This window comes from Paenibacillus sp. 23TSA30-6 (assembly GCF_014858585.1).
Taxonomy (GTDB): Bacteria; Bacillota; Bacilli; order Paenibacillales; family Paenibacillaceae; genus Paenibacillus.
The window spans coordinates 228811-286306 of the sequence record NZ_SLTL01000001.1; the positions used below are offsets into that span (position 1 = coordinate 228811).

General features: G+C 45.5%; 60 protein-coding genes, 2 pseudogenes and 1 riboswitch (1 of these 63 cut by a window edge). Of the genes and pseudogenes, 47 read left to right on the top strand and 15 right to left on the bottom strand.

Going from position 1 to position 57496, the window contains the following annotated elements; genetic code table 11:
- The 13 genes from E0698_RS01180 to E0698_RS01235 all read left to right on the top strand — a co-directional run.
- Nucleotides 1-131, top strand: partial view of a hypothetical protein gene (locus E0698_RS01180; RefSeq protein ID WP_192510334.1) — the final stretch only. Its footprint begins 511 nt before the window's first position; only the last 131 of its 642 coding nucleotides appear in the window; its start codon lies off the left edge, out of view; the stop codon is at nt 129-131.
- Between the two features lie 5 nt (nt 132-136).
- Nucleotides 137-754 carry a hypothetical protein gene (locus E0698_RS01185; protein WP_192510335.1) on the top strand — a complete coding sequence of 206 codons (618 nt, stop codon included), beginning with the start codon at nt 137-139 and terminating at the stop codon, nt 752-754.
- A 4-nt stretch (nt 755-758) separates the two neighbouring features.
- On the top strand, nt 759-1124 hold the full coding sequence (locus E0698_RS01190; RefSeq protein WP_192510336.1) for a hypothetical protein: 366 nt from the start codon (nt 759-761) through the stop codon (nt 1122-1124).
- A complete protein-coding gene (locus tag E0698_RS26470) occupies nt 1121-2017 on the top strand; it encodes a GPW/gp25 family protein (protein ID WP_202894708.1) in 897 nt (298 codons plus the stop codon). The genes E0698_RS01190 and E0698_RS26470 overlap by 4 nt, the downstream gene beginning before the upstream one ends.
- A gap of 15 nt (nt 2018-2032) precedes the next feature.
- The gene (locus E0698_RS01200) at nt 2033-3187 is read left to right on the top strand and encodes a baseplate J/gp47 family protein (protein ID WP_192510337.1); all 1155 of its coding nucleotides are present in this window, start codon (nt 2033-2035) and stop codon (nt 3185-3187) included.
- Nucleotides 3184-4248 carry a hypothetical protein gene (locus tag E0698_RS01205; RefSeq protein WP_192510338.1) on the top strand — a complete coding sequence of 355 codons (1065 nt, stop codon included), beginning with the start codon at nt 3184-3186 and terminating at the stop codon, nt 4246-4248. Before E0698_RS01200 ends, E0698_RS01205 begins: the two co-directional genes overlap by 4 nt.
- A gap of 14 nt (nt 4249-4262) precedes the next feature.
- A complete protein-coding gene (locus tag E0698_RS01210) occupies nt 4263-4652 on the top strand; it encodes a phage tail-collar fiber domain-containing protein (RefSeq protein WP_192510339.1) in 390 nt (129 codons plus the stop codon).
- 17 nt (nt 4653-4669) lie between these two features.
- Nucleotides 4670-5605 carry a phage tail protein gene (locus E0698_RS01215; RefSeq protein ID WP_192510340.1) on the top strand — a complete coding sequence of 312 codons (936 nt, stop codon included), beginning with the start codon at nt 4670-4672 and terminating at the stop codon, nt 5603-5605.
- 17 nt (nt 5606-5622) lie between these two features.
- Nucleotides 5623-6003, top strand: a complete 381-nt coding sequence (locus tag E0698_RS01220) for a hypothetical protein (protein WP_192510341.1) — start codon at nt 5623-5625, stop codon at nt 6001-6003.
- A 17-nt stretch (nt 6004-6020) separates the two neighbouring features.
- The gene (locus E0698_RS27280) at nt 6021-6149 is read left to right on the top strand and encodes a hypothetical protein (protein ID WP_273041278.1); all 129 of its coding nucleotides are present in this window, start codon (nt 6021-6023) and stop codon (nt 6147-6149) included.
- 86 nt (nt 6150-6235) lie between these two features.
- Nucleotides 6236-6712 carry a phage holin family protein gene (locus E0698_RS01225; protein WP_337915865.1) on the top strand — a complete coding sequence of 159 codons (477 nt, stop codon included), beginning with the start codon at nt 6236-6238 and terminating at the stop codon, nt 6710-6712.
- Nucleotides 6690-7649, top strand: a complete 960-nt coding sequence (locus E0698_RS01230) for a GH25 family lysozyme (RefSeq protein ID WP_192510342.1) — start codon at nt 6690-6692, stop codon at nt 7647-7649. The genes E0698_RS01225 and E0698_RS01230 overlap by 23 nt, the downstream gene beginning before the upstream one ends.
- 2 nt (nt 7650-7651) lie before the next feature.
- Nucleotides 7652-8188 (top strand): phage holin, LLH family, encoded by a 537-nt coding sequence (locus E0698_RS01235; protein WP_192510343.1) that lies wholly within the window; start codon nt 7652-7654, stop codon nt 8186-8188.
- A 54-nt stretch (nt 8189-8242) separates the two neighbouring features.
- On the opposite strand, the gene E0698_RS01240 is transcribed toward E0698_RS01235, so the two are convergent.
- Nucleotides 8243-8410, bottom strand: a complete 168-nt coding sequence (locus E0698_RS01240; RefSeq protein ID WP_192510344.1) for a hypothetical protein — start codon at nt 8408-8410, stop codon at nt 8243-8245.
- Between the two features lie 225 nt (nt 8411-8635).
- Between E0698_RS01240 and E0698_RS01245 the strand changes: the two genes are divergently transcribed.
- The 5 genes from E0698_RS01245 to E0698_RS01265 all read left to right on the top strand — a co-directional run bounded on the left by E0698_RS01245 (nt 8636) and on the right by E0698_RS01265 (nt 10791).
- Nucleotides 8636-9268 carry a hypothetical protein gene (locus tag E0698_RS01245; RefSeq protein ID WP_192510345.1) on the top strand — a complete coding sequence of 211 codons (633 nt, stop codon included), beginning with the start codon at nt 8636-8638 and terminating at the stop codon, nt 9266-9268.
- Nucleotides 9261-9776 carry an accessory gene regulator ArgB-like protein gene (locus E0698_RS01250; protein WP_192510346.1) on the top strand — a complete coding sequence of 172 codons (516 nt, stop codon included), beginning with the start codon at nt 9261-9263 and terminating at the stop codon, nt 9774-9776. Before E0698_RS01245 ends, E0698_RS01250 begins: the two co-directional genes overlap by 8 nt.
- Nucleotides 9777-9782: 6 nt before the next feature.
- Nucleotides 9783-9905, top strand: a complete 123-nt coding sequence (locus E0698_RS01255) for a cyclic lactone autoinducer peptide (protein ID WP_192510347.1) — start codon at nt 9783-9785, stop codon at nt 9903-9905.
- Between the two features lie 23 nt (nt 9906-9928).
- Complete coding sequence (locus E0698_RS27580) at nt 9929-10291, top strand: LytTR family transcriptional regulator DNA-binding domain-containing protein (protein ID WP_425339326.1); 363 nt, start codon at nt 9929-9931, stop codon at nt 10289-10291.
- A gap of 344 nt (nt 10292-10635) precedes the next feature.
- A complete protein-coding gene (locus tag E0698_RS01265; RefSeq protein WP_192510348.1) occupies nt 10636-10791 on the top strand; it encodes a hypothetical protein in 156 nt (51 codons plus the stop codon).
- Nucleotides 10792-10995: 204 nt separating this feature from the next.
- Here E0698_RS01265 and E0698_RS01270 read toward each other — a convergent pair whose 3' ends face one another.
- The gene (locus E0698_RS01270; RefSeq protein ID WP_337915869.1) at nt 10996-11487 is read right to left on the bottom strand and encodes a tyrosine-type recombinase/integrase; all 492 of its coding nucleotides are present in this window, start codon (nt 11485-11487) and stop codon (nt 10996-10998) included.
- On the opposite strand from E0698_RS01270, the gene E0698_RS01275 reads away from it, so the two are divergent.
- The 3 genes and pseudogenes from E0698_RS01275 to E0698_RS26530 all read left to right on the top strand — a co-directional run.
- On the top strand, nt 11416-11730 hold the full coding sequence (locus tag E0698_RS01275) for a helix-turn-helix domain-containing protein (protein WP_223264208.1): 315 nt from the start codon (nt 11416-11418) through the stop codon (nt 11728-11730). The two genes, E0698_RS01270 and E0698_RS01275, sit on opposite strands and share 72 nt — an antisense overlap.
- Nucleotides 11685-12569, top strand: coding sequence for an IS3 family transposase (locus tag E0698_RS01280; protein ID WP_192510349.1), 885 nt, complete (start codon nt 11685-11687; stop codon nt 12567-12569). The genes E0698_RS01275 and E0698_RS01280 overlap by 46 nt, the downstream gene beginning before the upstream one ends.
- A 41-nt stretch (nt 12570-12610) precedes the next feature.
- Nucleotides 12611-12791, top strand: a pseudogene (locus E0698_RS26530) (hypothetical protein); the annotation flags it as partial.
- 21 nt (nt 12792-12812) lie between these two features.
- On the opposite strand, the gene E0698_RS01285 reads toward E0698_RS26530, so the two are convergent.
- The gene (locus E0698_RS01285) at nt 12813-13034 is read right to left on the bottom strand and encodes a hypothetical protein (protein WP_192510350.1); all 222 of its coding nucleotides are present in this window, start codon (nt 13032-13034) and stop codon (nt 12813-12815) included.
- Between the two features lie 128 nt (nt 13035-13162).
- Between E0698_RS01285 and E0698_RS01290 the strand changes: the two genes are divergently transcribed.
- A complete protein-coding gene (locus tag E0698_RS01290) occupies nt 13163-13639 on the top strand; it encodes a hypothetical protein (protein ID WP_192510351.1) in 477 nt (158 codons plus the stop codon).
- Between the two features lie 169 nt (nt 13640-13808).
- Here E0698_RS01290 and E0698_RS01295 read toward each other — a convergent pair.
- Nucleotides 13809-14370: pseudogene (locus E0698_RS01295) on the bottom strand (transposase); the annotation flags it as partial.
- A gap of 403 nt (nt 14371-14773) precedes the next feature.
- On the opposite strand from E0698_RS01295, the gene E0698_RS01300 reads away from it, so the two are divergent.
- The 15 genes from E0698_RS01300 (at nt 14774) to E0698_RS01370 (ending at nt 31139) form a co-directional block, all read left to right on the top strand.
- A complete protein-coding gene (locus tag E0698_RS01300) occupies nt 14774-16123 on the top strand; it encodes an MATE family efflux transporter (protein WP_192510353.1) in 1350 nt (449 codons plus the stop codon).
- 60 nt (nt 16124-16183) lie between these two features.
- Nucleotides 16184-16978, top strand: coding sequence for a DeoR/GlpR family DNA-binding transcription regulator (locus tag E0698_RS01305; protein WP_044647872.1), 795 nt, complete (start codon nt 16184-16186; stop codon nt 16976-16978).
- Between the two features lie 267 nt (nt 16979-17245).
- The gene (locus E0698_RS01310) at nt 17246-18226 is read left to right on the top strand and encodes a CehA/McbA family metallohydrolase (RefSeq protein WP_192510354.1); all 981 of its coding nucleotides are present in this window, start codon (nt 17246-17248) and stop codon (nt 18224-18226) included.
- Nucleotides 18223-19182 (top strand): CehA/McbA family metallohydrolase, encoded by a 960-nt coding sequence (locus E0698_RS01315; RefSeq protein ID WP_192510355.1) that lies wholly within the window; start codon nt 18223-18225, stop codon nt 19180-19182. Before E0698_RS01310 ends, E0698_RS01315 begins: the two co-directional genes overlap by 4 nt.
- A gap of 11 nt (nt 19183-19193) precedes the next feature.
- Nucleotides 19194-20303 (top strand): 2-aminoethylphosphonate--pyruvate transaminase, encoded by a 1110-nt coding sequence (gene phnW, locus E0698_RS01320; RefSeq protein ID WP_192510356.1) that lies wholly within the window; start codon nt 19194-19196, stop codon nt 20301-20303.
- Entirely contained in the window at nt 20293-21114 is an 822-nt protein-coding gene (gene phnX, locus E0698_RS01325) for a phosphonoacetaldehyde hydrolase (protein ID WP_192510357.1), read from the top strand. Before phnW ends, phnX begins: the two co-directional genes overlap by 11 nt.
- Nucleotides 21095-22453, top strand: a complete 1359-nt coding sequence (locus E0698_RS01330; protein ID WP_192510358.1) for an aspartate aminotransferase family protein — start codon at nt 21095-21097, stop codon at nt 22451-22453. Before phnX ends, E0698_RS01330 begins: the two co-directional genes overlap by 20 nt.
- A 150-nt stretch (nt 22454-22603) precedes the next feature.
- Nucleotides 22604-23971, top strand: a complete 1368-nt coding sequence (locus tag E0698_RS01335) for an extracellular solute-binding protein (RefSeq protein WP_192510359.1) — start codon at nt 22604-22606, stop codon at nt 23969-23971.
- Between the two features lie 82 nt (nt 23972-24053).
- Entirely contained in the window at nt 24054-24992 is a 939-nt protein-coding gene (locus E0698_RS01340) for a carbohydrate ABC transporter permease (RefSeq protein ID WP_192510360.1), read from the top strand.
- A gap of 10 nt (nt 24993-25002) precedes the next feature.
- Nucleotides 25003-25833 carry a carbohydrate ABC transporter permease gene (locus E0698_RS01345; protein WP_052646828.1) on the top strand — a complete coding sequence of 277 codons (831 nt, stop codon included), beginning with the start codon at nt 25003-25005 and terminating at the stop codon, nt 25831-25833.
- Complete coding sequence (locus E0698_RS01350; RefSeq protein ID WP_192510361.1) at nt 25830-26945, top strand: ABC transporter ATP-binding protein; 1116 nt, start codon at nt 25830-25832, stop codon at nt 26943-26945. The genes E0698_RS01345 and E0698_RS01350 overlap by 4 nt, the downstream gene beginning before the upstream one ends.
- An 18-nt stretch (nt 26946-26963) precedes the next feature.
- Nucleotides 26964-27767: a histidinol-phosphatase HisJ family protein gene (locus E0698_RS01355; protein ID WP_192510362.1), complete on the top strand. Its 804-nt coding sequence runs from the start codon at nt 26964-26966 to the stop codon at nt 27765-27767.
- Between the two features lie 444 nt (nt 27768-28211).
- Nucleotides 28212-29096 (top strand): AraC family transcriptional regulator, encoded by an 885-nt coding sequence (locus E0698_RS01360; protein ID WP_238353814.1) that lies wholly within the window; start codon nt 28212-28214, stop codon nt 29094-29096.
- Between the two features lie 97 nt (nt 29097-29193).
- Nucleotides 29194-30519 carry a prolyl oligopeptidase family serine peptidase gene (locus E0698_RS01365; protein ID WP_192510363.1) on the top strand — a complete coding sequence of 442 codons (1326 nt, stop codon included), beginning with the start codon at nt 29194-29196 and terminating at the stop codon, nt 30517-30519.
- A 167-nt stretch (nt 30520-30686) separates the two neighbouring features.
- Nucleotides 30687-31139 (top strand): SRPBCC family protein, encoded by a 453-nt coding sequence (locus tag E0698_RS01370; RefSeq protein WP_192510432.1) that lies wholly within the window; start codon nt 30687-30689, stop codon nt 31137-31139.
- An 84-nt stretch (nt 31140-31223) separates the two neighbouring features.
- On the opposite strand, the gene E0698_RS01375 is transcribed toward E0698_RS01370, so the two are convergent.
- The 3 genes from E0698_RS01375 to E0698_RS01385 form a co-directional block, all read right to left on the bottom strand.
- Nucleotides 31224-32684 carry an oligosaccharide flippase family protein gene (locus tag E0698_RS01375; RefSeq protein ID WP_192510364.1) on the bottom strand — a complete coding sequence of 487 codons (1461 nt, stop codon included), beginning with the start codon at nt 32682-32684 and terminating at the stop codon, nt 31224-31226.
- Nucleotides 32685-32801: 117 nt separating this feature from the next.
- Nucleotides 32802-33926 carry an amidase domain-containing protein gene (locus E0698_RS01380; protein WP_192510365.1) on the bottom strand — a complete coding sequence of 375 codons (1125 nt, stop codon included), beginning with the start codon at nt 33924-33926 and terminating at the stop codon, nt 32802-32804.
- Nucleotides 33927-34011: 85 nt separating this feature from the next.
- Nucleotides 34012-34803 (bottom strand): polysaccharide deacetylase family protein, encoded by a 792-nt coding sequence (locus E0698_RS01385; RefSeq protein ID WP_192510366.1) that lies wholly within the window; start codon nt 34801-34803, stop codon nt 34012-34014.
- A 373-nt stretch (nt 34804-35176) separates the two neighbouring features.
- Between E0698_RS01385 and E0698_RS01390 the strand changes: the two genes are divergently transcribed.
- From E0698_RS01390 to E0698_RS01425, 8 genes are all read left to right on the top strand, one after another.
- A complete protein-coding gene (locus E0698_RS01390) occupies nt 35177-35572 on the top strand; it encodes a hypothetical protein (protein WP_192510367.1) in 396 nt (131 codons plus the stop codon).
- A gap of 105 nt (nt 35573-35677) precedes the next feature.
- Entirely contained in the window at nt 35678-35953 is a 276-nt protein-coding gene (locus E0698_RS01395) for a hypothetical protein (RefSeq protein ID WP_192510368.1), read from the top strand.
- Between the two features lie 87 nt (nt 35954-36040).
- Entirely contained in the window at nt 36041-37006 is a 966-nt protein-coding gene (locus tag E0698_RS01400) for a carbohydrate ABC transporter permease (protein WP_134910747.1), read from the top strand.
- Nucleotides 37003-37824, top strand: coding sequence for a carbohydrate ABC transporter permease (locus E0698_RS01405; RefSeq protein WP_192510369.1), 822 nt, complete (start codon nt 37003-37005; stop codon nt 37822-37824). The genes E0698_RS01400 and E0698_RS01405 overlap by 4 nt, the downstream gene beginning before the upstream one ends.
- A gap of 122 nt (nt 37825-37946) precedes the next feature.
- The gene (locus E0698_RS01410) at nt 37947-39314 is read left to right on the top strand and encodes an ABC transporter substrate-binding protein (RefSeq protein WP_192510370.1); all 1368 of its coding nucleotides are present in this window, start codon (nt 37947-37949) and stop codon (nt 39312-39314) included.
- 268 nt (nt 39315-39582) lie between these two features.
- Nucleotides 39583-40167, top strand: a complete 585-nt coding sequence (locus E0698_RS01415; protein WP_134910745.1) for a TetR/AcrR family transcriptional regulator — start codon at nt 39583-39585, stop codon at nt 40165-40167.
- A gap of 23 nt (nt 40168-40190) precedes the next feature.
- Nucleotides 40191-41555 carry an HlyD family secretion protein gene (locus E0698_RS01420; protein WP_192510371.1) on the top strand — a complete coding sequence of 455 codons (1365 nt, stop codon included), beginning with the start codon at nt 40191-40193 and terminating at the stop codon, nt 41553-41555.
- A 1-nt stretch (nt 41556) separates the two neighbouring features.
- Complete coding sequence (locus tag E0698_RS01425) at nt 41557-42780, top strand: ABC transporter permease (RefSeq protein ID WP_192510372.1); 1224 nt, start codon at nt 41557-41559, stop codon at nt 42778-42780.
- 97 nt (nt 42781-42877) lie between these two features.
- On the opposite strand, the gene E0698_RS01430 is transcribed toward E0698_RS01425, so the two are convergent.
- Nucleotides 42878-45475: a glycine betaine ABC transporter substrate-binding protein gene (locus E0698_RS01430; RefSeq protein WP_238353816.1), complete on the bottom strand. Its 2598-nt coding sequence runs from the start codon at nt 45473-45475 to the stop codon at nt 42878-42880.
- A complete protein-coding gene (locus tag E0698_RS01435; protein WP_192510374.1) occupies nt 45450-46673 on the bottom strand; it encodes a quaternary amine ABC transporter ATP-binding protein in 1224 nt (407 codons plus the stop codon). The genes E0698_RS01430 and E0698_RS01435 overlap by 26 nt, the downstream gene beginning before the upstream one ends.
- Nucleotides 46674-47190: 517 nt before the next feature.
- Here E0698_RS01435 and E0698_RS01440 point away from each other — a divergent pair.
- Together E0698_RS01440 and E0698_RS01445 are read left to right on the top strand one after the other, a co-directional pair.
- Nucleotides 47191-47754 carry a GbsR/MarR family transcriptional regulator gene (locus E0698_RS01440; RefSeq protein ID WP_134910742.1) on the top strand — a complete coding sequence of 188 codons (564 nt, stop codon included), beginning with the start codon at nt 47191-47193 and terminating at the stop codon, nt 47752-47754.
- 210 nt (nt 47755-47964) lie between these two features.
- Nucleotides 47965-49446 (top strand): carboxylesterase/lipase family protein, encoded by a 1482-nt coding sequence (locus E0698_RS01445; RefSeq protein WP_192510375.1) that lies wholly within the window; start codon nt 47965-47967, stop codon nt 49444-49446.
- A gap of 112 nt (nt 49447-49558) precedes the next feature.
- Here E0698_RS01445 and E0698_RS01450 read toward each other — a convergent pair whose 3' ends face one another.
- From E0698_RS01450 to E0698_RS01475, 6 genes are all read right to left on the bottom strand, one after another.
- Nucleotides 49559-51598 (bottom strand): methyl-accepting chemotaxis protein, encoded by a 2040-nt coding sequence (locus E0698_RS01450; RefSeq protein WP_192510376.1) that lies wholly within the window; start codon nt 51596-51598, stop codon nt 49559-49561.
- Between the two features lie 238 nt (nt 51599-51836).
- A complete protein-coding gene (locus E0698_RS01455; RefSeq protein ID WP_192510377.1) occupies nt 51837-52784 on the bottom strand; it encodes a DMT family transporter in 948 nt (315 codons plus the stop codon).
- Between the two features lie 172 nt (nt 52785-52956).
- Nucleotides 52957-53101, bottom strand: a riboswitch (FMN riboswitch).
- A gap of 122 nt (nt 53102-53223) precedes the next feature.
- Nucleotides 53224-53919 carry an ABC transporter permease gene (locus E0698_RS01460; RefSeq protein ID WP_192510378.1) on the bottom strand — a complete coding sequence of 232 codons (696 nt, stop codon included), beginning with the start codon at nt 53917-53919 and terminating at the stop codon, nt 53224-53226.
- A complete protein-coding gene (locus E0698_RS01465) occupies nt 53912-54835 on the bottom strand; it encodes an ABC transporter ATP-binding protein (RefSeq protein ID WP_192510379.1) in 924 nt (307 codons plus the stop codon). The genes E0698_RS01460 and E0698_RS01465 overlap by 8 nt, the downstream gene beginning before the upstream one ends.
- A 94-nt stretch (nt 54836-54929) precedes the next feature.
- Nucleotides 54930-55874, bottom strand: coding sequence for a sensor histidine kinase (locus E0698_RS01470; RefSeq protein ID WP_192510380.1), 945 nt, complete (start codon nt 55872-55874; stop codon nt 54930-54932).
- A gap of 1 nt (nt 55875) precedes the next feature.
- Nucleotides 55876-56583 carry a response regulator transcription factor gene (locus E0698_RS01475; RefSeq protein WP_025681944.1) on the bottom strand — a complete coding sequence of 236 codons (708 nt, stop codon included), beginning with the start codon at nt 56581-56583 and terminating at the stop codon, nt 55876-55878.
- Nucleotides 56584-57496: the final 913 nt, after the last annotated feature.

The window sequence follows — 57496 nt, forward strand, 5'->3', positions numbered from 1 at the left end:
TATCTTGTCCAGTTCCAGACGAAGCGCCAGCCTATATCCATTTATCTGCCGGAGGATTTGAGTTCTTCCACCCAACGGGCAAGGCGATATTCAAACTACCGAAAGGGGATATAGCAGTAGAGAAAGGATGATTGTAATGGCACTGGTCAAGGATTCAACCCACGATCAGAAAAAGTTTTATCGAATGACTTTCGAACTGCGCAAGACGCTGCCAAGCGGTGATACTGGTTCCATCACTTTGCATACTCTCCTGGTTAACCCCTCCGATTTTACGCAGGATGAACCAGGGCGAGGCAACATCGTGCAGACGCTTGGCGGGGCATATGTGCCTGACTTTGGTTTGGGGCTTCCTACGGTAACTTTGTCCGGCACAACCGGATACAGTAAGCGGACATCTGCGGAAAACAAAGAATTGGACGGATACGAGGAATTTATAAGCTTTAGGGCCGATATACACCGAAAATTCTTGCAGGCCAACGATCCGCAGCATTCGTTGTTCTGGTACAACTGGGAGGACAACGAGTATTACGAGATCCACCCGCAAAACTTTAGGCTCCAGCGGAGCAAGTCGGAGCCGTTGTTGTACCGCTATGAGTTTCGCTTTACTTGCTTGTGGAGGCTGACTAAGACACGAAGAGAAGCTTCCGCAGATTATCTAAAGCGCAATCCTTCCACAGCGGCTATGGCCGGGCGCTTGTCCTCCAGCGTGTCCAATATCGGTGAGCTGCTTCATAAGCTCACGAAAGGGGGATGATTTAATGCTGGAGCCGATTTATTTGCCTGAGGAAGAAATTAGTTTTGTAAATTACCCGGTGCTCAGAGAGGAACAGCAAAACGTGGAAGATATTTCTGCTTACGCTTTACGGGTGTACGGGGCTCTGACAGATTACAACGAGGCCGCCTATGATCGAGTGGATGTGAATACCGCCGAACTGGAACAGTACATTACCAAGTCCCGTGATACTTGTAGTCGTCTGGCCGCCGCTGCAAATGTACCGTTTGATCTGCTGTTGGAGTTGCGCACCATCCTTTCGATGTTTTACAACATGCGGACATTGGCGGCTTCCAGCGATAATGTTGTAGGTACGCCAACAGCTACGGATACGGAGGATGATGGGCTATGATCGTTGAACATGTGCTGAATGACGCTGATACGATACAAGGTCTGTCCGTGCTGTACAATGTCCCTTGGCAGGATATTGCGGATTATAACAATTTGGAATACCCGTATACCATGACGAGCCGTGAGGCGTATTACACGCTGTATGCAAGCGGGTATTTGCTGATAAGGCGGCAGGCGGTGTCATTGCCACTTACGCTGTATGCTGGCTCGTTGTTTAAAACGGACGTGGACTCTCAGGGCGTGCAGAAAGTTTATGAGCTGGTGGAAGATACGACCCTTGCTGCGGGTGCGGCAGAGGGTTATTTTTATGTCCGCAGTCGGTTGCCGGGGAGTTTTGGGAACACCATTGCAAACAGTATTGTTTTGCCCAACTCTGAACCCGGTTCTTTGTCCGTTACGAACCCGGAACCTTTCACCAACGGAAAAGACGCGAAGGTATGTCTTACCGGGCAGATTGTTTATATAAACAACGGTACCGAACTAGCGACCACGCCCAGCGCGGAACCGTTTGGGGGAACCGATCTGAAAATGACTCCAGATGGAGACTTATCCGATGACGGAGCAGGAGACTGGGAGGTTGTAACGGGGATAGACAATATAAAGCAGGCCGTAAGCCATAGGCTGGTTACCCGGCGTGGAAGTCTCACGCAGCACCCGACCTACGGGAGCCGCTTGCATGAGTTTATTGGGTTGGCTCAAGCTCCATACATTCGCCAACTTGTCGAGCTGGATATCCACGAGACGCTTGCTTACGAGGACCGTATAGACGGAGTGACAGTGGATAATGTCGTGATACAGCAAACTTCATACTACGTCTACCTCACCATAACTGTAGCAGGCAGACAGGAAAGCGTAGAGCTGACGGTTACTCAGGCGGGGGTTATCGCTGCATAGGAAGGAGGAACGAAGGTGGCTTTCGAACGCAAGACTATGGAGAGTATGGTACAGGGCATGGTGGACTGGTCGCGTGCTGTTTCTACCAAAATTACTGATTTTAGTATCGGTTCAAGATCAAGGACGTTACTGGAAGCCGTGGCAAAGGAGTTGGAGGAATACTACGACAAAACTTGGCGGGCCATGCGTAAAGCAATAGGAGAAGGGATCTATTCCGCTTTTGGATTTCCGAAGCTTCCGGCTCTGTACGCAACTGGAACGGTCACGTTTACCCGTGTAACACCAGCAGATACCAATTACCTGATTCCAGTGGGTACCCTAATCAAGACGCAGGCCACAGCTTCCAAAGCTCCGATCAGCTACCGCACCACCTCAGATGCAGTAATAGCAATCGGGGCCATGAGTGTGGATGTGCCTGTAATCTGCTTGACTCCCGGCTTGGACGGCAATACAGAGGCCCAAACCATTACCGATTTTGTATCCAAGCCAACCGGGATTGACACAGTGTTTAACAGTTCCGCCCTGACCAATGGGAAGGAAGAAGAAACAGGGGACGAGCAAAAGAATCGCTTCAAAAAATTTATCGCTTCCTTGTCACGGGGAACGCTGCAATCTATCGAATATGGAGCGACTACCGTCCAACTCACGGATGCAACGGGGCTGGCGACTGAACGTGTGGTAGATTGCCAAGCTCATGAGGATTTGCCCGCTCGCAAAGGGGAAGTAGACTGCTATATTTGGAATGGGGTTGGCACGGCCTCTCATGAACTGTTCGCAGCTATTCAGAAAACTTTGACCGGATATTACGAAGACGGCAAGCCCGTGTATGGCTACAAGTCTGCGGGTATCCAAGTGAATTTATTTTCTGTAACCACTAAGCAGATCGGCATTCGCCTGACGATAACATTCGGTGCAGGATCATCCCTTGATATGATTCAAGGTGACATTGAGCGAGAAATACGTGACTTCTTTTCATCCATCAAGCAAGGTCAGGAACTGGTTCAGACTGAGCTGGAAACCCGCATAAAGCTGCTGAGTGGCATATATGATGTGAAATTGGATTTATCCGTGGATGGTGGCACAACATGGTCCGATGCTAATCCGGCAGCAGGCAAAACCGAGAAGCTTGTTCCGCAGTTCCCGATAATCTACCGGGAGGCGGGCGTATGAGGATTTTAAAAAAGCTGTTGGACAACCTGGGTGATAAATGGCTCAAGCTTCCGAAGGAGGTCCCGTTTTTAACGCTTGGGCGTGGAACTGGCCTGCATAGTATGGTGACGGTGGACGAGGGAGTCCTTTATTTTCACAGTGCGCCATACCGCGCCGAGCTGCCGGACAAGCAATCCGTTAATCTCCAAGGGCTGGGTACGATGGGATTAATCGACGCTATACACGACTTGGGATATAACGCAGTTTTAGCGTCTGAAACACTCAGGCTGAATGCTGTACCGCTGGCGCTCCTTGAGGTTGAGAACTTACCAGTTGCTTCCACGCTTAATGCTTTTACGAGCGGAGTTTGGCGGCGTATGTATCCGGTATACCGTGCATTACGTAAGGCAGAGGTGGACACGGATCTGGCACTGTTGCAATTGGACCGCAATATGGCAACTGGACGCTGGCTCGATTACTGGGGCAGCTTCTTCGGCTTGCAGCGTCGTCCCGGCGAGCTGGCTGAATCCTTCCGCCGACGATTTACCATGTGGGTTTTAAATCCCAAGACTAACAATGTGGCTCTACAAGAATTGTTGGCCTACCAGTTGGGCGAATCTGGCGGCGTAGAGGTGTACGACAAGGCTCCTGCTGTCTTGGGTGTTCGGTTGGATGCTAAATATACGGAAAGCACGGAAACCCTCTCTTCAATGCGAAGTATTTTGCTGGAGAACAAAGGGGGAGGTATTGCCTTTACTACTTCTGTCCATGTATATACCCCTATTCAGAACGGACATTCCTACCGGAGTAGGTTGCGTTTGCGATCCGCAGTACAATTTTTTGGTGGCCGTCCTTGGTATCTGGATGGTCTGGAAGTGCTGAACGGGTCCGCTTCACTATCTGGATGGACCGGAGGACGGATGCGGTATGTTAATATGCTGGAGCTGAAGACAAAGCACCGTATTGAGAACAGACAAGAAGGTAGAGTAAAGGCGCGAAAAAATTATTGGTTGCTCGATGGTGCCGTTATGCTCGATGGAAGTCGGACATTAAGCTCAACGGAAACTATCACAGAAGTTTAGAAAGGATGGTATTCATGGCAGAACAAATATTGACGGTAACCACAGCCTATGCCAGAGTGCAGATGGCCCGAGCGCGGGCTGAGGGTGGCACGTTGACTAAAGTGGTAAAAATGGCATTTGGTAGTGGAGGCGTGGATGCAGAAGGCAAGCCGCTTCCGTTGGATGGTACAGAGCAGTCCTTAAAGTCGGAGCTGCTGCAAAAGGATATCTCCAGCTTTGAGTTTATTGCCCCGGCAACGATCCGGTATATTTGCTCGCTTGCAGAGACCGAACTGGCCGGGAAAACGATCAATGAGTTGGCCTTGGTAGATTCAGCGGGGAAGCTGACGGCCATACGCACTATGGCCAATAAGATCAAGGACGCGGACATGGAATTCATTTTTGAGATCGACGACATCTATTGATAAGGAGGAAATGACTGATGGCAATTAAAGAGCCAAGAAAGTTTGTCACTACAGACCAGGGACATGCAGATGTGCTCAACATCCCGATCACAACGCTGTACGAGAATGACCAGGCGTTGGCCGCGCAGTTAGAGAGCATCAAAACCGATCCGGCTGGGAACGACATTGCATCCAAGGCAGCGCTGGACAATCATGCTGCAAATACAGACCTTCACGTCACAGCCGCCAAGCAAGCGGTATGGAATGCAGCAGAAGGAAGTGCCAAGAAGTATACAGAACAGTACGCGGCTCCCAAGGCACATACACACCTTGCATCGGATCTGCCTTCCGCATCAACACAGGCGCGGGGCATTGTACAGCTTAATACTTCTACTGGCAGCACAGCTACAGATCAAGCAGCCACGCCGAGCGCGGTAAAGGTGGCTAATGATCGAGCCAATGAAGCATACAACCGGGCAGACCAAGCTTTTACGCAAGCCGTTGATCTTAAAAATAAAATCGTAGGCGCGATCAACGGCAAGTTCGGAGGCGCCAGTCCTGACATGAGCAGCGATCAGATAGCGGCAGTAATCACAAATGCACCTGTAAAACGGTTTGCTTCCGGCACGTTCAACGGCCAGAGCGCACAGGCTACGAGTAGCGCGAATAGAGTGGACATGACTGTATCCGTTAGTTTGCCATTTACCGTTAAACGCGTGTTTATACGGGTCGTATTGGCGGATACACAGGGCACGTCCACGTCGAGACAAGTGGACGCCTTCGTCATGACTTCCAACGTATTCGGCGATAATCAGGGCGCAATGGGCTGGAGAAACAACGCTGTAAGCATCGGATATCTCGAACCTCCGATACAAGGGTTTAGCGTAAAATTGTCTGGTAGCAAGATAGACGCGTACGCAGGTGGTACTTATATCGCTAAGTTGTCTGCGTGGGAATGGTGGGCGTTCGAATAATAGAGAGGAAGGTTAACATGAAAATAGGACCAAAAGTATACTGGCGGCGGGCAAGCGGAGAGGTAATTTTCGTTACGCCGCAAATAGAGTCGAATTCTGTACGCGAAACTGACAAGGCGGACGACATGGGATTTTACCCGCAACTACAAGGGTTTGACCAGGAACAGGTGGACGTATTGAAACTGGAGTTTGATAAGTACACTCAGGACTTTCAGCGGGCTACAGGCTATTGGGTTAACCCAACAACCGGATTGATAGAGTTTGCTTATCCAGTTGAGGGCGGCGATGCAGATCCGGAATACCAAGCCCCACTTACAGATCAGGTAAGCGAACTAAAGGCACGCCAGGACAGTACAGAGGCCGCATTGCTTGCTCTCATGGATACCACTACAACCTAACAAGGAGGTGAGACGTTATGTATGGGTTTTTGTTGAACATGTGGGTTATGAAAAAGGTTGATGAACAGCGGTTGATTTCATACACGCCAAAATTTTTATCGGAAGAAGAACGAAAAGCGATCTTAGCAACAGCGCAAAATGCTTAACCAGCGTATCCAATCGGATGCGCTTTTTTTGTGCCCTCGAATTGGTCGAGGGCTTTAGTTTTGCCAAAAGAACAGGGGGAGCGAGAGTGAGCCAAATTAAAATGTTTGGCAGCACCGTATGGACCGCAATGGTCGGGGCATCGGAAAAGGAGGCGGCGGCAGGGGGAATTACGGCGCTGACTGGTCTGATTGTTACATTTTTGGGTGGGTGGGATAAACCGCTGAAGGTGCTGTTTTATATGATGGTGGCAGATTATATTTTTGGAGTTATCGCAGCTTTTAAAAATAAGAAAGCGGACAGTAATGTGATGTTTTGGGGAGGTATCCGAAAGGCTACGGTTCTAATGGTGGTGGGTTTATCTGCACAAATTGATGACTGGTTACAACCGGATGCGCCTATTTTTAGGATAGCAGCGATTTATTTTTACGCTGGTCGGGAAGGATTGTCACTGGCTGAGAACCTTGGGGCATTGGGAATCCCATTGCCGTTCAAGCTTAAAAATTTCTTGCAGCAGTTGAATGATAAGGGGGATGGAAAGGATGCAACAACGAAACAACCATAATGCCCAAGGGATCGACGTATCTCGTTATCAGGGGGAAATTGATTGGAAGGCGGTTAAGGCGGACGGTATCTCGTTTGCCTTCATCAAAGCAAGTCAGGGACAACGTTATGTCGATCCAACATTTATCACCAACGCAAAAGGAGCCAAGGCAGCAGGCGTGTTGCTGGGAGCTTATCATTTTGTAGATGCAACGAGCGTTGACGCGGCCAAGGCAGAGGCGAGACATTTTGCCGAGGTGCTGGAACGTATTGGAGGCGCGAAAGCGCTGGACCTTCCAACGGTAATGGATTATGAAAACAATCCCGGCAACTTGTCCAAAACGCTTATCAATGCGGTGGCGTTGGCCTTTCTCTTGGAACTTGAACGCCTCACTGGACGCAAGCCTATTATCTATACGGGTAATGCCTTCGCCGCCAATTTCAACGCTTCCTTGGGCGGCTACCCACTATGGATAGCCCGGTACAGTGATACTCGCGTCCCGAGCGACACAGTGACGTGGAGACGCTGGGATATCTGGCAGTACAGCGACAGCGGCAAGGTGGATGGCATTAAGGGAAATGTGGATATGAACGAGTATTCCGGAACGGCGGACGAGCTGCGTACACGTTTCACGGGCCTGCTTACAAAGCCTGTGAAGCAGGAGACAGTAGAGTCAGGTGCGTTTGTTGCAGATGGTAAACAGGCAGGAAAGGCACTACTATTTGGCGGCAGGACGCATGTATCGTTGCGGTCGCTTGCTAATGCTTTGGGTCTGTCGTGTCATTGGGACAACAGCCTCAAGGCCGCTTACCTAAACGGAGCCAAGCTGCAATCTGTCCAACTGGTCGATGGTGTGGCATATGTGCAGCTCAAACCTATTGCGGAGGCATACGGTGCAGTAGTGTCCTGGGATCCAAATTCAAAAATTGCTTCGCTAAAAACGAAAGGGGATAAATAACCATGCAAACATTAATTGAAGGTGTACAACCATACGTGACCACTATTGCTACAGCAGCCGTAGGCGTACTCACAACCGTTATTCTTGCTGGACTGAATACAGTTAAGGTAAAAGTAAATACATGGCTAGAGGCGCGTACAACGGCAGCGCAACGTGAAGTGATCCATAAAATTGCTGGAGAGGGCTTTGCTTTTGCTCAAACAGCATTTAAAGAAGCTGGGGGAGAGCGCAAGCTTCAGGAAGCATTGCAGTATACTACATTGCGTTTGGCAGAACAGGGCATTACTGTATCGGTAGTAGAGCTAAGGTCCGCGATTGAGAAGGCATACTTGGAGTATAGCTCCAAAACGAAGGCAATCGTTACAGAATCACAACCGAACGAAGAAGCTACTCAAGCGGCTGCTAAGGAGGCTGTCTCTTCTTTAGCTGCACAAGTCACGGCAATCCTTTCACAAGCTACTGGGACAGATACCGTGGTAAGCGGGAAACCGGAAACGGTGCAAGATACGGCTCCCGTAGCACAGACTGTAACTGATTAAAGTAAACACCCTACTGGCGTATGCTGGTAGGGTGTTTTTAGGTTGAATGATATTTCAATTTTTTTGTGCTTTTTTTGTCTTTATGTAGTTTTCTGATAATGCGTATAATATCGCTAATAAACCCACAGTTATTCCCCAGTTAATATTGAATTCTTGAGCATCACTGATTTTATTGTAAATTATTCCACTAATGAGTATTGCCCACCCAATATATAACATCATTATAAGCCCTCCTTAATTTAATGAGTCCTTTTTGTTAATACATAGTCTATCAGGACTAGGAATATTTATCTAGATATGATTTGTATATATCAGGAATAACAATGAAATTTTTACCTTGCATAATACATAAAATATCCCAAATACACGGGGAATTGTATTGCCACATATAGGTGGTGAATATAGAATTAAAGGATATTTGTTACCAATTGTAAAGGGGTATATATCATGTGGGAAGCTGTAAGGTTTCTATTCTTTTCAAGCGTGGAGTCATACGCGGCGTTTTCATTAATGCTTTCTATTTTTAGGCTTAAACCGTTGGAATTTGTTTGGCCTGCTTTGTTTAGCTTTTTAATTATGAACCTGATTAGTTTTTTTCTAAGAGAACAGTTATCTTTATCTTTTATGGTTCCGGCTATAAGTACGATCATATTTATATTGCTTATTACTATTGTAGTCAGAGTCCCTATTTTATGGGCTGCGATCATAGCTATGACGGGCATGTTTCTTTACACTACGTTTCAGGCTATTGTTATACTATCGCTTTTTGGTAGTTTCTCAAAGGACATGCAGTATTCCTCTGCTGGTACAGTTGTTCAAATAGTGACGAGTTCATGGATTTTCTTTTTTGTCTGGATACTACTGAAATTCAAGATAGGATTCACAGCCGAATTTGAACGTTTACGCTTCAAATGGGAACATATAGTGGTTGTTCTCATAATAATAATCGGCCTCGTCGCCTCGTCAACTGTAATGTATTATAATAACTTGCTATTTATAATATTGGTTCTCGCGCTATTGGCGGGCTTGTTATTATATTATGCAGTAATAAAAGAAAGAGAGGAATTTGCCGATGATTGAAATGATGGCTTTACGAATAGCCACGCACATTAAACATGCTGTGCCGGATCATCCAGCCTCAACCCAAGTGCTAAAATTTGTACTGGCGGCAATACTAAACACGGTTTTCATTATCACTCTGACTCTCACTGTATCCCTGTTTACAGGAAAATTGATAGAGGTTGTTATAATAATGGTAGCATTCGCTTTTTTAAGACAAATGACAGGAGGGCTACACCTTAAAAGTGGTATGGGATGCGTTGTTGTGTCCACGTTACTGTTTACCGGGCTGTCTTTTGTCCACTTGGATTATAAGTGGACAATGGGGGCGACTATTGCCAGCACGCTGTTAATCCTTGTGTTCGCGCCTGCCGGGATCGAGAACCAAACCCGTATACCTCCAAAGTATTTTCCGTTGTTGAAAGTAGCTGCTTTAATCTTGGTTGGATTTAACCTTTGGTTTGCCAATCCGATTACGGCTGTAAGTTTTTTAACGCAGACTTTGTTATTAATTAACATAAGGAGGTGATATCGTATGAAAAAAAGTACCTATTATGCTATCGCTACATGTCTTGCTTCAATAGGAGTTATGATAGTAAGTGTTGCAAGTATAGCCTTTATCTATAACCCGGAGCCACCAGCAGAATTGTTTGAGTAGGGGGGATTTTCGTGGTAAGTGTGATGGTCGATCCTAAAGGGTTAGAAGGGTACATTGATTTACGAGTCAATTCAATATGGTATATAAGTTATAAGCGAATACTTAATAGGCTCGTAGTACACACTGAAACGGATCAATATTATATGACAGGTCCATTGAAATACTGTATGACGGCCCTAAATGAGAGTGGTCACAAATTCGTTTATGTGGATAGAAGTAATATTATCAACGCTGATAACGTTGTTATGATAAATTCCTTATTCAAAGTGGCGTATTTTACGGATGTTGTAACTAGGAAAACGAAGCGATGTGAAATTGCTCATAACCGTTATGATGAAGCTATCAACAAAATAGGAATATTAAATCCCAACGTCATATTCTCTTAGACCACTTATAAAGTGGTCTTTTTTGTCGAAATAAAAACTAAATATTGTCGAATAGAGTCGTTAAATGGCAGGAGTTCAGCATGCCGAATTTATGTTGCCAAAGACCCTGATTTTGGGATTTAATATAGGTATAAGGCTCGATTTTGAAAATAAAGGCAGGTGGTTAAAACTATATAATTACATAGATTGGGGTGCGACAAAAAAACGCCTCTCATAAGAGAGACGCATAAATGTGGGTTGGCATCCCTGCCAGGATAGCCAAGTAAGTCCCACCTTAAAATATTCACCGTGAGTATACAGGATATTTATTTACCAGTAAAGACAAACAAATAAGGAGTACATCAATGCAGACACACCGAATAGAGATTAAATGGGACGTGAAGAAAGAGAATGCTGAAATTTATATCCAATCCGTAATTCAGGTATTAGAAATCAAGCCCCCTATTGTGATTCATGTAGAGGCTCCATCATGGAAGCACACATTCACTTGTCAGGAGTAAGTGCTCTTTTTGTTGGGTAACGAAAGGGTAACGGCAGGTTAATTTAGCCCTATTTTTTCCTACTCAAGTACGACAGTGCTCATTAAAAAAAACCCTTATAGATAAAGCGATTTTATCAAGTACGACAGTTTCAAACGATATGGGCGGCATGATGTAAGAATGCCAAAAACCCTTGTTGTAGCAAGGGTTTAGGTGATCGGTATGTTAATTTGTTAACAAATTTTTACCTCTGATCAGATTTTTTGAGGCTCTCATTAGTTCGCTGAACTTTTGAGCAGCCTCTTTTCTTTTTAGCTTAGTTATATGAAGGTATATTCTGCGCGTTATCTCGTCGTTCGCATGTCCTAGCCGCTGCATGATTTGTTCGAGAGTGGCTTCGGCTTCAGCTAATAGTGACGTATGGGTATGGCGAAGTGAGTGCGGGGTGAGATCAGGATTAAGTCCGGCTAGTTTTAAAAGTCTCTTCATCCTGAGTTCAACCATTTTTATAACTTGAGGATACCCAGCAAATTTGCCGACTCTCGCGAATATAAAACCCTGATCGTGATATGAAGTGCACCCCTTAGAATAGACATTGGAATAAACCCCTGGTTTATCCGATGAATTTCTAGGGGGTGCATTTTTATGCCAGCGAAAAAAGGACAGAAGTTTAAAGAGTATACGTTTGAAACCAAAGTAGAGGCCATACGGCTTCATATCGAAGAAGGTTGGACATATCGTAAACTCATGGAGAAGTTCGGGATTGCAGATCGACATCGGTTGAAAGAATGGATGCAGAAGTACAAGAAACTCGGTGAATTCGGACTTATGGACCAGCGAGGACGACGGAAGGAATATATGGACCAGGACAGGTACGTCCAAAAGTTAAAACGGGAAAACGAAATGCTAAAAAAGTGTTTGGAAATCTGGATGCAGGAGATGAGGCGCACAAGTATGTAACGATTGAGAAGGCCGCTAAAGAGTATCCAGTTAGCGAACTCTGTAAGCTATTTAAGGTCTCTAGAAGTGGATATTACGCCTTCTTAAAACGGAGAGATGCAGATCGAGATCGGGACGCGAAAGCACTTGTGAAGAAAGTGTATGAGCAGTATAACGGGGTCTACGGCTACCGTCAAATCCAACTATTTTTGCAGCACGATCATGGCGTCTGGATGAACCATAAAAAGGTACTCCGGCTCATGCAGGTCTTGGGAATCCGCTCACAAATTCGCCTAAAGCATCGCTGCAACTATGCTTCTTCTACGGAAGGTCGTGTGGCGAAAAATCTGCTAAAACAGGATTTCAAGGCGGACAAACCTAATCAAAAATGGGTCACAGATATCACGCAATATCGTGTAGGTGATTGCTGGCTATATCTATCTGCGATTAAAGACTTGTTCAATAACGAAATTATCGCGTACCAGATGAGCCATAGAAATGATAACGAACGGGTTTTACAGACGTTTCGACAAGCCTGGAAACAGCAAAAAGACGTGACTGGCCTCATCGTTCACAGCGACCAGGGATTCCAGTACACGTCCCATGCGTACCATGACATGCTGCCAAAGGTTGGCGCCCGAATCAGCATGTCTCGCCGAGGCAATTGTTATGATAATGCCTCGATGGAGAGCTTCTTCTCGTATCTCAAAACGGAAGGGCTCTACCCATATGATATCCGAAATATGGATGAGGCACAAAGGAGAATAGAAGAATATATTCGATTTTACAACCAATGTCGACCACAACGAAAGTTAAATAAGCTGCCTCCGAAAGAGTATCGGAAGCAGCTTATAGCCTAGGGGCTTTTTTCAGTGTCTATAAAATGGGGTCTTGACCAGGGTTAAGCCAGGTAAGAGTATATGTTGTCCAGCCATTGGGTGATGATATGGTGGAAGTTGTAGACTATGGAGGCCCCGTAGAAAAGTTTTCGCCTGATGCAGTTAAGATTAACGGATCTTTACTTGTTTCGTAAGCAATTTGAATTTAGAGTAGATGTGAAAAAGGACTCCGCTGGTTTATAACCAGTAAGGAGTCCTTTTGGTTTATTCCTGATCACTTCTCGTAAAAATTTTTCCAATCAAGATGTATATGATTAATGCAATAATCACAGCCAGACCATAGTCGATAATAAACTTAATGAGGTTTTCTAATGTGAAAAATCCAGTTCCTGTGTTGTATTGAAAAAATTCTAACCTTCCGTATGTTAGATTCCCGATAATGTTGCCGATGAGCAGCGCGATGATAAATCTCCAAATGTTTTTCACCAAATACCTCCTGAAAAAATAATTAATCAAAATAGAACTTGTCATAAAATCAACTATAGTTTACCATAAATAGAGTAACTATTACATCAATGGTAAATGCATATAAAAAACAATGAGGAGTTGAAGTGATGAAAAAAGTATGGATAACCTCACTAATGGCCGCAACTTTACTATCAGGTGTGATTGCGGTACCAGCCTCAATGTACGCATTGCCTTCTACAGACTCTAATAGTGTTTCTAGTAGTGCTAAGGATTCTCTTAGTGAATCTGAATTACAAGATATCGAAGGTATCGCCGAATACTTCAATTTGTCTGAGCAGGAAAAAAATGATTTTATTAAAGCCATCCAAAATAAAGAAGACCGTGGAGAGTATCAAACACAAGGGAAATTGAGTTGGGCAGTAAAAGCTTTAAAAGCAGGATATGATAAGCTTCCGGCCTCAGTGAAAGCTTTCATTGGAGTAGAGGGGTTCTTACAGATTCTTGGTGTTGTTGATAACTTTACTGGAGCTATTGAAGATGCAATATATGCAGGTGCTTTGCAAGTTACCGGAAATGAAACTGCTGCTTGGTGGGTTACTAAGGCTCTAATGTTGCTTTTATAGGTTATTCAACAATAAGATGAATGGTGTAGATTTTCCTTAAACTAAAAGCTCTGCTAACCTAATTGGTCGGCAGAGTTTTTTTATTTTTGACCGGAGTGTGTGGCGAATATACCAAAAAGATACCTCTCAATAAATGACATATATTGTATAATACGGATTATAAGACAAAATGAGACAGTTGCAGCAGAGCCGTAACGGGGTAATTCAGCCTTAGTTCAAAAATGACTTTCACTTTGTCTTGCTTTGTGATTTTTCCTTGCTTTGAACTAAGGCATTCAACTTTTTTAAGTAGGCATTCTCCATGCGCAAACGTTCTATTCCGCTTGTAACGCCTCGATAGAGCCTTCAACTGGAGTAGGTTTCTTGGATTCTTCTTTCATGGATGGACGCCCCTTTTTCTTTGATTTGAGGGCATATACACCTTCTGTCTCTAGTTGATTCTTCCAACGTAGTACCAGAGAATGTGTTGGTATATTGAAGATCGCAGCTGCTTCGCGGATAGATGTCCCATGTTCGTTTATATAATGAAGCACCTTTAGTTTATCTTCCACGGAATAAGTTGTATAGCCATTTTCAAAACCCTGTTCTCCATGATGTTCGTACTGTCGAATCCATGTTAGGAGTATACTATGCGATACTCCTATACTCCTCGCTATGCTTTTCTGTCCTTCCTTCCCTTCAAGATACCTTTTTACCGCTTGTATTTTTTCTTGTGTGGTCACTTTAGCCATTACAAAAACTGCACCTCCAATGTTAGATGGTGTCTAAGTTATTAAAATTTGCTTATCAGGATTTTTTTGATGACAGACGGTTCAAAAATACAACGCAGAAGAACATTGAAACTATCAAACCATGTTTGGTGAGTTTGTGGAGTTTATTTTTGATTGGTGGGCATTTTGCGATGGAAATTGAAGGATTGGTAAAGGTCGTGATCTCTCGCCCTTATGCATTGACTAAATGACAAGCAATATGTATGATGAGTTAGGCAACATAAAAGCAACTAAAACAACAAGAAGACTATAGTTAAACAAACAGAACGAAGTGAAAAACATGCTAGGTATCGTACAATTTGAATGTGAATGAGGGATATGCTTGGGAGAGGGTACGATCGGAAAGTCTGGGTTTACTCGGGAGATGAAAGGATTAGTTATTCCTTCTGTGCTACAAATGCTTGTTGCTAATTCATTTTCGCTAGTGAATATGCTAATGGTGACCAGCTTGGGAGATGGGGCAGTTGCTGTCACCGCTGCAGTAGGCAGAATCAGCTTCATTTTATCGATGATCCTTACTGCAGTCTATGGGATGACTGCTTATATGACCCAGTACCACGGAAAACAGCAGCATACGCTTATGCGAGCAACATTCGGTTTTATGCTGTTGACGGGAATCTGCATCAGTCTTCTGGCGTTTGTTGTTGTGTGGATCTGGAAGGAGCCGATTCTTTCTCTATTTATTAAGGACATTGAAATACTACAGCTTGGTATTCAATACCTTACGATCATGGCTTTTGTTTTTCTGATCAGTGCGATTAGAGATGCTTATGCTCAGGCGCTGGGATCCATAGGGAAGGTTAAGATAACTTTATATGTCGGTCTATGTGCGATGGCGATTAATATTACACTCGACTATGGGCTGATTTACGGGAAGTTGGGTTTACCCAACCTGGGTGTTGCAGGAGCGGCATGGGGAACGTTGATAGCTTCAGGTACGAGTCTTCTGTTTTTGTTTGTTTTCATTTATTGCAAATCGTATTATTTAAATATTCGATTCCAAGAGCTGTTCAGTTTACCTCTGATACTGCGCAAGCAGGTGGTGAAAACGATAACCCCACTAGTGTTTCACGAAGGCATGTGGTCGATCGGAAATATGCTGTATGCCGTAGCTTTTGGTTCATTAAGCATCGCGGCATTGACTACATTCCAGCTTGCAAATACGCTACAAGGATATTTTATGATGGGGATTCACGGATTTGCCTACGCGGCAAAAGTGATGATCGGACAAAAGCTGGGACAGGACAAGCAGGAGCAGGCGCTGGATTATGCTCGCAGATTTACTCGGATTTCGGTCATTACGGGTATAATCGTTAGTGTTGTCATGATGATGGTTTCGCCGTTTGTGTCCTTTATTTTTCCTTACTTAAGTGGGGAGGTTCACGCTTCTTTAGGAAATATCCTTCTGCTGCAGGCTGTGACAATGACCGCATTTTTCTTGAATAATGTATGGATTGTCGGTATGTTTAGAGCAGGTGGAGATAATTTGTTTACGATGAGTATGATTTTAATTACAACATGGGCCATTGCATTACCGGCAGTATTTGTTGGGGCATATGTGCTCCGTCTGCCGCCGGAGTGGGTGTATGCATTATTTTTGTGTGAAGAGTTGAGCAAGGCCTTCATAGGGTATAAACGTTATCGCTCCCAGAAATGGATGCGGAATTTGATTAAGAATGTCCCTGAGACGCCTTCCTCGGCGTTATCTTTATAATGTCCAAGTGAGTGTCTAAATACGTGGGAATAGTAGCGAGGAAGAATAGGAGGATTTGCAATGTCTCTTGCGGGTGAAGAAAGAAAGCTAAGTATTATGAACTTGCTGAACGAGCATGGGAAGGTCATTGCGGGCGACCTGGCACGCATGTTCGAGGTTACAACAGAAACGATTCGTAGAGATTTGGATGAGCTGGAGAAGGAGAATAAGCTCAAGAAGGTGTATGGCGGTGCGATCAAGCTGAAGGTAGAGGTAGAGCCAGCATTGTTTGAAAGAGCCTGTATTAACCAAGAGGCGAAGGAGAAAATTGGATATCTTGCTTTTACACTAATTGATGATCATGACGTTATCTTTATAGATGAAGGCACGACACCGCTTCAGATTATCCCGTATCTATCTCAGAAGCAGCAGGTTACCGTTCTAACGAGCTCGATCTCTGCCATGATGTCCTTGATCGAGCTCAAAAAACGAGAGCAATTCGATGGCCGAATTATTATGCTTGGCGGCGAAGTGAGCGTGAAGCATCTCCGTGTATCAGGTGCTATTGCAGAAGCAAATATGTCGGATTTTTTTGTGAATAAGGCATTTGTAACTGTAGATGCCTTATCGATGGAGCATGGATTTACAAGCTATGACTATGAAAAAGCAACGTTAACTCGCAAATGGATTCAGCAGTCGGAAACGTCCATTGTTCTGGCGGATTCATCAAAATGGAACAAACGATCGATGGTTAAGATATGCGACTTTGAGAATGTCGATGTGGTTATTTCGGAACTGGAGCCTCCATCAGAATGGAAGGCGCAGTTGGAAGACTCCAATACAAAATGGATGATGCCGAGTGAATCATATACGTGAGGCTTGATTCAGGCGTAAAGCTAGTAGAGAGGGAATTCCTTCTCTACTAGCTTTTTTTGTGTTGTTTGTTGTTGTATTAAATTTGTAATCTCTATGTTAAATATTTGCGATTGCATTGTATTGATTATTTTTTAGCAGTAGAATGATAAAAACAACATAAATAAAAATAAAAGCAATTAAAAACATTTTTTATTTGTGTTCATAATTTTGCGCTTCAGCAGCAGGTTCCTAGTCAATCTGATGATGATAAAAACAGGAGTGGTGACGATGAAAGACGCAGTGTATTTAGACAAAAGCAAAAGGAAGTACAAAGGAAATTTGCACTTACACACGACATGGTCAGATGGATCGCAAGAGGCGCTGGATGTTGTCGTTGCGTTCAAGGATAAGGGCTACGACTTTATCAGTATAACGGATCATGATGTATTCGTTCGTACGGCTGAATATGATACGGATTCTTTCATCGTGCTGCCAGGCATGGAAAGAGGAGGTTTGAATCACGTGCCGGATAAAGACTCTGGCTACCACTTTGGAGTGCTGGGTGATCCGACAATAGAGTCGGAGAAGGAACAATTTCATCATTTGCAATCGTTTGAGATTCCCATTCCTTGGGAGGGATCACAATCTCCGCAGAAGCTAATTGATGAAATGAAGGCTCATGGAAATCTCGTCATTTTCAATCACCCGGAATGGCATTTGACACGTTTCGAGGATATGGTTCAGTACGATGGATTTTTTGCGATTGAAATATACAATCATGCCACGGAATGGACGCCAAGTTCGTCTTATGGAGCGGCCTACTGGGATCATGCGCTTCAAAATGGCAAGCGTGTATTTGGGATCGCTGCTGATGACTCGCACAATCATGACCCAAACAGCAAAATTGCTGAGTATGGGGGCGGATGGGTTTCTGTCGAGGCGGAGGAGCTTTCGCAGCAAGGGATTATAGATGCACTAAAGAAGGGACAGTTTTATTCCAGTTCTGGACCTGAGATCCTGGATTATCGTGTGGAGGATGGGTTCGTCAACGTCGAGTGCTCGCCCTGCCAATATATTATGTTTAAAGCATTTCCACAACGCGGGCCGTTCCTCGTGCAATACGAGACAGGTGAGCTGATGACCTCTGGAAGTATGATGATTCAGAAGGACATGCAATATATTCGGGTCGAATGTGTGGACGAGAAGGGCAGAGTAGCATGGTCTAATCCGATCTTTGTGGGAGATTTGGCGGAGGAGGAACAACAATGAGAGATGCTGTTCTTTTGGATGCTGTCTGTCAAAAGTATAAAGGAAACATTCATGCACACTCTTTTCGCAGTGATGGCGAGTATACCGTAGAGCAAATGATCGAGGCCTATCGCTCTAAGGGCTATGATTTTATGTGCTTGAGTGACCATGAGATCTATTTTCATAGCGATGCGTATGACACGGAAACGTTTATTATGCTGGACGGCTATGAAATGGCTTGCGAGATGGAACGTAATACGACCGGTCAGCAGTATCATCTGCATGGACTTTTGGATCGCTCATTGTTGGCAGAGAAGCCTTTTCAGCATGATGAGGAACATGCAAAGCCGGATTATGAGAGCTTGGATACCATTCAGCAATTGATTGATGAAATGAGGAGCAAAGGAAATCTTGTCATTATGAATCATCCCGAATGGTCTAAAAATCGGGAAGAGGATTTGCATAAACTTGAGGGCTATACAGCGATCGAAATCTATAATCACCAATCCGAAATCCAAGAGGCGGTAGGTTATGGTGTATCCTACTGGGACTATGTTCTCAAGCGAGGCAAGCAGGTAAACGCAATCGCCGCAGACGATGCTCACGGGGGGCCGACTGATATGGTGGTATCCGAATTTTATGGAGGTTGGATAGCTGTAGAGACCGATCAATTAGAGCAACAGGCGATTATCGAGGCCATAAAAGCAGGTCATTATTATAGCTCCAATGGTCCCATGATCCATGATCTTCGCATTGAGAACGACAGGTTTAAAGTCAAATGCTCTCCTGTACGAAGCATTCGTTTTATTACTTTCCCGGACAATGGCTTGGCTGAAATGGATCCGACGGGCCAATGCATCACCGAAGCCGAATATATCATTCAAAATAATGAGCAATATGTACGAGTGGAATGTGTAGATGCATCAGGCAGAGTAGCGTGGAGCAATCCGATCTATCCCAAGTCTGAGTTGCAATGATTGGAGGAGCTATGAGTAACCCATATTTATTATTAACGCCGGGTCCTTTATCGACAACGTCAACGGTCAAAGAGGCGATGCTAAAGGATTGGTGCACTTGGGATCATGAGTATAAGGCGATTGTCGAGCAGATTCGTCTGCAACTATTAGAGGTTGGCTGTGCATCGAAGGAGCACTACACAGCTCTGTTCATGCAAGGCAGTGGTACCTTCGGGATTGAAGCGACAATTGGATCGGTCATTCCAAGTAACGGGAAGCTGTTAATTTTGCAAAATGGCGCGTATGGGAAGCGCATCGAGGAAATCGCAAAGGTGCTTAAAATTCCCCATCTATCTCTTATATTTGAAGCTAATACGCAGGTAGATCCACAAGCAGTGGAGAGGAAACTGGTTGAGGATAAAGCTATTACACATGTGGCCATGGTCCATTGTGAGACGACCACAGGCATTCTGAATCCGCTTGAAGCGGTGATGGATGTGATTAAGCGGAATAATCGAATAGCAATAATTGATGCCATGAGTAGCTTCGGAGGCATTCCGATTGAAGTAGAACAGTTGCAAATCGACTTTATCATCAGCAGCGCGAATAAATGCATTCAGGGTGTCCCAGGCTTTAGCTTTATTCTATGTAAAAGGGATGAGCTCATAAAATGCAAAGGAAAAGCGCGGTCGTTATCGCTTGATTTGTATGACCAGTGGGAGACGATGGAGAAGGATGCTGGCAAATGGCGCTTTACTTCGCCAACGCATGTCGTGCACGCGTTGGCGCAGGCGCTAAAGGAGCTAGATGAAGAGGGCGGCGTGGAAGCCCGTCATGCGCGATATCGGACCAACCAGCAAATCGTCGTGGAAGGGTTGACTCAAGCTGGCTTTACGGCCTACTTGCCAAGGGAGCTACAGTCTCCCATTATTACAACCTTCTTGTATCCAACACATATTCCTTTTGCATTTGAACATTTTTATAACTTCTTGAAGTCGGCTGGTTTTGTCATTTACCCTGGCAAATTAACAGATGCTAATGTATTTCGAATCGGGAATATAGGTGACGTGCATGCCGAGGATATGAAGAAGTTAAGTAAACAAATATTACGTTATGTTGGAGAGATGAAATATGAGAATTGAAGGCATTATTTTAGATTGGGCGGGAACCACAGTTGATTATGGTTGCTTTGCACCGGTGCAGGTCTTTTTGGATATTTTTGAGGAAATAGATATTCCTTTAACGATGGAAGAGGTTCGGGTTCCAATGGGGCAACTGAAGTGGGATCACATTCAAACGTTGTTGCAAATGCCAAGAATAGAAGCCGCTTTTCAGGAGAAATTTGACCGTAGTTATACGGAGGCAGACATTGATGAGCTGCATGATCGTTTCGAGCCTAAGCTACTGGCTATTCTCCCGCAATACGGAAAGCCCAATCCATATGTTGTAGAAACTGTGCATCAATTGAGGCAGCAAGGCTTAAAAATTGGAGCAACGACAGGCTATACTTCCACCATGCTTTCCTTTGTGGAAAAGGCTGCCAAGGAATATGGCTACGAACCTGATCATTGGGTAACTCCTGACCTGGTTATGGATAAAGGCAGACCTTATCCGTATATGATCTATGAAAATATGAAGCAGCTTGGTCTGGGTCATCATGCTCAAGTGGTTAAGGTCGGAGATACGATTTCTGACATTCAAGAGGCGAATAGTGCTGGTGTATGGGCGATTGGCATTGTGAAAGGCAGCTCTATGCTTGGTCTTACGGAAGCTGAGGTAGAGTCTTTGTCCCCAGAGGAAGAACGTCAGATTATTGCTGGTGTGCGTAAGAACTATATGGAAGCAGGAGCGCATGGCGTTATTGAGGACATGTCACAGTTGCCTGCGATGATTGAGCAAATCAATGAACGTTTGATGAATAAGGAGCTGCCTTATGCCAATCCGCATCAATAGTCGTATAGAAGGAGATATCAATGGAACGGATGAACGTCAAGCTTGGCAAGATGAGCATCTAAGTGAAGAGACGCTTGCTGTCTTGGACCAGGATAGCAAGCTCTTTCTTCATCAGTCGATGTCCACGCCATGTTTAAATGCCATTGTAAGTGCAGAGGGAATATACATTGAGGATGTGGATGGACGCAGAGTAATGGACTTTCATGGAAATAGCGTTCATCAGGTGGGTTACAAAAATGAGCATGTAATGAATGCCATCATTAAACAGATGCAGCAGCTGCCATTTCTGCCCCGCCGTTATACGAGCCAGGTTGCGATTGATCTGGCACAGAAGCTGACCGAGCTTGCACCGGGAGATTTGAACAAGGTGCTATTTGCACCCGGAGGTACAAGTGCTATTGGAATAGCACTAAAGCTTGCACGCAGAGCAACCGGTAAGCACAAAACCATTTCGACGTGGGATTCCTTTCATGGCGCAAGCCTGGATGCAATATCGGTTGGTGGCGAAGCTGTATTCAGGAGTGGGATTGGACCGTTGATGACTGGAACAGAGCATATGATGCCTTATAACAGCTATCGTTCAATTTTTGGTGAAGGAGAAACGGCAGCTGCCAAAAATCTGGACTACCTATCCTATATGTTGGAACGAGAAGTTGATGTGTGCGCTGTCATTCTTGAGCCTATTCGAAGCACGGATGTACAGATTCCTAGTGTTGCCTATATGCAACGACTTCGTCAAATCTGCGACGATTATGGCGTGTTGCTCATATTGGATGAAATACCGACGGCATTAGGTCGTACAGGCAAAATGTTCGTTCACGAGCATTATGATATTGTTCCAGATATCGTCGTCATTGGTAAAGGTTTTGGAGGCGGGATTTTTCCGATGGCGGGCATCGTTGCGAGAGAGCATTTGGATATTGCGGGCGATATTTCACTCGGACATTATACCCATGAGAAAAGCGCTGTAGGCTGTGCGGCAGCTTTGGCTACCATTGAATACATCGAAAAGGAAAACCTGCTTGACCATGCGCAAAGTATGGAGAAATGGCTGCTTTTTCATCTTGGGGAATTGCAGAAGAAGTATGCCGTAATAGGTGATGTTCGGGTTAAAGGCATGCTTGCGGCAATAGAACTCGTATCTGATCGCGAGACAAAAAAGAAGGAAGTGACAGGCGCTGAGAAAGTTCTCTATGAATGCTTGTCCCGAGGACTAAGCTTCAAGGTATCCAGCGGAAATGTCATTACGCTTGTTCCCCCACTAATTACCAGTATTACACAAATGGAGGAAGCTATTTTGATTTTGGATCAATCACTGGAGGAAGTATTCACAAAATGAAAACAGATTAATAACTCATGAAAACAACATGAACGCAATTAAAAATAAAATAAAACAAATAATTGATGTGTAATTGACACGGTTTTTACAATTCTCCGTTATAGTTTAGTTATGCCAGTGATAGCTGGAAAACGAGGAGGGTTTAGAAGCATGAAGAGGCTTGCACTTGGATTAGTTAGTGTAATTACAAGTATTACATTGTTAGCGGGATGTAGTACAGGCTCAAATTCTGGTTCGGTTACAGAGTCTTCTAGCAATGATGGGAATATCAAAGAGGTCGTGATCTCCGTTCGTGAGAACACATGGGGAGCGCGTAAGGACAATTTTATAGAAGCAGAAAAGCGTTTGAACGAAGAATTGAAGTCGGAAAATGTGCAGATCAAAATAGACTGGTGGCCTGGCGTTGGCGATGATGAGCTGATTTTGCAAGCGCAAGCTAAAAAAGTAGCAGATGTGTTTATTAACTCCAGCGTAGATATTGGGTGGCAGTTGAACGCCGGTCTAATCCGCGATGTGGATTGGGTTGGGACATCCGATGTGTTCAAAAACATGCCAAAATCCTACGATAACATTATGAAGTACCAAAACCACTACTATGGCGTTATTCAGGATATGGACGCTTCTCCCGTATTCATTAGCCGAAAGGCACTGGAAGGCTTGGGCTGGACAGCCGCACAAATCGATGAGCTGAAGGCTCGCGTTGATGCCGGCAGTTTTACATTCGGCGAGCTTGTTGATCTTGCAGATGCGGCTGTTAAGCAAAAGCTGGTTAAGGTAGGCTTTGGAGTTGAAGATACCCGATTTGAGGGCTGGAATTATACATTCGGCAACTTCAATTATAATGCGGAACAGAACAAGATGGTGCTGTCGCCAAATACGCAGAAGGTCTATGAGTTTTGGTATGATGCGCTGCAACGCGGCGTAGTCACGGAGGGGATTGCTGATATTGATACGGACAAGGCTGCGGAGCTGTTCATTAAAGGCCAGTTATTCGCTGAATTTGCCCGTACTGAATTTTATCAAGTCATGCGTAAGCAACTTGGCATGGATGATGACTTGGCTGGCTATGAAAAATGGTTTAAGGAAAATGCCATCTGGATTCCGGTTCCGTCAGTTCAGCAGGGAGGAAAGCCTGTATCCTACAGCAATCCTGCGATGATCTATGTAGGAGCTAATGTGGATGATGAAAAGATGCCTTATGTTCAAAGGCTGATTGAGCATGTGCTGGATGCAGATCTGCAGATTAATCATACGCTTAAGAGCGGCAAGCTGCCTGTAACGGCGGCAGCACAGGAGGATCCTCGCTTCCAAAAAATGAGCTTCTACAAAGATCATGCTTATTTAATCGATTTTACGAAAACTCGCCCGGCTCAAATGGATTATGCGGTCTATATGAAATCTTTTACGCTTGGAATTGATGCTATTCTGACAAAAGGTCGAACAGCATCTCAAGCCTATGAGCTATTCAAAAAGGATGTACAACAAAATGTACCAGCGGACAGTCTCATTGTAGAATAACGATGATACAGAAAAGGTGCTCTGCTTGCATGAGCACCTTTTCTGTATATTTTCTTTATAGGAAGCAGGTGCAGATCTCATTATGGAGATCCCAGTGGCTTTGGCCAAGACGGCTTACAAGAAGCCTTTTACCAAGAAAGTGTACCCATATTTATTCATTATGCCCTTTGCTCTTCTGGTGCTAGTCTTTTTTATTCTTCCGGCTATTGCGACCATTATCATGTCCTTCACGGATTTGAATGCTTCAATGAAAATCAACTTTGTTGGTTTGGATAATTTCAAGCGAATATTTTCCGATTACAGCATGCCTCAAATTTTATGGAACACCTTCATATTTGCAGTTATTACGCTCGTGTTCTCTTTGTTCTTTGGTTTATTTATATCGATTGCGACCCAATACTTCTTGAAGGGTAAATTTACGGCAGTCATTTATCGTGTCCTATGGTTAATTCCGAGCATCATTCCTGCTGTTGTATATGTTACGTTCTGGAAATATTTATTTGATTCTACGGATGAGGGGTTAATCAATAAGGTTCTGCTCTTATTCCAGCCAGATGGCGATCCCATTTCGTGGTTTACGAAAATCGCTATGGCTGTCGTGATCATTGCTACCATTGTATCTACAACTTCAGGCGGCATGATTCTGTTATCGGCTGCAATTAGCTCCATACCTGAAGATTTGTATAAGGCTGCCAAAGTAGATGGAGCAAGTGAAAAATCGGTCATCACTAAAATTATCCTTCCTTCATTAAAATGGCCGTTAATGTATATTACGATATCCGACCTTATCGGTTTTGTGTCCTCCTATTTCTTCATCTTGCTACTGACCAATGGCGGGCCTATGCGAGACACGACAACGTTATCTTTATATGCGTATCAGCAGGCCTTTAATTTAAAATATTATGGCTACGGTGCCGCTCTTTCTCTTGTGGTAGTTCTGATCTCGCTTATTTTGACATTATGGCTGCTGAGGCTGTTTGATTTCGATGAAATGATCAAGCCATCACGCATTGAAGATTAGGAGGGCCAAGATGTCGACAACTACTGTAAAAAAGCTGCTCGTGCACACATATCTGCTGTTATTCACCATGCCTATCGTTGGAATGATTATATGGTATTTTCTCTCGGCAACCTTTAATAGCACGACAGGCCAATTTTCACTGGAGAACTTCAATTTTGTCAAAGAACCTGTCGAGTATGCGGGGGTTAACCTGCCGGCGATTTGGCCTATTGTTCTAAATACATTAGTCTATTCGTTTCTTATTGTGGTGATTGAAATTTTTATTGCCGTACCTGCCGCATATGCATTCTCCAGGCTCGATTTCAAAGGAAAGCTGGGCGCAATGAAGTTCCTGTTCCTGATGCGCTCATTTCCAGGCATTACGCTCATTATCGCTACCTTTTTCATCCTTGTTCAAATGAATCTGGTGAACACGTACTTAGGCGTTATTCTCGTTGCGATATCAGGATCATTGCCAGGCAGAGTGTATATTATGAAAGGTTTCTTCGACGAGGTACCGTGGGATTTGGAATGGGCGGCTATGGTCGATGGATGTACGAGATTTAGAGCCCTCATGAAGGTGCTCGTTCCGTATGTATTGCCAGGCATCGGGGCGATTGCAGTGTTCGCCTTCTTAGGCGCCTACGGTGAATGGTTTCTATTCAAGCTTTTCATATTCGATGACAATATGCTGACGCTGGCTGGCTATCTGTCTCGTCTGGTAACGAAGGAAAATGTCATTATGAACTATGGATTGATCACGGCGATTGGTTTGTTTTACACGATTCCGCTAGTTGTGTTCTATATCTTTACTCAAAAAGTATTCCTGAAGGTCAATTTGGGAGGAGCAAAGCAGGTATGATTTCTCTTGTAAATATCGTGAAAAACTATGATGGTAAGCAAAACGAAAGCCGTGCAGTTGACGGGTTGAATCTTGAAATTGCAAAAGGTGAATTTGTTGCGCTGCTAGGTCCTTCAGGCTGCGGGAAAACGACTACACTTATGATGCTGGCTGGGTTACTGAAGCCAACTTCCGGGGAAATTTATTTTAAGGATAAGCTTGTCAATCATGTGGAGCCGAAGGATCGAAATATTGGTATGGTGTTCCAGTCCTATGCGCTTTATCCTCATTTGACGGTTCGTGACAACATCGCGTTTCCGCTTCGCGAGCGGAAAATGTCTAAGAAGGATGCGTACGAGCGTGCTCTGCAAACGAGTAAAATTTTGCAAATCGATCATCTGCTCGATCGCAAGCCTTCGCAGCTATCAGGCGGCCAGCAGCAGCGTGTCGCCATGGCGCGAGCATTGTCCAAGGACCCGGAAATTTTACTACTGGATGAGCCGATGTCCAATTTGGATGCGCGATTAAAATTGGATGTACGAGACGAAATTCGGAAAATCCAACGCAAATTAGGAGTAACGACTATTATTGTCACGCATGACCAAGAGGAAGCTTTAGCCATCTCTGATCGGGTAGCTATTCTGAACGGCGGAAAAATTCAGCAATACGCACCCCCGAATGAACTATTCCATCATCCGTCTAACCTGTTCGTCGCAAGCTTTCTAGGCAATCCGCCTATGAATTTGATTGACGGAACAGTGGAGCTGAGAGAGAACCGGCAGTGGGTGAAGACGAAACTGTTCGAATTGGAAATCCCTCCGGCGCGCAGGGTTGAGGAGCAGCACATAGGGAAAGCGGTTAAGCTGGGCGTACGTCCTCATGATTTGTTCTTTCCGGAGCAGCCCCATGAAGCATCTATTATGCTAAAAATTGATCTTATTGAGCATTTAGGTAATGGGCAATTGGTTAAAATGACGGATCCAGCTGGACAGTCCGATATTATGATTCGTTTACTGACCGATAACGAGAAACTGCTAAAGGAGCGCGAGACGGTCTCGATCGGCATCAGGCCAAATAAATTCCATCTGTTCGATATGACAGACGAAGGGCGCAATCTTTTGCAGTTTCAATAGAAATAGAAGGAGTAAAGGATGACAATACCCAATTTCTTAATCGATCAGCATGTGCATTCCTCCTATTCGCCTGACTCCAACTCAACGCTGGAGGAGCTTGTGCGATATGCGCTCGCACTGGGGAAGCCTGCTATCGTTACGACAGACCATTTAGAGTATGATTGCAAATATTTCAAGCAGGATGTTCATATTGACTGGAAGAGCTACCATAGAGAAGTGGAAGAGCTATTACTGCGTTATCCTATGGAGATTCGCAAAGGCATCGAGGTTGGCTTTCGAAGCGACTATAAAGACGTCATAAACGAATATTTGGCTCAGCGCGAGTTTGACGTCATTTTGCTTTCTGCGCATAATGATGGTTACCTTGACTTTTCCGAGAAGGCTTATCATGATCTGCCCATCCAGCAAAGGCTTAAACACTATTTTATGCAGGTAAGAGAGGCTGTCGACCAGATGGATAATTATGATATCGTTGCCCATTTGGATTATGTTACGAGATATACGACTTATCCAGTTGATGAAGAAGATATTGTGGCTTGCAAACCTGTTTTGTATGATATTTTGAAGCTAATCATCGAGAAGGAAAAGGTGCTTGAGCTGAATACGACAGGACTATATCGACAAGGCTGGATTCACCCTCATCCGTATATTCTCGACATGTATGTGAATTTAGGCGGCAGAGCGGTATCCATTGGTTCGGATGCACATCAGGTAGGGGATGTTGAGCAAGGCTTTGCGGAAGCGATAGAGCTGCTGCATGGCCTAGGCATTCAAGAGGTTGTGCAATTTAAGAGAAGAGCGCCGTATTTGGTGTCCATATAGTAATGGCAACCACTGTCAATGTAATGGCAGTGGTTGTTGTTAAGATGGACAGGAGAACTCTGGCAATTAGCACCAGCGTTTTTTATGTGTTCAATACAGAACGTATGTTTGCATATAATAAGAGCGAATGTTCTATTTTGAGGTGGTTTGAATGCAGTGGTATATCGGTGGACTTAAAACACTAAAAATCAAAATGAAAGCGTTGACATAAATTTTAACCCACTATATACTTAGCTTAGTTAAATGAATAGTACTAGGATTGTTACTGTTACGCAGGCAAAACCTAAGGAACAAAATGTTAAGATCCAAGGATCTTATGTATTTTGTTGTACTTAGGTTTTTTTATTTATAGAAAGAGAAAGGTTAAATATAAGTGGTTTCGGCATTCTGCTGAAGCCATTTTCTTCTATATTACTATGTTCACATCTGAGAGGGGCGACAAACTTGGAGTACAAATATGAAATGGTCCAGGCAGACAATCGTTTTCCGTTAAAAATTATAGTTCATTCCTCAAATGAACCAGCATACATACCTAGGCATTGGCACGACAGCGTAGAAATATCCTATGTGCTTTCAGGAAGAATCGACAATATTTACATTGATGGCGCGAATTATAGCTCCAAAGAAGGAGATATTGTACTCATCAATTCGAATGCTATTCATTCCTTTTCTGTGGCTAAGGGAAAAAGAAGAGAGGCTATAACCGTTCTGATTCCTTCTGGATTTATTAGAGAAAATGTTAACAGCAGTAATCCTGTTTCATTTGACTGTATATCTATTTTTGAAACCAACGAGCAGAGATTGCAGCAATTTGCGGAGCTGCGTGATTTGCTAAACACATTATTTGCAACTTACCTCAACCAGCATAATGACCCTTTAGCACATATCCATTTAACGTCGCTATCTTATAAGCTGGTGTATCTTTTATTAATGCATTTTAAAATTGACAACGAATCTATCCGTGGCTTTAATTCCAATAAATATTTGGAACGGCTGACGTTGATAACTGATTATATCCAAGAGAATTACGATCAAAGCTTATCCCTGGATTCCATAGCCCAGGTTTTTGGGTTATCTCCAGAATATTTGTCCCGTTTTTTTGTCAAGCATGTAGGCATGACCCTATTTCAATATATCAATGCCATCCGTCTGGAGAGATCTTTTCGTGTTCTTATGAATACGGATCATTCCGTCATCCAAATTGCGCTGGAGCACGGGTTTCCGAACGAGAAATCTTTTGCCAGAGTGTTTAAGAAGGTTTATCAGGTTACACCACATCAATATCGAAAGAGAACAAGAGGTATGCTGGGGCAAGGAGTCAGTAATTGACCCTAATTAGGTTAATAAAAGACAGGATGCAAATAAAAGAAATCATTAAAATAAATAATGTAAGCGTTTTATAAATGGACCTGGGGGGTAAGACATTATGTTTAAACGGTTTAGAAAGGTTGCTAAAACAACTATGTTATTAACTCTGGTTGTTGGTACGACCCTTGCTTTCAGTTCTGGTGCATGGGCCAAGGATGCAAAGATACAGCCTGCCTCATACCGGACGGTTGCGGAGATTAAGGATTGGGGAGCAACCATTACGAAGATCATTGTTAACCTGGATAAACCGGTACCTAAAGATGCGATAACAAAGGATACATTTAAGGTGCATGTAGAAAGAAGCGATAGCAGGCTGGTAAATCCCTTTATTGAGAAAGGCAACCGAAAGGTCATCAAGGCCTATGTATCGGACAAAAGCGGCAACCCTGTAAAGAAAACCGGAAACTACGTTGTGTTGGAAATGGAGATCGGCCCAACCATAACATTAGGCTCCGCTATTCATTATGATGCAGGTTCCGGGTTTAACGGATGGAATGATAACAAATACACGATCACGCAGCAAAAAGCTATTAAAACCAAATCAGGAACGATTTCCGGCTTGAAGATTGATACTTCCACAGGTGAGATACGGAAGCTTGTTGACCAATTTAAAACTGGCAAAGCTTCTTTTGATGGGGTTACTTTAACCTATGCGGACTATACGCCGGCAAAAGACAAAGTGAAAAACCCTCTAGTGATCTGGCTGCACGGTATGGGAGAGGGAGGCACAGATCCAACCATTCCGATTTCCGGCAATAAAGCAGCGAATTTTGCTTCTAAGGATATTCAATCCTATTTTGGTGGGGCTTATGTGTTGGCGCCTCAGACTCCAACCTACTGGATGGATGGTTTTACAGGCTTTGGAGACGGAAGCTCCAAATATGAGCAAGCATTGATGTCCTTAATTAAGGATTACGTGGCCAAGAACAAAGACATTGATACAGATCGAATCTACATTGGCGGAGACTCCAACGGCGGTTATATGACTATGCTGATGATCCGTGATTATAAAGACTATTTTGCAGCAGCTATGGTCGTGTGTGAAGCCTTGAAGGATAGTCTTATAACCGATGAACAAATTAGCGAAATGAAGGATCTGCCGATCTGGTTTGTGGCTGCCAAAACCGACACCATAGTACCGCCCAACGATTATATGATTCCGACCTACAACCGTTTAGTGAATGCCGGAGCGAAGGATGTTCATATGTCATTATTTGATAACGTAGTGGATACTTCTGGTTTGTACAAGAAGAGCGACAAAACACCGTATGAATACAATGGCCATTGGTCCTGGATTTACGTGTATAACAACGAAGTATCGAAGGTGATTAACGGAAAGAAAACAACGATGATGGCATGGCTGGCCTCCAAATCATTGGACTGAAAAGTATAGCTATGAAGTAAAATGGCAAAGCCCCGCTTTATATAGACCGGGGCTTTTTGATAGAGAGATGTTGAGGGAGGAGCGCTTTTGGTAAATACCTCTAATTTATGGTTATAATGATGTAGAGAAAATCTATATGCTGTTTGACTGAAGGGATTGAAGATGAAATGACACTATCTATTTCTTTGCCAGATCTTTCACAAAGACCGCATAATCTAACAGTTGAGCGAAAAATGGAGGCGTCGCCTCATGTGTTGTATCAAGCGTGGACGAAGCAGTTTGACCGTTGGTTTGCAGCCCCAGGGACGGTATTCATGGAGGGAAAGGTGAACACGGTCTTCTTTTTTGAAACGCATTTTGAAGGGAATCGCCATCCACATTACGGGAGATTTCTAAGACTTGAGCAGGATCGCCTGATCGAACTGACCTGGGTTACCGGGGAAGGGGGGACTAAGGGGGCTGAAACGGTGCTCACCGTTGAGCTTGAACTTAGCGGCAATGGTACACAACTTCGCTTAACGCACGCAGGTTTTCCAGACGAGAATTCGAGGAATCAGCACGAGCAGGCATGGCCGATGGTACTTGAGCAGCTCGACAAAAGAATGGTGACAAATAGCTAAATGCTAGCATTGAAATAGAAAAAAGGCTTCTCACGAGTTCAATAAACTTGTGGGAGGCCTTTTTACTTGATTTCCTTTTTACAGCTAATCTTCGAAAACGCTCTTTAATCGTACTTTCAAATACAGAGCACACCAAAAGCAGTAATGAAATGCCTCCACAATAATATGAACCGTCCCCGACCAGCCCAATGAGGATAACGCCTTGGAACACAGCGTACCGACGATAAGAATGGCTTCAAAAACTAAAATGTCCACCAACAGCACAATGACTGTACGGGATTCGGCTCGTTGGAAGAGCTTCAGCGTTTTGAAATTCCAGCCTGTTGCGATCAGCTCCAGTGTTATGATTCCCAGGGACATGCCGGTATACCCGAACTCGGGAATGGCAACTATGGAGTAAAGAATGATGAAATTGGCAAGTACACCTGCGCAAAGGCCAATAAAGGGAGTTTTCTTTCGATTTTGTGCCCATAAGACGCTGGTTGTGATTTCCCGCAATCCGACGAGTAACGGTAACATAGCCAACGATTTAATGGGGATTTCGGCATTTTGTATACCAAAAACAAATAGTGAGATTTCTGGGGCATATTCAAAAATGAAAAAACCTGAGGCTAATCCCCAGACCCATGCTACCTGAATGGCGGTGTGGCTTTTTTTGTAGAATGCATTATATTTCTTATTTTGCCAATCCGCAGTTATTTTCATAGTGAGCGTATGTGTTAATGCACCTGTAATCAAAGTAGGCATATAAGCGACGACAAGTGCGATACCAGTGACAATACCGAACATTTCCGCTGCTTCCTTGGAAGAAACCCCGGCAACCTGTAATCGTTGGGGGATGATGATCGCATCCATAAAATCGGACGCAGGGATGAGCAAGCGTGTAAGCGCAATAGCAAAGGAAGCTTGTACCACTAAAGGTAGATCTGCTCGACTTGATGGAGGGGATAAAGCTACAGAGGGACGGTTATGTATAAAAAAAGCAGTAAGCACAGCAAAGGATAACAACGCGCCTGTAAAGGTTCCCAGTACCGCTCCGCCTACAGCAAACTCGATGCCGGATTGGATAAATAATGGCACCAGCAACATTAAAGTACCGATCCGGGCAGTTTGCTCTATAATTTCCGAAAGGGCAATCGCAGTGTACCTTTCAAGCCCTTGCAAATATCCGCGCAGCAGACTTAGCAAGGGAACAGCCAGTATAGCAGGGGAGAGGCATCGAATCACAAAGTCGAGCTGTGGATAGCCGAGCAAATTAGCGATCGGTGTTGAGAACCAAAAGGTTAGTACACTGCATACCAATCCCGTGAGGATCATGAACACTGAAAAAATTTTGAACAACCGCCAGCCTCTTGCCGTATGCTTGGCTGTAAACATACCCAAAGCTGTCGGCAATCCCCCGGAAATAATCATCAATATTAAGCTATAGAAGGAGTAGGCTAGCTGGTAGAGGCCCATTCCTTCAGCTCCAACAAGCCGTGTCATAAATACTTTTCCGACCAAACCTATGGCTTTCACGACGATCATCGCATTAGCTCTTATCATGGTTTGTCTTAATATAAGAGGCAATTTCAAATTTTTTTCACCCCATTGGAAGCTGTCCACTTTATTCCTATGACAGCAACCTCCGGGATATGAACAAGTGTAACGGTTTCAAGATGCTTAATCTTGTATATGAATCAACAAATACTGGGTGCTTCTATCCCATCCCAAGTCAAAGGGCACCCTGAAACGGTCTGCCGTATGGGAGTTGACTAAAGGATAGCCAGCCTGATCAAACCCGACAACAACGGAGAAGTGGTCTACATCTCCTTTTAATACGTAAGCAATCAAATCACCTGGCAGCAACTGTGGTCTGTTAAGGTGCTGCTGCCGATCATTCACCGAGTGCACAATATCGGAGAAGCTTCCTTGTCCTATAATTCTTCCATAGCCGGAGCGTATCAGAAAATTTTTAAAAGCGTCCGTTTGAACCCAAGCTTGGCTTCCACCGTTGCCATACAAGTAATGCCACCCAGATTTCATAGGCAGCCCTCCGCCTTCCTCCTTGTCCCCGATAACTTGGGAGGAGAAGTTGGTACAGTCGCCCCCTTTGGAGTTATAATCCAGGTATTTTTGATTATATCGCTGACGATTTCCTGCTCCCCATGTTATTCCTGCATACTTGTTAGCATATTCAACGGCGCGGGCTCTGTTGTACTTATGGATAACTTTCTCTGATGGCACCGGATCTTTATGAGGAATAAAGCTTAAATCGGACTTTTCAATCTCTTTTGAATTTTCTTCCAGAGGGTCTGAATACCATTCACGTTCTACGTGCCAACGGCTATCTTTTTTTCTCAGTGTAATGCCATGACGTGTTCCAATTCCAAAATCATGCTGACCGGGATAGCTGTCGATATATTCATAACTCAGTTTCAAGGACTGAACAAGTGACACCTTTGCCGTATCGCCCAACACTTCGGCACGGGCTATCCGAATGGAGCTTTCTGCATTCATGAATTTCATTTTTCGATGCTTGGCCCATTCCTGAATATATTCCGCTCTGTTCATTTCATGAAGGTACGCGTAGTTGCTTCGTTTATCCTTTAATAAATAATGGTCCTCGATATGTGTTTTATCCTGATCCATCAACAACCGGGTACGGTCATCAAACAGCTCTTGAAGAAAGGGGATAACCTCATCTTGTTTAGCTGGCTCGGCTTCTGCACGAACTAAAGAGGAGCTGTAAGCGGGTATCCATATTAAGATTATGCACAGCAGTTGCAATTTTGCGATCCTAAGCACATTTATTCATTCTCCCTAATTCATTTTCCCGCTCGCGCCACCAAATTCAGGTTTCGGTAACTAGTAGCTTTTGCTTTCAGACTCTTTACCTATTAACCTCAATCAGTCCTTCGGGTGTCTCGCGATTGGCAAGCAATTCAGATATGGTGACGAAGGTAAAGCCTCTTTTTTTCAGCTCAGGCAAAATGATTTTTAAGGCTTCAACGGTTTGTGTACTTTTATATACATGATCGTGCATGAGGACGATGTCGCCGTTGCGGGCATTGCGAAGCACCTTGTTAACGATCCGGTGTACACCGGGTTTTCGCCAATCCAGGGTGTCCTGATGCCAGGACCATAAAATCATTTTCTGTCCTTCTTCTTTGGATATCTTCACGAGTGTATCGGTGTATGAACCGCCGGGCGGACGAAAAAGATGGGTTCCCGAACCGGTAGCTTGAACGATGCTCGCCTGGCCTTGGTCTATCTCAGAAAGAGCTTTGTTACGGGAAATATGCTGAAAGGATGGATGATGGAAGGTATGGTTTCCAATCTCATGGCCTTCTCTTCGTTCCTGCTTCACAATGTCAGGGAGTTTTTCTACGCGGCTGCCAACGACAAAAAAAGTCGCCTTGGCGTCATATTGCTTGAGCAAATTCAGAATGGCGGGCGTTTTGCTTTCATCTGGTCCGTCGTCGAATGTAAGGGCAATCACCTTGCGTTGGGTAGGAACTTCCCATACAATGTCGCCCCGTTCTTCATAATAGGCTCTTCCCTTTGTAGGAGCAGGAGAGGAGTACAATGAGGCTTGTGCAGTATTGGTATAGGGTGTGGGGCATAGGCTGGCATAGAACAAGGAAACAGCGATACTTGCAGACAGTAATCGGTTATATTTCATCAGGCTTCTTCTCCGTTCTGACGTCTTCTCACATTAGCTTACCAAGAAGAAGCGTATACCATTCCTCGTTCCCGAAAATTACGTCCTTCAAATTCACTCCTATTCCTGTCCAACACAACTTCCAGCGTAGCTCTGACACTGAAATGATGCTTCGAAAGAGTAGTAGCTTGCTTGTTGATTACTGCCCATAGCCATGTTAAATTGTACATATCCATCCTTGTTTCAATGAGCAGTTGAGGTAGGTCTTTATCTGATTCGTGAAAGTCTTAATCTGGCTGAAAATGAATGAGGTTGACGGGACAAGCCGCAGAAACTCATCAGAGATCATCTATAAGCGACTCGTTCCTTAGCTTTGAACAGGAGATGAGACGGGATGAAAACAAAGGAAGAAGAGCTGCGAGCCATTAGCGAAACCTTAGAGGCGGGCGAACACATCCGGTCATGCATTTGGTGTACGCACGATGTGCCACAAAGCCTACAGGACACGACATGTCGCGGAATATTGGCGGTGACATCCAAACGACTGATTTTTTATTCTTCCACTTTTGGCATTCCATGGCTTAAGTTTATCAATTATCATCATATTTCATCGACCAGACTGGAAAAGAATGTGCTGGATCCGGGTTCCAGTGAACATATTATTTTGATGAACCGGAATGCACGTGAAGTATTTAAGTACCTGCCGGAAGCAGATGCGTTGGAGCATTTTTTAGCTGCCCTGGGTCAAGAATCGGGTATAGATGTAAGTAATCATGCATTTCATATGTAATCATTCGTTTATAAATTGTAAAATAAATACGTAAAACCTCCACCTTCGTAATAAGCCGATAGTCGGCTGTTCACGAATTTGGAGGTTTTTTGGTTTTGGGACGGAATGGATCGAACGTTAGCTCAGCAGTGTTACTACCAGCAGATTGTACAGCACCAGCGGCAGAACGACGTTTCTGTAGGTATAGGAACGATGCGGAGCGTGGCATGGTACCGTGGGTGCCTGGAGCAGGAGCGTGGTACGGGTGAGGAACGCTCAAATACAAGTGATCCCGGTCGATGTGAACGATCCTTCCTTCATGCACATGATGATCCATCGTTTGAACCTGCCATTGTGCAGCTATCCAGGTGGGACAGGTTTTACAAAGGCATGAAACATTAACATTTTGCTCCAGCCCGCTTGATGTTCCCTTTACATCGAAACGATACACTTACTGAGGTTGGTTTGAAAAGAAAGGGGCGCTCCGTTTTGGGTGAGCTTAACAAATCTTTGGGACTCGGGACGAGGGGCCAGCAACAGGCTTCGTCTAAAGCCCGCATACGCACGGGTTCGCTAAAAATTCAGAGACTGCGCGAAAACGCGCTGGCGTATACGTTTTTGGCTCCATCACTTATTTTGTTTGCTTTATTTATGTTTTACCCGATGATCAAGTCGGTCTATCTCAGCTTGCACTCTACAGATCCGGCAGGAAATGTTGCAGCTTATGTTGGGTTAGACAACTTTGCTACGCTTTTCAGCTCAGGTCAATTCCTGCAAGGAATCAAGGTTACTCTCCTGTTTGCACTGCTGACGGTGCCTCTAGGCATTCTACTGGCGCTGGTGCTGGCTGCACTCACACATAGCAAGATGCGAGGGATGCGCATCTTCCAGTTCGCTTTTTCGTTACCGATGGTGTTGTCGGTCGGTTCATCTGCGGTCATCTGGAAATTTCTGTTTCATCCGACATTGGGGATGTTCAACTATGTGCTTTCCCTGTTACATATCAATCCGGTTCCGTGGCTGACCAGCCCGGATTGGGCATTGTTCTCCGTAGCGATCATGACCATCTGGATGAATCTCGGCTTTAATTACATTATTTTATCAAGTGGACTTCAAGGGATTCCAGATGACATGTATGAGAGTGCCAAAATGGACGGGGCAGGCCCGCTGGTGACGTTTTGGCGTATTTCCATGCCGCTGCTGTCGCCAACGATTTTCTTTGTAACCGTAGTATCCATCATTGGAGCTTTCCAGTCCTTTGCTCAAATTAACATTTTGACCAAGGGCGGTCCGGTGAACAGCACGAATGTGTTCGTGTATTCCATTTATCAGGAAGCCTTCGTTAATTTCCGATTCGGAACGGGCAGCGCACAGGCGATTGTACTGTTTGTCGTCATTCTGTTGCTTACGATGATCCAGTTCAAATGGGTGGAAAGAAAGGTGCATTACCAATGAAACGACATCTTAATTCAATGCTGCTGTATGTGCTGCTTACGATTGCGGCTGCTTTGATTTTATATCCGGTCATTTATACATTTTTTATGGCTGTTATGTCGCCAGAGGAAGCGAGTGCCTATCCACCAAGCTTTTTCCCGCATTCCTTTCATATGGCCAATTTTACCGAGGTGTTTGAAATCGTTCCGATTGCTGCATTCATCGGTAACACCTTTCTCATTTCGGGCTTGACGATGATCGGTCAGTTGATTACAGCCAGCTTGGCGGCATATGCCTTTGCCAAAATGGAATTCAAGGGGAAGAACTTCATATTCAGCATGTTTGTCGCTACCATGATGATCCCGTGGGAAGTGACCATTATTCCGAACTATCTAACTGTACGTAGCTGGAATTGGTTGGATACCTATCAAGGGCTGACAGTTCCGTTTCTGGCGACGGCATTCGGAACGTTCCTGCTGCGGCAATTTTTTCTCCAGCTTCCCAAGGAATTGTTCGAGGCGGCTCGTATGGACGGGTGCGGACATGTCCGTTACTTCTTGTTCCATGTGCTTCCGCTATCGCGCCCGGCGCTCGGAACCTTGGCTGTGTATTCGTTCCTGAATATGTACAATTCGTACCTGTGGCCGTTGTTGATCACGAACAGCGAGAATATGCGTACGGTACAGATCGGAATTTCCATGCTCGAATTTCAGGAATCTACCTCATGGAACCTTGTATTCGCGGGTACGGCCCTTGTCATTTTACCGTCTCTGCTTCTGCTGATCTTTGGTCTGAAGCAGTTAGTACGCGGGATGGCAGCGGGTGCGCTTAAAGGCTAAACAAGCCCACAAGTACAGTAACACCTGCGCAAGCAGCCTATATACAGAGCATTATCACCAAAGAATATTGCAAGAAAATCTGTATGCGAGAATCATTTAATCAAAGGGAGAGAAGAGAGATTATGAGATTTTTTCGTCTGAAAAGTGCTTTGACCTTGCTTATCCTCACTGCAATCGTTGTTGCAGCAGGTTGTAGCAATAACACGGCGGCTGAGAAGCCAGGCAACGGTAGTGATGCGGGAGCAGCAGCAGGTTCTCCGGTGAAGCTAACTTGGTGGCATTCCATGTCCGGTAACGGTGAGAAAGCAATCAAGCAAATCGCCGCTGACTTTAACGCCAGCCACAAGGACATTCAGGTAGAGCCGGTATACCAGGGCAAATATGATGACAGCTTGAACAAGCTAAAAGCATCACTGGGTTCCGATAGCGGCCCGGACATCATTCAGGTGTATGAAATCGGCAGTAAATTCATGATTGACTCCAAGATGATTACTCCTGTACAACAATTTATTGATGCAGACAAGTTTGATCTATCGCAGCTTGAGCCGAATATTACACGGTATTACACCATTGACGGTAAGCTGAATGCAATGCCATTTAATACATCGAATCCGATCTTGTACTATAACAAGGATGCTTTTAAAGCGGCGGGACTTGACCCGGCTAATCCTCCGAAAACATATGATGAATTTGAAAAGGCTGCCAAAGCCTTGAGCAAGGACGGAAAATCCGGTGCATCCATCGCCATCTACGGCTGGTTTATGGAGCAGTTGTTTGCCAATCAGAATGCGGATTATGTGAATAATGGCAACGGACGCAATCAGGCGGCAACAGAATCGTTGCTGAATTCGGATGCAGGCGTGAAAACCCTGACTTGGTGGAAGAAAATGATCGACGAAAAGGTTGTATCCAATCTGGGACGTAACTCCGATGATACTGCCAAAGCTTTTTCTGCAGGACAAATTGCCATGACACTGGATTCCACCGCTTCGCTGCGTAATATTGTGGAGCAGGTTGGCGATAAATTCGAGGTAGGTACTGGCTCTCTGCCAAGAGCGAATGAAGCTAAAGAAGGCGGCGTGGTTGTAGGCGGTGCGAGCTTGTACATCATGAACAACAAGCCTGAAGCCCAGCAAAAGGCAGCGTGGGAGTTCATTAAATTCGTTGCTTCCCCGGCTGTACAGGCACAATGGAGCGTGAACACGGGATACTTCCCGATCACCAAAGCGGCTTATGACGAGAAGGTACTCAAGGACAACATGGTGAAATACCCGCAATTCCAAACCGCTGTTGACCAATTGCATGCATCGGCGCAATCCACCGCAACACAAGGCGCAGTGATGGGCGTATTCCCGGAAGCGCGTCAAATCGTGGAGGGTGCAATCGAGGCCGTCTTGAGCGGACAGCAACAGCCAAAACAGGCGTTGGATCAAGCCGCACAAGAGATTACAGTCAAAATTGCGCAATACAATCAAACGGTAAAAAAATAATCGGCCTTCCCTTAAAAGCGGCTGGTAAACTTAATACGCGACCCCTTTACCAGCCGGTTTTATAAAATAACGGACCGAATAAGTGACCCCCTCACTTGTTCGGTCTGTTTTTTGTATGTCTGAATTCTCCCGTTTTTAGAACGTTCGTTTAGACGAACGTTCTAAAATTGTTTATTTTGTACATTTCCTATTGCTGGATAACTAAAAATGGGCTTATAATAAACGTATAATTTTTGTACTGGACGGTCAGTTCAAAAAAGGAGGAAGCATGAAAAACCAGACGAAGGAAATTATTTTTAACGGTGCGCTCAAGGCTTTTTCCGAACGTGGCTTCAATGAAACCAATATGGAGGAAATCGCCAAGGTATGCGGCATTGCTAAAGGGACCCTTTATTACAACTTCAAAAATAAACAAGATCTGTACATTTATATTTTGAAGATGGGGATGGAGCGCTTTGTTCAGGATATCCGTGAAACCATGTCTCAGGTTCCGAAGGATCAGGTAGAAACGAGGATTCACAAGCTGATTCAAGTACACGTTGAGTTTATTGGAAGAGAGCCGGATTTTTGTCGTTTGCTAGTTAGCAAGGGATGGGTTTCGCAGGAGCAGCATTTTAATATCAGGCAGGTATTGGCTGACTATTTTGATTTTATGGAAGCGGAGATCGACTCCGGTAAGTTTTACGGAAAAATTTCGAGTAAGCTTGATGCGAAAACGACGGCAAATTGCTTATTTGGTATTTACATTTTTGCACCGATGCGCTCAATGGTTTGGGGCGAAACGATGAACCTTCAGGAAGTTCGGGAGAGTATTGAAATTTTTGTTTGTAATGCGCTGGGTATACATCATTAATAGACAGATGGAGTGATGAGAACATGAAAGCTAAAAAATATACGATTTACGCCGTATTTATTGTTTTAATCGCCATAGGGATTTATGCTCTGACCGCTTTTCAAAAGGGTGGCAGTAGCTTGTCTGCGGATCAGTCTTCTTCCATTCCGACAGCTTATGTAGAATCGGATACGCTCAATGCCAGCTTTAAGATGGCGGGACGTATTGATCAGATGCTCGTGAGTGAGGGCGACAAGGTGAAAAAAGGGCAGGTGTTAGCCCATCTGGAAAGCCGTGAGCTGGAAGACAAGGTGAAACAGGCACAGGCGGCATTGCTGGCAGCCCAGAGTAATGTGTCCAAAGCGAAGGCTGGCGTATTGCAGGCTCAAGCGGGAGTGGGGCAGGCACAGGCTACCGTGAGTGCAGCTCAGGCCAAAAAGAGCCAAGGTACCACAGCAGTCGGCGTGACTGCACAGGCTTCATCCAGCCAGATCGAACAGGCACAAGCGGCTGCGGCTGCGGCCAAGGCGAAGCTGGATGCGCTCAAGAGCGGCGCAAGACCGCAAGAGCTGGAGCAAGCACAAGTGAGTGTGAAGGCTGCCAAGGAAACACTGGATCTGACCGCTAAAAATCTGGAGCGTGCCAAAAAGCTTCAAGAAGCCGGGGCAGCAACCCAAGCCTCACTGGATCAAGCGACGCTGGACCATCAACAGGCGGAAGCCAAGTACAATTCAGCATCCCAGCAACTGAATATGGTACGCGAGGGAAGCCGCAAGGAAGAAATCACGGCGGCTGAAGCGCAATACCGTCAGGCATTGGCTGCGGTGAAGGAAGCACAGGCAGGAGCGGGCAAGGTTACTTTGCAGCAGGAGGATGTCAAAGCCGCACAGGCTTCGGTAGAACAGGCGCAATCAGCTGTGAAGGCGGCGCAATCCACGGTAGAGCAGGCACAGTCGGCGGTTGCAGGTGCCAACGCACAAGTAGCTCAGGCGGAAGCTGCCCTTCAGGAAGCTCAGACCTACTTGAGCTACACCACGCTGCGTGCATCCGAGGACGGCATTGTAAAATCCAAATCGCTCAGCTTGGGCGAAATGGCCAGTGCAGGCTTCCCGGTCTATACGATTGAAACTTCGACGCAGCGTTGGGCTAAATTCTATGTGCCGGAAACGTCCTTGAATGGTCTCCAGCCAGGGGACGCTGTGCAAGTTAAACTGCTGTCGGGCGGCAAGGAGCTGAAAGGTAAAGTTATTTTGCTGGAATCGGCTGCCGACTTCGCTATTCAAAAACCGAGCCAAAGCTCCGGTGATAAGGATGTCCGTTCCTTTGGCGTTAAAATAGCTTTGCCCGATCTTGCGGCTTCGGTTCCGACAGGCTCCACGGTTCTGTTTACAGGCAAAGGGGCGCAGTAATATGCAGGATGAACAGGAAAGACTTCGTATCCGCGATGTATTTCGTGAGGAATGGCTGAGCATCTTCCGGGATCGACGCTTTATGGCTATTCTGCTGATTACACCGATTGTGTATACCATCTTGTTTGGCTTCCTGTATTCTCATCAGCGGATTACCGAGATGCCTGTCACGGTGTATGACGGAGACAATTCACAGCTCAGTCGTCAGATCATTCAGGCGTTCGATGCGACAGATTCGTTTGCCGTTACACGGCAGGCCAACAATCAGGAGGATGTGGTTCGTCAGGTGGAAACTGGGGAAGCCAAGGTCGGCATCGTCATTCCCGACAATTTCACCACCCGGCTTAAGCATGGGGAGAACCCGCCCGTGCTGACCCTGATTGACGGAAGTAACATGATGTATTCCAACAGCGCCAGCCGAATTGCCAATCAGGTCATTAGTAGCGTGAGCGCCGGGGTATCGGTCAATTCCATGAAGCAAAAGGGAATGAACGCCGATCAGGCCGCCTCGACGCTGAGTACCATCCCGTTCCGGTCCAGAGTGCTGTTCAACCCGGTATATGATTACAAGCTGTTCATGCCGTTAGGGGTCATTTCTGCGGCTCTCCAGCAGTGCTTGCTGCTCGGTATTGCGTTGTCCTGTACGCGGGATAAGGAGGCAGGGACTTGGGGAAGATTTGCCGCTTGGAAAAATACCCCTTGGCGTCTCGCGATTGCCAAGCTGACACCGTATTATGTGGCGGGAGCCTTTAATGTGCTGACTGTATTCAGTATTAGCGCCCTATGCTTTGATATCCCGTTCAGGGGGCAGGTGCTGCCATTGATTTTGGTGTCGCTGGTCTTTAACTTTGCCTTGTGCGGATTAGGGTTCCTGTTTAGTCTCTTTTCCAAGACCAGAGTGGATGCGACCCAAACCCTCATGTTGATTGCTGTTCCTTCCTTTATGCTGTCAGGCTATACGTGGCCATTGGAAGCAATGCCCGGCTTCTTGCGGGGGCTTGCTGAAATATTGCCACTGACGTATTACCTGGATGCTGTACGGAACATCACGCTCAAAGGACTGGATATCACATACATCTTCAAAGATATGATTGCTCTAGGCGTCATTGGCTGTGTAAGTCTGCTGGTATCCTTCGCCATCTATCCGTTATTCTTTAGGCAGCACCAGACGACAGGGCAGCATGCCGATGTGCCCGCTCAAGAAGGATTCACGCTAAAAGGCTGAGAGCGACTTTAAATATGGATATCAAAAAAAAGGCAGATCAGGAGTAAACCCTGATCTGCCTTTTGCTTATTCGTATGGTTTAAAAGCGGAAAAAATATTATTGCGGCGGTTTAAGATCCTCGATAGAATCAATCGGGACATAGGATGGAACGACAAGCCCGGACATAACGCCGGTCATGCTGGTTCCGATGTCATCCACCTTATCCTTGTATTGAGCCCAATAATCAGCATGCGTCAATGGAAGCCAAGCGGCAGCGGTAGCATCTACACTTCCGCCGGCCACGCCAGTCCACATCGGGCCGATTTCCACTTGCAGGGCTGTTACTTTATAGCCCAATTTTTGTTCTAATACATATTTCAATACGTTCGTACTGGCAATTTCAGAATCCCAAGCAGCGTAGCTCAGCTTCAAAGGATCACCGTTGACGGGCTGTAGGCCCTTGATCCATTCCTGTACCTTGTCAGGATGTTTATCAGCCCAGTTCTTGGCAGCCTGCTGTGGGGCAGTACCGTCCTGAATCGCGATCATCACTTCACCCATATCTTCAGCAGTCCACTTAAATCGGCTTAGAAATTCATAAGCCACAGGAGCATCCTGCTTCAAGCCTTTGCGAGCGATCGTATGAATTTCTTCCTTATCACCGTACGCTTTTTTAGGATCTTTCAAGTATTTCAAATCATATTTGTTAAACATCCAGTGAGGGGTCCAACCCGTTACGACGATAGGTTGCTTGGCTTTGATGGCTTTATCCAGTGTAGCGGTCATAGCAGCTCCAGAGCTTTCAAGCAACTTCCAGTCGGATAAGCCATAGTCATTAATAGCTTTAGCGGTCAGCTTCATTAGTCCGGCTCCAGGGTCGGTACCGACAATGCGATAGCCGACCTCTTTGCCAAAGTCCTCAGTTGTGGCGGAAGCCGGAGCCGCTTCGGCTCCGTTATCCTGCAAATCAGTAATCGATTTAACATCCATGTAAGCTGGAACGACCAATCCGGTTTTAACTCCGCTCATATTAGCCCCAAGATCGTCGAGCTTATCCTTGTATTTAGCCCAGTAATCCGCATGGGTTAACGGCAGCCATGCAGCAGGTGAAGCATCTACATCACCACTAGCGACACCTGTCCACATAGGACCTGCTTCCACTTGCAGTGCGGTTACTTTGTAACCTAGTTTGTTTTCCAAAATATATTTCAGCAAATTCGTGCTGGCAATTTCAGAATCCCAAGCCACATAACTCAGCTTGAAGGTGTCACCATTAACAGGTTGCAGTCCTTGGGTCCATTTCTGAACCTTGTCGGCATGTTTCTCCGCCCAATCCTTGGCAGCTTGCTCAGGGCTGGTTCCGCCTTGAATAGCAACCATCATTTCACCCATGTCTTCCGGTGTCCATTTGAACCGTTTTAGAAACTCGTAAGCAATAGGAGCATCCTGTTGCAGTCCTTTACGGGCAATCGTATGAATACCCTCGGCCTCACCATAAGATTTTTTAGGGTCTTCCAAATATTTGAGATCATACTTGTTGAACATCCAGTGAGGAGTCCAACCTGTAATAATGATCGGTTTTTTCGCTTTTATGGCTTTGTCCAGTGTTGCAGTCATCGCTGCACCGGAACCTTCTACCAGCTTCCAGTCGGACAAATTGTAATCTTTTAACGCCTTGGCAGTTGATTTCATAATACCTGCCCCGGCATCAATTCCGATAATTTTATAGCCGACTTCTTCGCCAACCGGGTTGGCAGCAGCGTTTCCTTTGCCAGATGCAGAATGATTCGATCCAACAAAATATTGCGATGCGCCAGCGATCAGAATGACAGCCGTAACCGCAGAGGTAATCCATACCTTTTGTTTGGTAGATACGCGGCTTTTGCCTCTTTTCGCTGGTTTGAACAGGTTCTGCGTGAAACGGTCAAGCACGATAGCCAGAACAACGACAGCCAATCCAGCCTCAAAACCTTTACCAATTTGGAGCTGTGTCACGGCACGGTATACTACGGCACCAATACCTTCCGCACCGATCATAGAAGCAATAACAACCATAGACAGTGACAGCATAATCGTCTGGTTAATACCAGCCATCAAGGTTGGCATAGCCAGCGGCAGTTGTACTTTGAACAGCTTTTGCGCCGAGGTTGAACCGAATGCGTCGGAGGCTTCGACCAATTCACCCGACACTTGCATAATCCCCAAATTCGTCATGCGAATGGTTGGGGGGATCGCGAAGATAACAGATGCGATTACGCCCGGTACAACACCAAGGCTGAAAAAGGTAACCGCAGGCAGCAAATATACGAACGCAGGCATCGTCTGCATGAAATCAAGCAAAGGCGTAATAATGCGTGACGCCGTTTTGCTATATGCACACCAGATCCCGATTGGAATCCCGATGACAATGGATACGAGTGCGGACGTGATGACCAGTCCGAGCGTATTCATCGTTTCGCTCCAATAGCCCAGGTTGTCAATCAGCAGGAAGCCGATGACGGTAAACAGCGTAAGCTGAACCCGACCGATCATAAACGCGATAATCCCGATGATCACGATGAACACCAGAGGGTGCGGAAGCATGAACAGGCCAGAGAAAAAGCCTACAACAGCTTCAATAACAGTAGAGATAACATTAAACAATCCAGCCAGATGAATACCCATCCAGTCTACAATGCTTTGAATCCACTCAGCGATTGGCAGTTTCGGAATCAAGGGCATTCACCTCCTTCGTGGTGGTTACATCTCCGCCAAGTGCGCCCAGCAAAGCTCCACGGACGATTACACCTAACAGCTTCTGTTTGTCATCGACCACAGCCAGAGGGACCTTGGACGAGCTTGTAATTTCGAACAAATCATTAATGAACGTTTCCGCAGCAACTTGCGGACCGTCCGTCATGAGAATATCTTCAATCTTCAAATTATTGCGCAGCGCATGGACAGCATCTTCTGCATTGATAACGCCCAACAGCTTCTTGGTACGATCAATGACGAACAGATTGGAAATCCCGCGTTCGCGCATCAATTCCAGAGCAACACGCGGACCGCGATCCATTGTGATCGTTTCTGGACGAAGCATAACATGAGCAGCCGTCAATACCTTGGACAGATCCACGTCCTCGACGAAGCGGGCTACATAAGAGTTAGCCGGTTGGATCATAATTTCTTCCGGTGTACCGATCTGCACGACCGATCCGTCCCGCATCAATGCAATCCGGTCACCGATCCGCAGCGCTTCATCCAGGTCATGGGTAATAAACACAATCGTTTTCTTCATTTTATCTTGAAGCTCCAGCAGCTCATCCTGCATGTCACGGCGAATGAGGGGGTCCAGTGCGCTGAATGCTTCATCCATCAAAAGCACTTCAGGGTCATTAGCCAGCGCTCGTGCCAGACCGACCCGCTGCTGCATACCGCCACTCAGTTCATCGGGCATTTTATCGCCCCAGTTTTTAAGACCGACCAGTTCCAGCGCTTGCTGTGCCTTTTCCTGGCGTTTCGTTTTTTCTACCTTTTGAATTTCAAGGCCGTATTCTACATTTTCCAATACAGTCCGATGTGGGAACAGGGCGAATTTTTGAAAAACCATACTGATGGTTTTACGGCGAACTTCGCGGAGTTGTTCTTTGTTCATCTTGCGGAGATCCTTGCCGTGGACCAGAATTTCACCGGAGGTAGGCTCAATCAAGCGATTTAGCATTCGCACCAAAGTGGACTTGCCACTGCCCGATAGCCCCATAATTACGAAAATTTCACCTTGCTTAATTTCCATGTTGGCCTTATTGACACCAACAGTAATCTGTTTTTCTTTGGCCAACTTTTCCTTGCCCCAGCCTTGCTCCAGGAGCGGAACACCTTGCTCTGCGTGAGGACCAAAGAGTTTGCTGACATTTTTGACTTCCAAAATCGTCATACATACACCTCTTCTTTCTATACTTTGCTTGGTATTAACCCCATCTTGCATTAAGGATTGAGTATAAAAATCATAATTCTGAACATCCTGAACGGTTAATGACAAAATTAATTGTAACAGAAGCATTGCTTACATTTCAAACAAAAAAACTGTTCGTAAAGTACGTACAGAAAAAACTGTACAAAGTTTCCTTCGATATGCTCCTTCGTTCTATAGAATGCTCAAACATTCGGAACTTTACAACCGATAGCTCTTTTTTTAAAATAGACAATGAAATATAATCATAAGCAAAAGATTTATGTATATCCATAATTTTAAAAGTTTACTATCATTAGCAATTTTGCGAATTGTGATTTTGAACGACCCATGCTGTTGTAATATAGACAGAAGCTTTGTTTTTGAAACATTTCATTTTTAATTGAAAGATTTCATGTGTTGCGTCAAAGCCAATCGCTTACGGGGAAAAGTCGTTCATACGATCTTAGGCAAAATGCTCTAAAATTAGGAGGTTGCAAGCATGAGCTTGTACCAGTTAGGTGATGAGCAGCAGGCTTCGCTGCAAAAAATTCGCAAACGTGTCATAGAAGCTATAGGTAAAAATATGGACTTGTATGGGATCACCCTGTCTGCGGGGCATTTGTACGGTTTGCTTTTTTTTGCGGATAAACCGATGACGCTGGACGAAATGGGCCGTGAAATGGAAATGAGCAAAACGAGCATGAGTACCGGTGTCCGAACACTGCTGGATTTGAAAATGGTCAACAAGGTGTGGAGCAAAGGCTCACGCAAGGATTTGTATGAAGTCGAATATGACTGGCATCAAACGTTCACAGACTTCTTTGCTATTAAATGGAGAAAAGCGGTTGAAACGAATTTGCTGGTGCTGCGCAAGGCCATTGAGGAGCTGGACAGATTGCTGGAGCGGGATGGGGAATATGAGGAATTTAAGGCTGTTCTCCAGCAGGATCGTTTGAAAATGAAGCAGGCTGTGGCTTATTACAAGTGGCTGGACCGACTGATTGATTCGATGGAAAGCGAAGAAATATACAAGCTGATCCCGAAGGAAGAGGTTCGTGATTAATCGCTTATCATCTTTTGTTTCCAAAAAAATGCCGGAGCGTAGAAAGCGTTCCCGGCATTTTTTTGTGTGTGGCTTTGTTAATTTTGAATTAGCTTTGTTCGATTTTTGGTTTGGGCCTGCGCAAAGGGTATAATAGAAATATGAAATGATTGATATAATGCTGTGTTGAATATTTAATACTGAACATACAGGTTAAAGGAGGCTTCATATATGGAAAGTATTACAATACATACCCGCCTGGGTCAGCTTCGTGGGGAAACGGTGAATGGATATCATGTATGGAAGGGCATTCCATATGCACAGCCTCCTGTGGGGGAACTGCGTTTTCACGCGCCTCAGCCTTTGAAGCCTTGGGAAGAGGTACGAGATGCAACGCGCTTTGGGCCGATCTGTCCGCAGCCTATGCCATCTGCTGAGAGTATGACCGGGAATCTGGTGGAACCGCCTGAGCAGTCGGAGGACTGCTTGTACCTGAACGTCTGGACGCCAGCTTCGGAGGCACCTGCAAAGGGACGACCCGTGATGGTGTGGATTCACGGCGGAACCTTTGTAACCGGGTCGGGAATTATTCCATTATATGATGGGGCACGGATGGCAGAAAATGGCGATGTTGTCGTCGTTACGCTCAATTATCGGCTCGGGCCGTTGGGCTTTTTGCACCTGACTCCACGGGGAGACGGACTGACCTCTAATGCGGGGCTGCTGGATCAGATTGCTGCCTTGGAATGGGTTAGGGACCACATCGCCGCATTTGGCGGTAACCCGGACGAGGTGACGGTGTTCGGTGAATCAGCGGGAGCTATGAGCATTGCCGCGTTATTGGCTATGCCAGCCGCAGAGGGCCTGTTCCAGCGTGCTATTTTACAAAGCGGAGCATCGCAGGTGCTGCCGACTTCACAGGCGGAGCAAGTCACGGCTGCGTATCTTCAGCAGTTGGGGGTGGACACCCTGCATCCGGAACGATTGTTTACGCTGCCGACGGAGGCACTCATGCTTGCCATGGCCAAGACGCATGAAATGATCGGCCCGGGACTGGCAATGCTCTATCAACCCGTTGTGGACGGTGTGACCTTGCCTGACGTACCTTTATCTGCGATTGCCAAAGGATCAGCCAAGCAGGTATCCGTTCTGATCGGAACGAATTTGCATGAGGGTGCTTACTTTATTCGTAAGGAATCCCATCTGATGAACAAGTCGACGGCGAGTCAGGCATTGGAAATAATGACGGGCATGTCAGATGTTGGCGATTTGACGGAACCATTCCCTGTTACGATTGAGGGGCAAGCGCAGATGCTGACGGATCTGTTCTTCTGGCGGCCTGCGCTGGCTCTGGCGGTTGCACAAGCGGTACATGCCCCGGTGTGGATGTACCGTTTTGACTGGACGCTGCCGGGGCATCCAGTATTCGGACAAGCGGTTCACGGCGCGGAAATTGCGTTTGTTTTCGATAATCTGGAGCTGCTAGGCAAGCTCGGATTGGACGTTCATCCGCCTATGAGGACGCTGGCTTACGATATGCAGCAGGCATGGGTTGCTTTTGCACGTGATGGGAAGCCTGTGCTGTCGGAAAGGGAGTGGCCGGTATACGACAGGGAAACACGGGCCACGACCATTTTTCATCAAGGCATCTCAGTTCAGCATGACCCGGAAGGGGAAAGACGCCGCCAGTTGACCGGACAGATGAGTATTTGATCCAAGTATTGAGATATCGTCTAATGCCCTAACATATTAAAAGCCTTCGCCCGTATTTTGTATACGGATGAAGGCTTTTTTAGGTTGAACAGGTGCAGATGTATTGCAGGCACTAAATCTTGAATCGCTTAACCAGCTCTTGCAAATCCTGCGCCATGTTGGACAGCTCCTGAGAGGAAGAAGCGATTTCTTCCATCGCCGCCATTTGCTCTTGAACGGCTGCGGAAGTCGTCTGTGAGCTATCCGCCGAATTGCGGGACAGGCTTGCCAGATGGGTAACAGTAGCCGAAACTTCCTCCGTACTGGCCGAAATTTGTTCAGCGGCTGCGGACACGCTTTGAATCTGTTCCACAATATGAGATGTGGAGCGCTCAATATTCGTGAAGGCACCTTCTGCATCTTGGCTAATACGCAGTCCCTCGCCCACCTGGTTACGAACATTACCGTTCATCGTAGCTGTGGAGCGCTGGATCAGATCCAGCATCTGTGTAATGATTTGGCTGATGGAATCCGCGCTTTCCTTGGATTGCTCCGATAGCTTGCGAACCTCGATGGCTACTACGGCGAATCCACGCCCGGCTTCGCCTGCTCTGGAGGCTTCGATTGACGCGTTCAGCGACAGCAGGTTGGTCTGCTTGGCAATGGCAGCAATCGCACTATTCATCTGCTTCGCATCGTCAGAGAGCTGTGACAGCTCGTCCATCAGGCTGGCTGTTTGGGTCACAGCTTCCAAAATACGGTCCATCTGTGTGCGTACGCTGCCGATCATTTGGCTGCCTTTGGCTACGTCATGCTCAGTCTGTCCTGCTGAATCTACGATGGAGCTTGCCGATTCCGCAATGGTGCTGACACCCTTCGCCATTTCCTCGACGGCATTGGCTGTTTGTTCGGATGCCTCTGCACTGGTGGTCGCATTTTCTGCGGATTCCATAACCGTTTCCGCTACATGCTGTACGGATTCCGTCGTTTGCTCTGTGCTTTCCTTGATCATCAGGGAGGAGGACGCGAGTCGGGACGACGTTTGGTTGACCTCGGAAACCATCGTATGCAGTGCATGTGTCATCTGGTCAAAATTTTGCGCCAGCTCGCTGAATTCATCCTTGCCGGACAGATTGACCCGTGCGGTAAGGTTGCCGTCACGAACCTCGCGCGTTCCATTTTGCAGCTTGCCCAGTGGAATCAGGAACGAGCGAATCATCAGGATAATAATGATAGCAGCAACCAGTGTGGATATGGCGATAACGATTAGGCTTTGTCTCAAAATGGGAGCTACCGAATCGCTATAATCCTCCTGATCTGCCAAGGCGATGACGTTCCATCCCGTAAGAGGATCAACGAGTGTAAATGATTGCATATCTCTGTTCATAAATCGAATTTCTTTCGTTGCGGATGATGATTGGATTTCCCCTTCATTTAACTTGGTAATAACGGGTAGTCCTTTAATGGAGTCTGCCGGTTTTTTTCCCGTATTCTTAAAGGCTACTCCAGCACCCGCCACAACTGTACTGTTCGCATCAACCACAAACAGTCCGCCACGATTGCCGATCGTAACCTCCTTCAAGCTTTCGCTTAGTCTATCCAGACTCAAGTTCATTGCTATAGCTCCTTGACCATCTGGTAAGCTTCTGGACAACGTGACCACTAAATTACCCGAGGAAGCACTGACTGACGGAGCACTAATGATTGTTTCCCCGTTTAACCCTATCGCATTTGAATACCATTTTTTTTCACGGGGATCATAATCCGTTGATTCTTTCTTTGGTGAACGAACATATTCTCCTTTTGTATTACCAAGAAGTACCCCATCCAGCTCGGGATGAGCTTTCAAGATCACATCAAATTTAGCCTGAATTTCTTCATTCTTGGAATTCAGGGTATTGGATTGAACCTCAGTAGCTAATACATTTAAATCTTTTATTAAAGGTGATACATATTGATTAATGTTGCTGCGAAATAAAAACAGGTTGAAATCAATTGAGCTGCCCATCTGCTGGCTAAGCTGGGTTTTGGCCCCCTGATACGAAAAGTATCCAATAAGAACACTTGGAATCAATAGAACCGCCAAAAAAGATACAATCAATTTTGTCCGCATTAAATAGAACTGTTTGAGAAACCTGCTCCACCATGGAACCGTTTGTTTTGCTTTAGTCATAGTTCTTGCTCCTCTGTGTCTAATGATCACTACATTGTTTTATTCGACAAAAGCCAAAGGATTTTATAGATGTAATCTTTGGGAAAAGAGGAATAGTTGCTAGTTTTACACGCTTTTATTTAAAAATAGTTCTAAAGTAGCATGTTAAATATTAATACTTATACATAAAAAGCCAAATCGGAGATGCAAAGCATCTTCTCGATTTGGCTTGGGAAGTAAGTAACGGACATTGAACCTGTTAGTTTTTTTGCTGACGAGAAATCATAAAGAGTGTAATCCAGATAAGCATAAAGCCAGTCAATTGCGCTACCGTAACGATCTGCTGGAAAGCGATCCAGTTAATTACAACACCGACCATCGGGAAGCTTAGTTCTGCCATCGTGGCATAAGACGCCTTGGTCGTACTCAAGCCCTTGTAATACAGTAACAGGCTGAGAAGACCAGGGAGCAGCGCCTGCAGCAACAGATTGATAATCACGGCTGCGCCCGCCCATGTGCCAGCAGGCATATTCCAGGGTGCATGCTCCACAGAGGTGAGAACGATCAGCAGAGGGAGAGCCACCATGAAGCGCAGGGAGGTCACCGTCTCATATTTCATCGAACGAAGCAAGTAGCTTCCCATTACTGTCGAACCGCCCCACAGGACCGCTGCTCCTAGTGCAAGCAGACTGCCGACGTGGATGAAATCATGAACATGTCCGAAGGGGAGCGACCAGCCGAAGGTAAGAAGATACGTCCCGAACAGAGCCACGACAATTAAGATTCCAAAATTACGCGGCAGCATTTCCTTCAATATAACGCGGGCCAGAATAATAGCGACCAACGGTTGAAGCTTCTGGAGCAGCAGCACTGCATTGAGATCACCGTTGCTAAGTGCCATTGTGAAAATCACGCTGGCCAGAGCCGAGCCGCCCCACGAGACGAACAAGATGGCCAAAATCTGACGAAGCCGTACCGCTTTAAGCTCCTCGCGATGCTTCCACAGCACTGGTGCCAGGGCGATAAAGAGCAGCACATGCTCCATCAGCACAATTTGTGTAGAGGTAAACGATTTGAGCAAAATAATACGAAACAGCGGGTCCGCGCCCCACAAGGCCGCTCCAATCGCGACTAGCCAAAAACCGCTTTTCATGTGGGAGCTACGATCAAAATCTTTGGATGTTAGTACAGTTGATGATTGACTCATACTCAATTAGCTCCTTGCGAATACAGGACCGGTGGCACAAAAACCCCCGTCCATGGCGATAGGCCATGCAAGACGGGGGTTGATCAAATAAACTTGCCGCTTTATGCAAGTTAAATGAAGTTGCTGCAAAACCAATAACACAGCATTCATTCACTTTGCGGCATGTTCATGCTTCGATCTTCTTCCATCCGGACTTTACCGTCGGCTTTGGCATCTCACCAAATCAGTCCGTATCTTGTTGCCAGATACAGAGTCGCGGGCTTAGCTCCATGAGCCATACCGCCGGTTGGGAATCACACCCTACCCCGAAGATCCTTATTCCGTTTTTTTATTTCTCCTATAGGATATACCTGTTTTAGAATGAAGTCCAGTGAAAAATATGTGTACATTGAACAAAGGTTTTCATTTATTTTTTGAAAGCGTTTTACAAAATTACATATTACGAAGTAATATCTTTGTACTCGATACGACGGATGGCCGCATAAGCTACGAGCATCCCCAGCGCGGCGAACCCGATCTGCACAAGCGCAATGGAGCTAAGTGTAGCGCCGTTATTATTCGAAAACAGCAGGGCTACGATCAGGATCGAGCTCACAATGGTGGTAGGTATCGAGTATTTTCGCATCCCCATGTACAGCGGAACCAGCCCCATAAAGCTTGCTGCAACCGCATTGATCAGTGTCCGCACTGATTGCTGTCCTAGTATAGTGAGGCTAAGCTTATCCGGTACAATAACGACGAACTGATTTAATAGATGAAGGGCTGCCGTAATGATGATTTCCGATAAAATAATGGAAAGGAACGTAAACAGCAACACGATCAAGAGTTTGGCGACCATCAGCTTTTTGCGGTCAATCGGGTACATGAACAAGATGTTAATCGACTTGGACTTAAATTCGCTCACAATAAAGCGGCACAGCAGGACGGAGGCAAAAATAATAAATGTGGCTCTGACCATATAGTCCAGGAGGTCCAAAAGCTCAGCGTACCGTGTAAATTCGGGCACTCCTTCACTTTGGCTGTCCAGCGCAATAATGATGAACAGGCCAAAAATACATGCGTTGGCAATCAGCGCCGAACGGATATATCCCGCCAAATGAAACTTTTTCAGCTCCAGTTGCATTAGTTTAAGCATGGAGTTCACCTCCATGTAACAGCCGCACGAAGTAGTCTTCCAGCGTACTGTTTTTTTGGTGGATGGAATCCACCTCTACCTCATTTAAAATGAGCGTTTTCGTAATTTGCTTCTGCGGTACACTTGTATCGTAAATGCGTATATTCTGATCATTCAGCACCCGGATATTCGTCAGATTCAGGTGATGGGAGAGGACGTAGGCCGCTTTTTTGCAGTCATTGGTCGTAAATTCGATGTATTCCGTATTGGTTTCCCGCACCTGTTCCATCGACACTTCCTCAATCAGTCGACCGTGATTAATCACACCCACCGTATCGGCAATTTGCTCGATTTCCACTAAAATGTGGCTGGACACAAGGATCGTCATACCATATTCCTTGCACAGCATGTGGAATAATTGGCGGATTTCCTTGATCCCCACCGGGTCCAATCCATTAATGGGTTCGTCCAAAATCAGCAACTCCGGCTTGGTCGCAATTGCTCGGGCGATCCCGAGACGCTGCTTCATCCCCAGTGAGAAATCCTTTACCGGCTTGTCATCTGCGTTTCGCAGGTTCACCAGCTCCAGTGCATCCCGAACAGCCTGCTTGTTATAATAGCCCATATATTCACAATGAAGTTCGAGATTTTGCCGGGCCGTCAGCCTGTCATAAAAAATCGGGTATTCAATAATCGAGCCCATCCGTCCGAGCAGTTGGTACGACTTTGGCGTTAATTTTTCACCGAACAATTCAATCTCACCCGAGGTCGGCTTGAGCAGGTTCGTAATCATTTTCATAATCGTTGTCTTGCCCGCCCCATTGGGACCGAGAAAGCCATAAGTTTCCCCCTGGCGCACATTCATGCTGACCCCCGTTACAATTTCGTTGCCCTTCAGGGCTTTGGTCAGTTGATGCGTCCGTAATATGTAAGTCATGGGTGTTCTCCCTTCGTATACTGTTGATAATTCAAGCATAAAGGGTGAAATGTTCATTTTTCTTTCCCGTTTCTTACAAAATTATTAAGTTCGATTAATAGTTGATTTTTTTCAATGTAAAAGAGAAGACCGTCCGCTCATAAGGTATGCTGCTCAAATGAATCTCTCCGTTCATCGTCTCAACCAGACGTTTGGCAATCGTAAGACCCAGCCCGCTGCCCTGTATCGCCTTATTGCGGGAATCCTCAAGCGTGTACATACGTTCAAAAACCTTGTCCTGCTCAGGCTCCTGTATGCCTTGCCCCCGATCCCATACCTCTATACGCACCGTGTCCTGCTGTTCCGTTAGAGTCAGTCCCAGTGTCCGACCATCGGCACCGTAGCGAATCGCATTCGAGATCAGATTGTTCAGCACCCGCCCAATCGCTCCTTCGTTCCCCAAGGCATGAATGGGGTGCTCCGGGATATCAATATGCACAGCAAACCCCTGAGCTGTCAGCAGATCATAAAACTGCAAAATGCTGCGTCTGCACAGCTCTCCCACCTCCAGCCGGGTCAACGGAATGTCCGTATCATTAGCCTCCAGCTTCGCCAAGCTAAAAAAGCTTCCGATCAGCTCAATCGCTTCGCTTGTCTTCTGATGAATCCTGGATAGCAGCTTTGCACGTTCTTCCAGCAAAATATGCGGGTCGGCATCCAGCATCTCGGCATATCCGAGCACCACCGTAAGCGGGGTCTTAAGGTCGTGGGAAATGTTTGAAATCATTTTGCGCATGGCGATTTGGCTTCGGTTGTAATCCACAGACACTCTCAAATTCAAGTCCAGCAAACGGTTAATTTCCGTCATGAGCCTTTGCAGCTCGGTATCACCTGTGACATATAGCAGCTTTTCCGCATGATTAACGGTTACAATTCGTTCCAGTGCGTTTCGGATATCCTTTATTTTGCGCTTTTGGGCCACCCGTTCCCGCCAGAGCCATACAATAACGATGGACAGGATGAGGACGACGATCCATTCAGAAAAGCTCTCGATGTTCATATCACCCGTTCTCCCATTTGTAGCCGATGCCCCATAAGGTCTTGATATGAACCGGGTGGGAGGGGTCTTCTTCGATTTTCTCACGTAAGCGGCGGATATGGACGTTAATCACATTTTCGTCACCCATATAATCCTCTTTCCAGATAAACCCGTATAGTTGCGCTTTGGTAAATACACGGTTTGGATGGGTGACAAATAGCTTCAGAATATCAGATTCCTTAGCTGTTAACTGAATTTGGATTCCGTTGCGGGTGACCATAAAATGATCAAAATCAATGCGCAGATTTCCGTAGGTCAGGACCTGTGCTTTCGGCTGTTCCTCCTGCTGTTGCTGGCGTGCATAGGTAGTGGCTCTGCGAATCGCAGACTGTATGCGCGCGGTCATTTCTACCATCGAAAAAGGCTTGGCGATATAATCATCTGCTCCGAAGCCTAGTCCAAGCGCTTTATCCACGTCGCTGTCCTTGGCTGACATAATCAGAATCGGCACAGCGCTGTGGGTACGGATTCGACGGATGACCTCCATACCATCGACCTTCGGCATCATCAGATCCACCAATACCAGATCGTAGGTATGACGTTCAAAGGCAAGCAGCCCTTCTTCCCCGTCATAGGCGGTGGTTAATGTGTAGCCTTCTTTGCTGAGTGCTTTGAGCAGCATCTCGGCAATGGCTGTATCATCTTCAATGAGAAGTATGTGTGGGTTCATAGGTGTGGAACACCCCTAATTTTTAGATTAAGCTCGTGTGACGAACTGTACCTGAATTATATAGAGCAGTGGAGTGGATTTCCATAAAAAATATCCAACGAATTGGAATAGGGGAATTTTCGAAGGAGGGTTAAAGGGCTGTTTTTTCCCAACCTCCAACACGATGAAAAGTTGAAAAACCTAAGAGAAGCAAGGCATACAGCCATTTTTGTATATGACAGGTGGTAAGAAGTTGACTGCGGTTGGGTAAAAAATTCGAAACCCTGGTGGCGTAATAAAAATAAGCACATTGTTAAAACTGAAAAGCTTGATTCTACTAGCCTTTAACCACAACATGGGATGTATTGGAACGTTTGGCTTGTCTGATTAAAAACGCTTGGTGTGAGTAATATCTATAAATGAGATTAAATAAGCATAAAATAGGCCATTTTATGCTTACGAATAATTATATTATAAATTGATACTTTTCGTAATGAATGTCTCCGACTACTACTCTTCTGGGCGAACTAATGATCTGATAAACTTTTTAGTTTTTTATAAATCCACAAAATAGCTATGCTGTGTCCAGCATCTTGTTTTGAGGCTAGCTATATTTCTTAAAAAATCAGCTGTATCATGGTAAGCGTCCTACTTTTGTAACATTCCATAAAAGATTGTTTTCTGCTGTGGAGTGCTGATAGCTAAAGAGAATCCGAATAGCTTTACTTCCTAGTGAAACGTTGGATCAAACCAATGCTTAATTGATGGTATTTTAGCTAAGTCAATTCTACGTAAACGGTTTCTTCCTATTTGCTTGGGATAGGGTTCGTTAACACAACTCTGTCTGGTCCTATGATTCTGCTAATTCGCAGCCAAATTCAATCAAGTTCTTGTTTTCAGAATCTTTCTGCTCCAGTCCAATAATGTTAGCTGT

What these genes read in the sequence shown, in the direction of transcription:
- E0698_RS01250 (WP_192510346.1), top strand. Translation starts at nt 9,261, where the DNA reads ATGATTGAAATGATGGCTTTACGAATAGCCACGCACATTAAACATGCT.
- E0698_RS01355 (WP_192510362.1), top strand. Translation starts at nt 26,964, where the DNA reads ATGACAATACCCAATTTCTTAATCGATCAGCATGTGCATTCCTCCTAT.
- E0698_RS26470 (WP_202894708.1), top strand. Translation starts at nt 1,121, where the DNA reads ATGATCGTTGAACATGTGCTGAATGACGCTGATACGATACAAGGTCTG.
- E0698_RS27280 (WP_273041278.1), top strand. Translation starts at nt 6,021, where the DNA reads ATGTATGGGTTTTTGTTGAACATGTGGGTTATGAAAAAGGTTGATGAA.
- E0698_RS01190 (WP_192510336.1), top strand. Translation starts at nt 759, where the DNA reads ATGCTGGAGCCGATTTATTTGCCTGAGGAAGAAATTAGTTTTGTAAAT.
- E0698_RS01390 (WP_192510367.1), top strand. Translation starts at nt 35,177, where the DNA reads ATGAAAACAAAGGAAGAAGAGCTGCGAGCCATTAGCGAAACCTTAGAG.
- E0698_RS01385 (WP_192510366.1), bottom strand. Translation starts at nt 34,803, where the DNA reads ATGAAATATAACCGATTACTGTCTGCAAGTATCGCTGTTTCCTTGTTC.
- E0698_RS01455 (WP_192510377.1), bottom strand. Translation starts at nt 52,784, where the DNA reads ATGAGTCAATCATCAACTGTACTAACATCCAAAGATTTTGATCGTAGC.
- E0698_RS01275 (WP_223264208.1), top strand. Translation starts at nt 11,416, where the DNA reads ATGCCAGCGAAAAAAGGACAGAAGTTTAAAGAGTATACGTTTGAAACC.
- E0698_RS01310 (WP_192510354.1), top strand. Translation starts at nt 17,246, where the DNA reads ATGAAAGACGCAGTGTATTTAGACAAAAGCAAAAGGAAGTACAAAGGA.
- E0698_RS01375 (WP_192510364.1), bottom strand. Translation starts at nt 32,684, where the DNA reads ATGATAAGAGCTAATGCGATGATCGTCGTGAAAGCCATAGGTTTGGTC.
- E0698_RS01470 (WP_192510380.1), bottom strand. Translation starts at nt 55,874, where the DNA reads ATGAACATCGAGAGCTTTTCTGAATGGATCGTCGTCCTCATCCTGTCC.
- E0698_RS01345 (WP_052646828.1), top strand. Translation starts at nt 25,003, where the DNA reads ATGTCGACAACTACTGTAAAAAAGCTGCTCGTGCACACATATCTGCTG.
- E0698_RS01395 (WP_192510368.1), top strand. Translation starts at nt 35,678, where the DNA reads ATGGATCGAACGTTAGCTCAGCAGTGTTACTACCAGCAGATTGTACAG.
- E0698_RS01215 (WP_192510340.1), top strand. Translation starts at nt 4,670, where the DNA reads ATGGCAATTAAAGAGCCAAGAAAGTTTGTCACTACAGACCAGGGACAT.
- E0698_RS01220 (WP_192510341.1), top strand. Translation starts at nt 5,623, where the DNA reads ATGAAAATAGGACCAAAAGTATACTGGCGGCGGGCAAGCGGAGAGGTA.
- E0698_RS01330 (WP_192510358.1), top strand. Translation starts at nt 21,095, where the DNA reads ATGCCAATCCGCATCAATAGTCGTATAGAAGGAGATATCAATGGAACG.
- E0698_RS01465 (WP_192510379.1), bottom strand. Translation starts at nt 54,835, where the DNA reads ATGACTTACATATTACGGACGCATCAACTGACCAAAGCCCTGAAGGGC.
- phnW (WP_192510356.1), top strand. Translation starts at nt 19,194, where the DNA reads ATGAGTAACCCATATTTATTATTAACGCCGGGTCCTTTATCGACAACG.
- E0698_RS01290 (WP_192510351.1), top strand. Translation starts at nt 13,163, where the DNA reads ATGAAAAAAGTATGGATAACCTCACTAATGGCCGCAACTTTACTATCA.
- E0698_RS01445 (WP_192510375.1), top strand. Translation starts at nt 47,965, where the DNA reads ATGGAAAGTATTACAATACATACCCGCCTGGGTCAGCTTCGTGGGGAA.
- phnX (WP_192510357.1), top strand. Translation starts at nt 20,293, where the DNA reads ATGAGAATTGAAGGCATTATTTTAGATTGGGCGGGAACCACAGTTGAT.
- E0698_RS01420 (WP_192510371.1), top strand. Translation starts at nt 40,191, where the DNA reads ATGAAAGCTAAAAAATATACGATTTACGCCGTATTTATTGTTTTAATC.
- E0698_RS01205 (WP_192510338.1), top strand. Translation starts at nt 3,184, where the DNA reads ATGAGGATTTTAAAAAAGCTGTTGGACAACCTGGGTGATAAATGGCTC.
- E0698_RS01245 (WP_192510345.1), top strand. Translation starts at nt 8,636, where the DNA reads ATGTGGGAAGCTGTAAGGTTTCTATTCTTTTCAAGCGTGGAGTCATAC.
- E0698_RS01425 (WP_192510372.1), top strand. Translation starts at nt 41,557, where the DNA reads ATGCAGGATGAACAGGAAAGACTTCGTATCCGCGATGTATTTCGTGAG.
- E0698_RS01410 (WP_192510370.1), top strand. Translation starts at nt 37,947, where the DNA reads ATGAGATTTTTTCGTCTGAAAAGTGCTTTGACCTTGCTTATCCTCACT.
- E0698_RS01265 (WP_192510348.1), top strand. Translation starts at nt 10,636, where the DNA reads ATGCAGACACACCGAATAGAGATTAAATGGGACGTGAAGAAAGAGAAT.
- E0698_RS01270 (WP_337915869.1), bottom strand. Translation starts at nt 11,487, where the DNA reads ATGAAGCCGTATGGCCTCTACTTTGGTTTCAAACGTATACTCTTTAAA.
- E0698_RS01305 (WP_044647872.1), top strand. Translation starts at nt 16,184, where the DNA reads ATGTCTCTTGCGGGTGAAGAAAGAAAGCTAAGTATTATGAACTTGCTG.
- E0698_RS01335 (WP_192510359.1), top strand. Translation starts at nt 22,604, where the DNA reads ATGAAGAGGCTTGCACTTGGATTAGTTAGTGTAATTACAAGTATTACA.
- E0698_RS01350 (WP_192510361.1), top strand. Translation starts at nt 25,830, where the DNA reads ATGATTTCTCTTGTAAATATCGTGAAAAACTATGATGGTAAGCAAAAC.
- E0698_RS01435 (WP_192510374.1), bottom strand. Translation starts at nt 46,673, where the DNA reads ATGACGATTTTGGAAGTCAAAAATGTCAGCAAACTCTTTGGTCCTCAC.
- E0698_RS27580 (WP_425339326.1), top strand. Translation starts at nt 9,929, where the DNA reads ATGGTCGATCCTAAAGGGTTAGAAGGGTACATTGATTTACGAGTCAAT.
- E0698_RS01315 (WP_192510355.1), top strand. Translation starts at nt 18,223, where the DNA reads ATGAGAGATGCTGTTCTTTTGGATGCTGTCTGTCAAAAGTATAAAGGA.
- E0698_RS01185 (WP_192510335.1), top strand. Translation starts at nt 137, where the DNA reads ATGGCACTGGTCAAGGATTCAACCCACGATCAGAAAAAGTTTTATCGA.
- E0698_RS01240 (WP_192510344.1), bottom strand. Translation starts at nt 8,410, where the DNA reads ATGATGTTATATATTGGGTGGGCAATACTCATTAGTGGAATAATTTAC.
- E0698_RS01300 (WP_192510353.1), top strand. Translation starts at nt 14,774, where the DNA reads ATGAAAGGATTAGTTATTCCTTCTGTGCTACAAATGCTTGTTGCTAAT.
- E0698_RS01370 (WP_192510432.1), top strand. Translation starts at nt 30,687, where the DNA reads ATGACACTATCTATTTCTTTGCCAGATCTTTCACAAAGACCGCATAAT.
- E0698_RS01230 (WP_192510342.1), top strand. Translation starts at nt 6,690, where the DNA reads ATGCAACAACGAAACAACCATAATGCCCAAGGGATCGACGTATCTCGT.
- E0698_RS01255 (WP_192510347.1), top strand. Translation starts at nt 9,783, where the DNA reads ATGAAAAAAAGTACCTATTATGCTATCGCTACATGTCTTGCTTCAATA.
- E0698_RS01235 (WP_192510343.1), top strand. Translation starts at nt 7,652, where the DNA reads ATGCAAACATTAATTGAAGGTGTACAACCATACGTGACCACTATTGCT.
- E0698_RS01475 (WP_025681944.1), bottom strand. Translation starts at nt 56,583, where the DNA reads ATGAACCCACACATACTTCTCATTGAAGATGATACAGCCATTGCCGAG.
- E0698_RS01340 (WP_192510360.1), top strand. Translation starts at nt 24,054, where the DNA reads ATGGAGATCCCAGTGGCTTTGGCCAAGACGGCTTACAAGAAGCCTTTT.
- E0698_RS01365 (WP_192510363.1), top strand. Translation starts at nt 29,194, where the DNA reads ATGTTTAAACGGTTTAGAAAGGTTGCTAAAACAACTATGTTATTAACT.
- E0698_RS01450 (WP_192510376.1), bottom strand. Translation starts at nt 51,598, where the DNA reads ATGACTAAAGCAAAACAAACGGTTCCATGGTGGAGCAGGTTTCTCAAA.
- E0698_RS01415 (WP_134910745.1), top strand. Translation starts at nt 39,583, where the DNA reads ATGAAAAACCAGACGAAGGAAATTATTTTTAACGGTGCGCTCAAGGCT.
- E0698_RS01460 (WP_192510378.1), bottom strand. Translation starts at nt 53,919, where the DNA reads ATGCTTAAACTAATGCAACTGGAGCTGAAAAAGTTTCATTTGGCGGGA.
- E0698_RS01440 (WP_134910742.1), top strand. Translation starts at nt 47,191, where the DNA reads ATGAGCTTGTACCAGTTAGGTGATGAGCAGCAGGCTTCGCTGCAAAAA.
- E0698_RS01210 (WP_192510339.1), top strand. Translation starts at nt 4,263, where the DNA reads ATGGCAGAACAAATATTGACGGTAACCACAGCCTATGCCAGAGTGCAG.
- E0698_RS01405 (WP_192510369.1), top strand. Translation starts at nt 37,003, where the DNA reads ATGAAACGACATCTTAATTCAATGCTGCTGTATGTGCTGCTTACGATT.